44 protein-coding genes and 1 pseudogene (1 of these 45 running past the window's edge) are annotated in these 57,671 nt (G+C 72.3%); 21 read left to right on the forward strand and 24 right to left on the reverse strand.

The window, feature by feature from the left end:
- Nucleotides 1-102: 102 nt before the first annotated feature.
- Entirely contained in the window at nucleotides 103-525 is a 423-nt protein-coding gene (locus AAW13_RS19370) for a hypothetical protein (RefSeq protein ID WP_240528657.1), read from the forward strand.
- Nucleotides 526-544: 19 nt separating this feature from the next.
- Here AAW13_RS19370 and AAW13_RS19375 read toward each other — a convergent pair whose 3' ends face one another.
- Nucleotides 545-1,774 carry a PQQ-like beta-propeller repeat protein gene (locus AAW13_RS19375; protein WP_240528658.1) on the reverse strand — a complete coding sequence of 410 codons (1,230 nt, stop codon included), beginning with the start codon at nucleotides 1,772-1,774 and terminating at the stop codon, nucleotides 545-547.
- Between the two features lie 253 nt (nucleotides 1,775-2,027).
- Complete coding sequence (gene ku, locus AAW13_RS19380; protein WP_046731928.1) at nucleotides 2,028-2,990, reverse strand: non-homologous end joining protein Ku; 963 nt, start codon at nucleotides 2,988-2,990, stop codon at nucleotides 2,028-2,030.
- 52 nt (nucleotides 2,991-3,042) lie between these two features.
- Here ku and ligD point away from each other — a divergent pair, with 52 nt between their 5' ends.
- On the forward strand, nucleotides 3,043-3,924 hold the full coding sequence (gene ligD / locus AAW13_RS19385) for a non-homologous end-joining DNA ligase (RefSeq protein WP_046731927.1): 882 nt from the start codon (nucleotides 3,043-3,045) through the stop codon (nucleotides 3,922-3,924).
- A 277-nt stretch (nucleotides 3,925-4,201) separates the two neighbouring features.
- On the opposite strand, the gene AAW13_RS19395 is transcribed toward ligD, so the two are convergent.
- Entirely contained in the window at nucleotides 4,202-5,005 is an 804-nt protein-coding gene (locus AAW13_RS19395; RefSeq protein WP_046731926.1) for a nuclease-related domain-containing protein, read from the reverse strand.
- Nucleotides 5,006-5,105: 100 nt separating this feature from the next.
- On the opposite strand from AAW13_RS19395, the gene AAW13_RS19400 reads away from it, so the two are divergent.
- From AAW13_RS19400 to AAW13_RS19425, 6 genes are all read left to right on the forward strand, one after another.
- On the forward strand, nucleotides 5,106-5,612 hold the full coding sequence (locus AAW13_RS19400; protein WP_046731925.1) for a protein-tyrosine phosphatase family protein: 507 nt from the start codon (nucleotides 5,106-5,108) through the stop codon (nucleotides 5,610-5,612).
- A 124-nt stretch (nucleotides 5,613-5,736) separates the two neighbouring features.
- Nucleotides 5,737-6,561, forward strand: a complete 825-nt coding sequence (locus tag AAW13_RS19405) for a hypothetical protein (protein ID WP_046731924.1) — start codon at nucleotides 5,737-5,739, stop codon at nucleotides 6,559-6,561.
- A gap of 56 nt (nucleotides 6,562-6,617) precedes the next feature.
- The gene (locus AAW13_RS19410) at nucleotides 6,618-7,787 is read left to right on the forward strand and encodes an ATP-binding protein (protein ID WP_079178869.1); all 1,170 of its coding nucleotides are present in this window, start codon (nucleotides 6,618-6,620) and stop codon (nucleotides 7,785-7,787) included.
- Between the two features lie 371 nt (nucleotides 7,788-8,158).
- Nucleotides 8,159-9,520, forward strand: a complete 1,362-nt coding sequence (locus tag AAW13_RS19415; RefSeq protein ID WP_046731922.1) for an FtsW/RodA/SpoVE family cell cycle protein — start codon at nucleotides 8,159-8,161, stop codon at nucleotides 9,518-9,520.
- A complete protein-coding gene (locus tag AAW13_RS19420) occupies nucleotides 9,517-10,992 on the forward strand; it encodes a peptidoglycan D,D-transpeptidase FtsI family protein (RefSeq protein ID WP_046731921.1) in 1,476 nt (491 codons plus the stop codon). The genes AAW13_RS19415 and AAW13_RS19420 overlap by 4 nt, the downstream gene beginning before the upstream one ends.
- A 239-nt stretch (nucleotides 10,993-11,231) precedes the next feature.
- Nucleotides 11,232-12,170 (forward strand): AurF N-oxygenase family protein, encoded by a 939-nt coding sequence (locus AAW13_RS19425; RefSeq protein WP_046731920.1) that lies wholly within the window; start codon nucleotides 11,232-11,234, stop codon nucleotides 12,168-12,170.
- A 76-nt stretch (nucleotides 12,171-12,246) separates the two neighbouring features.
- Here AAW13_RS19425 and AAW13_RS19430 read toward each other — a convergent pair whose 3' ends face one another.
- The 8 genes from AAW13_RS19430 to AAW13_RS19465 form a co-directional block, all read right to left on the reverse strand.
- Complete coding sequence (locus tag AAW13_RS19430) at nucleotides 12,247-13,386, reverse strand: C40 family peptidase (protein WP_046731919.1); 1,140 nt, start codon at nucleotides 13,384-13,386, stop codon at nucleotides 12,247-12,249.
- Between the two features lie 116 nt (nucleotides 13,387-13,502).
- Nucleotides 13,503-13,811: a hypothetical protein gene (locus tag AAW13_RS19435; RefSeq protein WP_206306240.1), complete on the reverse strand. Its 309-nt coding sequence runs from the start codon at nucleotides 13,809-13,811 to the stop codon at nucleotides 13,503-13,505.
- Complete coding sequence (locus AAW13_RS19440) at nucleotides 13,804-14,457, reverse strand: TetR/AcrR family transcriptional regulator (RefSeq protein WP_046731917.1); 654 nt, start codon at nucleotides 14,455-14,457, stop codon at nucleotides 13,804-13,806. The genes AAW13_RS19435 and AAW13_RS19440 overlap by 8 nt, the downstream gene beginning before the upstream one ends.
- A 181-nt stretch (nucleotides 14,458-14,638) precedes the next feature.
- Nucleotides 14,639-15,895, reverse strand: coding sequence for a styrene monooxygenase/indole monooxygenase family protein (locus AAW13_RS19445; protein WP_046731916.1), 1,257 nt, complete (start codon nucleotides 15,893-15,895; stop codon nucleotides 14,639-14,641).
- Nucleotides 15,896-15,911: 16 nt separating this feature from the next.
- On the reverse strand, nucleotides 15,912-16,547 hold the full coding sequence (locus AAW13_RS19450) for a GTP-binding protein (protein ID WP_046731915.1): 636 nt from the start codon (nucleotides 16,545-16,547) through the stop codon (nucleotides 15,912-15,914).
- Nucleotides 16,528-16,950 (reverse strand): DUF742 domain-containing protein, encoded by a 423-nt coding sequence (locus AAW13_RS19455; protein WP_046731914.1) that lies wholly within the window; start codon nucleotides 16,948-16,950, stop codon nucleotides 16,528-16,530. Before AAW13_RS19455 ends, AAW13_RS19450 begins: the two co-directional genes overlap by 20 nt.
- Nucleotides 16,947-17,450, reverse strand: a complete 504-nt coding sequence (locus AAW13_RS19460) for a roadblock/LC7 domain-containing protein (RefSeq protein ID WP_046731913.1) — start codon at nucleotides 17,448-17,450, stop codon at nucleotides 16,947-16,949. Before AAW13_RS19460 ends, AAW13_RS19455 begins: the two co-directional genes overlap by 4 nt.
- The gene (locus tag AAW13_RS19465; protein WP_107483356.1) at nucleotides 17,447-20,698 is read right to left on the reverse strand and encodes a sensor histidine kinase; all 3,252 of its coding nucleotides are present in this window, start codon (nucleotides 20,696-20,698) and stop codon (nucleotides 17,447-17,449) included. The genes AAW13_RS19460 and AAW13_RS19465 overlap by 4 nt, the downstream gene beginning before the upstream one ends.
- Nucleotides 20,699-21,103: 405 nt before the next feature.
- On the opposite strand from AAW13_RS19465, the gene AAW13_RS19470 reads away from it, so the two are divergent.
- The gene (locus tag AAW13_RS19470; RefSeq protein ID WP_046731912.1) at nucleotides 21,104-21,892 is read left to right on the forward strand and encodes a protein phosphatase 2C domain-containing protein; all 789 of its coding nucleotides are present in this window, start codon (nucleotides 21,104-21,106) and stop codon (nucleotides 21,890-21,892) included.
- Between the two features lie 24 nt (nucleotides 21,893-21,916).
- Here the strand turns inward: AAW13_RS19470 and AAW13_RS19475 are convergent, their stop codons facing one another.
- Entirely contained in the window at nucleotides 21,917-22,408 is a 492-nt protein-coding gene (locus AAW13_RS19475; protein ID WP_046731911.1) for a MarR family winged helix-turn-helix transcriptional regulator, read from the reverse strand.
- Between the two features lie 278 nt (nucleotides 22,409-22,686).
- Here AAW13_RS19475 and AAW13_RS19480 point away from each other — a divergent pair, with 278 nt between their 5' ends.
- The gene (locus tag AAW13_RS19480; RefSeq protein WP_046731910.1) at nucleotides 22,687-23,493 is read left to right on the forward strand and encodes a lysozyme; all 807 of its coding nucleotides are present in this window, start codon (nucleotides 22,687-22,689) and stop codon (nucleotides 23,491-23,493) included.
- Between the two features lie 73 nt (nucleotides 23,494-23,566).
- Here AAW13_RS19480 and lon read toward each other — a convergent pair whose 3' ends face one another.
- On the reverse strand, nucleotides 23,567-25,987 hold the full coding sequence (gene lon / locus AAW13_RS19485) for an endopeptidase La (protein ID WP_046731909.1): 2,421 nt from the start codon (nucleotides 25,985-25,987) through the stop codon (nucleotides 23,567-23,569).
- A 183-nt stretch (nucleotides 25,988-26,170) separates the two neighbouring features.
- Between lon and AAW13_RS19490 the strand changes: the two genes are divergently transcribed.
- Together AAW13_RS19490 and AAW13_RS19495 are read left to right on the forward strand one after the other, a co-directional pair.
- A complete protein-coding gene (locus AAW13_RS19490; RefSeq protein ID WP_240528659.1) occupies nucleotides 26,171-26,977 on the forward strand; it encodes a GNAT family N-acetyltransferase in 807 nt (268 codons plus the stop codon).
- A gap of 212 nt (nucleotides 26,978-27,189) precedes the next feature.
- A complete protein-coding gene (locus AAW13_RS19495) occupies nucleotides 27,190-28,680 on the forward strand; it encodes a sulfatase family protein (protein WP_046731908.1) in 1,491 nt (496 codons plus the stop codon).
- Between the two features lie 3 nt (nucleotides 28,681-28,683).
- Here AAW13_RS19495 and AAW13_RS19500 read toward each other — a convergent pair whose 3' ends face one another.
- Entirely contained in the window at nucleotides 28,684-29,493 is an 810-nt protein-coding gene (locus tag AAW13_RS19500; protein ID WP_063777085.1) for a rhomboid-like protein, read from the reverse strand.
- 253 nt (nucleotides 29,494-29,746) lie between these two features.
- Between AAW13_RS19500 and AAW13_RS19505 the strand changes: the two genes are divergently transcribed.
- The 4 genes from AAW13_RS19505 (at nucleotide 29,747) to AAW13_RS19520 (ending at nucleotide 36,571) form a co-directional block, all read left to right on the forward strand.
- The gene (locus AAW13_RS19505) at nucleotides 29,747-30,436 is read left to right on the forward strand and encodes a spermidine synthase family protein (protein ID WP_046731906.1); all 690 of its coding nucleotides are present in this window, start codon (nucleotides 29,747-29,749) and stop codon (nucleotides 30,434-30,436) included.
- 110 nt (nucleotides 30,437-30,546) lie between these two features.
- A complete protein-coding gene (locus AAW13_RS19510; protein WP_046731905.1) occupies nucleotides 30,547-31,287 on the forward strand; it encodes a response regulator transcription factor in 741 nt (246 codons plus the stop codon).
- Complete coding sequence (locus tag AAW13_RS19515; RefSeq protein ID WP_071659606.1) at nucleotides 31,284-32,408, forward strand: HAMP domain-containing sensor histidine kinase; 1,125 nt, start codon at nucleotides 31,284-31,286, stop codon at nucleotides 32,406-32,408. The genes AAW13_RS19510 and AAW13_RS19515 overlap by 4 nt, the downstream gene beginning before the upstream one ends.
- A gap of 326 nt (nucleotides 32,409-32,734) precedes the next feature.
- Nucleotides 32,735-36,571, forward strand: coding sequence for a multifunctional oxoglutarate decarboxylase/oxoglutarate dehydrogenase thiamine pyrophosphate-binding subunit/dihydrolipoyllysine-residue succinyltransferase subunit (locus AAW13_RS19520; RefSeq protein ID WP_071659613.1), 3,837 nt, complete (start codon nucleotides 32,735-32,737; stop codon nucleotides 36,569-36,571).
- 71 nt (nucleotides 36,572-36,642) lie between these two features.
- Here the strand turns inward: AAW13_RS19520 and fxsT are convergent, their stop codons facing one another.
- From fxsT to AAW13_RS46800, 7 genes and pseudogenes are all read right to left on the reverse strand, one after another.
- Nucleotides 36,643-39,672 (reverse strand): FxSxx-COOH system tetratricopeptide repeat protein, encoded by a 3,030-nt coding sequence (gene fxsT / locus AAW13_RS19525; RefSeq protein ID WP_046731192.1) that lies wholly within the window; start codon nucleotides 39,670-39,672, stop codon nucleotides 36,643-36,645.
- A 108-nt stretch (nucleotides 39,673-39,780) separates the two neighbouring features.
- Complete coding sequence (locus AAW13_RS19530) at nucleotides 39,781-41,148, reverse strand: aKG-HExxH-type peptide beta-hydroxylase (protein ID WP_338059052.1); 1,368 nt, start codon at nucleotides 41,146-41,148, stop codon at nucleotides 39,781-39,783.
- A 156-nt stretch (nucleotides 41,149-41,304) separates the two neighbouring features.
- A pseudogene (locus AAW13_RS19535) lies at nucleotides 41,305-42,471 on the reverse strand (FxsB family cyclophane-forming radical SAM/SPASM peptide maturase); the annotation flags it as partial.
- A 54-nt stretch (nucleotides 42,472-42,525) separates the two neighbouring features.
- The gene (gene fxsA, locus AAW13_RS19540) at nucleotides 42,526-42,720 is read right to left on the reverse strand and encodes an FxSxx-COOH cyclophane-containing RiPP peptide (RefSeq protein WP_046731191.1); all 195 of its coding nucleotides are present in this window, start codon (nucleotides 42,718-42,720) and stop codon (nucleotides 42,526-42,528) included.
- A 29-nt stretch (nucleotides 42,721-42,749) separates the two neighbouring features.
- Complete coding sequence (locus tag AAW13_RS19545; RefSeq protein ID WP_046731190.1) at nucleotides 42,750-46,166, reverse strand: SAV_2336 N-terminal domain-related protein; 3,417 nt, start codon at nucleotides 46,164-46,166, stop codon at nucleotides 42,750-42,752.
- 7 nt (nucleotides 46,167-46,173) lie between these two features.
- Nucleotides 46,174-47,193 carry an AAA family ATPase gene (locus tag AAW13_RS19550; RefSeq protein WP_046731189.1) on the reverse strand — a complete coding sequence of 340 codons (1,020 nt, stop codon included), beginning with the start codon at nucleotides 47,191-47,193 and terminating at the stop codon, nucleotides 46,174-46,176.
- 132 nt (nucleotides 47,194-47,325) lie between these two features.
- Entirely contained in the window at nucleotides 47,326-49,605 is a 2,280-nt protein-coding gene (locus tag AAW13_RS46800) for a VMAP-C domain-containing protein (protein WP_046731188.1), read from the reverse strand.
- A gap of 302 nt (nucleotides 49,606-49,907) precedes the next feature.
- Between AAW13_RS46800 and AAW13_RS19560 the strand changes: the two genes are divergently transcribed.
- Entirely contained in the window at nucleotides 49,908-50,087 is a 180-nt protein-coding gene (locus AAW13_RS19560) for a DUF6104 family protein (RefSeq protein ID WP_023586593.1), read from the forward strand.
- A 148-nt stretch (nucleotides 50,088-50,235) separates the two neighbouring features.
- Here AAW13_RS19560 and AAW13_RS45955 read toward each other — a convergent pair whose 3' ends face one another.
- Nucleotides 50,236-50,403, reverse strand: coding sequence for a hypothetical protein (locus tag AAW13_RS45955; protein ID WP_167391717.1), 168 nt, complete (start codon nucleotides 50,401-50,403; stop codon nucleotides 50,236-50,238).
- Between the two features lie 211 nt (nucleotides 50,404-50,614).
- Here AAW13_RS45955 and AAW13_RS19565 point away from each other — a divergent pair, with 211 nt between their 5' ends.
- Together AAW13_RS19565 and AAW13_RS19570 are read left to right on the forward strand one after the other, a co-directional pair.
- Nucleotides 50,615-51,604: a DUF4097 family beta strand repeat-containing protein gene (locus AAW13_RS19565; protein ID WP_046731187.1), complete on the forward strand. Its 990-nt coding sequence runs from the start codon at nucleotides 50,615-50,617 to the stop codon at nucleotides 51,602-51,604.
- A gap of 1 nt (nucleotide 51,605) precedes the next feature.
- Nucleotides 51,606-52,697, forward strand: a complete 1,092-nt coding sequence (locus AAW13_RS19570; RefSeq protein ID WP_046731186.1) for a PadR family transcriptional regulator — start codon at nucleotides 51,606-51,608, stop codon at nucleotides 52,695-52,697.
- 87 nt (nucleotides 52,698-52,784) lie between these two features.
- Here the strand turns inward: AAW13_RS19570 and AAW13_RS19575 are convergent, their stop codons facing one another.
- Both AAW13_RS19575 and AAW13_RS19580 read right to left on the reverse strand, forming a co-directional pair.
- The gene (locus tag AAW13_RS19575) at nucleotides 52,785-53,750 is read right to left on the reverse strand and encodes a zinc-binding dehydrogenase (protein ID WP_046731185.1); all 966 of its coding nucleotides are present in this window, start codon (nucleotides 53,748-53,750) and stop codon (nucleotides 52,785-52,787) included.
- A gap of 290 nt (nucleotides 53,751-54,040) precedes the next feature.
- Nucleotides 54,041-55,264, reverse strand: coding sequence for an NAD(P)-dependent malic enzyme (locus tag AAW13_RS19580; protein ID WP_046731184.1), 1,224 nt, complete (start codon nucleotides 55,262-55,264; stop codon nucleotides 54,041-54,043).
- Nucleotides 55,265-55,848: 584 nt separating this feature from the next.
- Here AAW13_RS19580 and AAW13_RS19585 point away from each other — a divergent pair.
- Nucleotides 55,849-56,817, forward strand: coding sequence for an ABC transporter substrate-binding protein (locus AAW13_RS19585; RefSeq protein WP_046731183.1), 969 nt, complete (start codon nucleotides 55,849-55,851; stop codon nucleotides 56,815-56,817).
- Between the two features lie 51 nt (nucleotides 56,818-56,868).
- A protein-coding gene (locus tag AAW13_RS19590) for an amino acid ABC transporter permease (protein ID WP_046731182.1) crosses the window boundary here: on the forward strand, nucleotides 56,869-57,671 show its 5' portion. It continues 127 nt past the right edge of the window; the window shows 803 of its 930 coding nt (coding positions 1-803); it begins with the start codon at nucleotides 56,869-56,871; its stop codon lies beyond the right edge, outside the window.

Raw genomic sequence — 57,671 nt, forward strand, 5'->3', positions numbered from 1 at the left:
GGTTTGGGGTGAGGGGTGGGGCCGGGGGGGGCGGTGGGGTTGTGGTCTCATACTGGCGTGGATGGTGTCGTCTCGGCCTTGGTCGCCATTGTGGGCACGTTGTTGGGGTCCACTGTCACGTACGTCTTCCAGCGCAACGCCTCCGCGCGGGAGCAGTTGTTCGTGAGTCAGCAGCAGCTTCGGGCGGACCGGATGGCGGTGTACAGCGACTTCGCCGGGGCGTTGACGGAGTTCCGGCGCGGGCAGCAGGACCGTTGGCATCGCAGGGACGAGGATCCCGACGGGTCCACCTACCCCGCAGCCCGTACGGAGGCGCACCGGCTCCGCGGGGTCGCCCTGCACGCGCTGTTCAGGGTTCAGCTCATAGCCGGTGCACGGCCGCTCATCGAGATCGCGCAGGAGGCCTACGCCCTGACGTCCGACCTGCACAAGGCGGCCGACAAGACGGAGCTGAGTGCGTACGGCGCGCGGGCGCGAGAGGTTCTGGAGCGGTTCGTCGAGCTTGCGTCGGTGGATGTGCAGTGACGCCGACGCCGACAGAGGCTCAGGGCAAGGGGAATGAGCGTAGTGAGGCGTGCGTCCGCGCTCTTACGATCAAGTGTCCGGCGTCGCCGTCCGGGACGATGAGCAGGGGGTGTTCGCCGTCCCTCGTCTGCGGGTACGGCGCCGACGTGCCCGGTGCGGCGGAGCCGGCCGCCCGTGGGCCGGCGTGCAGGTCGACGGTGATCACTCGGCCCCGTGCGGCGCGGTCGTTGCCAGGAGTGAACGTCACGAACCGGCGGCCGGTCAGGGCCGCTTCGTCCGTGGTGGCGTAGTAGCTCCACAGCTTGCGCCGGCTTTCGAGGTCGTACGCGTTCCAGTCGCCGGCGCTCGTGTCCTCCGCGGCGGCCTCGTACAACACCAGCACCCCGTCGGCGGAGATCAGTCCGCGCACCGGCTTGTCGATCGTGGTCTTGGGGGTCGGCAGGGGCCGGAGCGTGTTCGGGTCCAGGCGTCGTACGGGCGGGAAGACGTCCCCCGCGGAGAACGGGCTGCCGGTGCACACCAGGTAGTGGCCACCGGAGACCAGGTGCGGGCACTCGGCGCTCGCGGGACTGACGGCCACGGTGGCGCCGGTGCGGGCGTCGCGGGCGGTGACCCGGGTGCCGTCGGTGGTGTAGACGCGGCCCCGGAAGGCGGCGACGCCCTCACCTGGGTCCCAGGCGACAGCGCGGTGCCACAGTGCCGTGCCGTCGGACGCGCGTACGGCGTCGAGGACGGCGGCACCGGACGCGGGGTCGAACGCTCCGACGGCGTAGACGACTCCGTCCGCCGCGCCGAGGGCCACATAGGCGCCGCCGGAGGGCTGCCGGTGCGTCCACGCCCTCGCGCCCGTCCGCAGATCCGCCGCGCGCAGTACACCGGCGACGCCGGTCACGGCCCGTTCGTCGGCCGCGTCGACGACCAGGCCGGCACTCTTGCCGTGGTCGTTCGCGGGCACCGTCCAGGTGATACGGCCGTCGGCGCGGGAGCGCCCGACGAATCCGCCGGAGCCGGTCGCGCAGACGACCTGATGGGCCGTCGCCCCGCAGGTGCCGGCGGCCTCCGCCCGGGAGAGCGCGACGTCCCAGGCACGCCACGGGCCGGACACCGCGGACGACGTGGACCCCGAGGCGTCGGCCGACGCACCGTCGGAACCGTTCCGCCCGGTCGTCGAGCAACCGGCGCCCAGCAGGCCGCACAGCGCCAGGGCCGCCGCGAGTGCCGCCCCGCGTATCCCCCGTCGTCCCCGCACCTTCGCCTCCCCGCGAGCACGGCCCCGGACATGAGGCCGATCGGCCGGCAACGGTAGCAAGACGGGCCTGAGGGCACGTCACCCAGCAGCGGACCAGCAGTGGATCAGCAGCGGCCACACCGCCTCAGCAGCGACTTAACGACGGCCCAGCAACGCATCAGCAGCGGCCTAACACCGGCCCAGCAGCGCATCAGCGGCGCATCAGCAGCGGCTCAGCAGCGGCCACCGTGGACTTCGACGGGGCGGCCGTACGTCATGCGGGGCGTTTGCGGGCGGTCGTCTTCTTCGCCGTCGGCTTCTTCTCGGCCGCCGACGTCTTCTTGGCCGTCGTCTTCTTCGTCGTCGCCGACTTGCTCGCGGTCCTCTTCGCCGGTGTCTTCGCGGTCGTCTTCTTCGCCGTCGGCTTCTTCTTCGGCAGCTGTGTCACCTGCGCCGGCTCGCCGCGCGACTCCTTCGCCGCCCGGACGCTGTTCTCCAGGGCCGCCATCAGGTCGAGGACCTTGCCGGGCTTCGCCGGTTCGGGGGACTCCGGTGGGCTCTCGCCGGCTGCCTTCGCGGCGATGACCTCCTCCAGAGCCTCCCGGTACTCGTCGTGCAGGTCCTTCAGGTCGACCTCGCCGAGGGTGTCCATCAGGGCGTCCGCCAGGTCGAGTTCCTTGTCGCGGACGGTGACGCCGGAGTCGGGGGCGACGCCCTCGGGGGCGCGCACCTCGTCCGGCCAGAGCAGGCCGTGCATGGCGATGGCGTCGCCGACGACCCGGAGCATGCCGAGGCGTTCCCGGCCGCGCAGCGCGTACTTGGCGATGGCCACCTTGTTGCTGCGCTTCAGGGCCTCCCTGAGGAGGGTGTACGGCTTCGCCGCCGGGGCGCCGCTAGCGGCGAGGTAGTACGCGGCGTCCATCTGGAGCGGGTCGATCCGGTCGGCCGGGACGAACGCGACGATCTCGATCGTGCGGGCGGTGGGGATGGGCAGGTGGGACAGGTCCTCGTCGGTCACGGGGATGATCGTGCCGTCGGCGTCCTCGTACCCCTTGCCGATCTCCGACTGGGTGACCTCGCGGTCCTCCAGCTCGCAGAACTTGCGGTAGCGGATGCGGCCGTTGTCCTCGGTGTGCACCTGGCGGAAGGAGATCGAGTGGCTCTCCGTGGCGTTCACCAGCTTGATCGGGATGCTGACGAGACCGAAGGAGATCGCGCCGTTCCAGATGGATCGCACGTGCGGTTCCCTCCGTCCGTCCGACGTGACTTTTGTATGAGATTGTCATGGTATGACGCCGATCACGGAGGTGGAGGGGCGGCGGGTGGCGCTCAGCAACCTGGAGAAGGTGCTGTATCCGGCGACCGGCTTCACCAAGGGCGAGCTGCTGCACTACTACGCGACGACGGCCGGGGTGCTGCTGCCGCATCTGCGGGACCGGCCGGTGTCCTTCCTCCGGTACCCGGACGGTCCCGACGGCCAGGTGTTCTTCGCCAAGAACGTGCCGCCCGGTACGCCCGAATGGGTCACGACCGCCGAGGTGCGCCGGTCGGAGGGGGCCGCGCGGATGGTGCTGGTGCAGGATCTCCCGAGCCTGATGTGGGCGGCCAACCTGGTCACCGAGTTCCACACGCACCAGTGGGTCGCCCAGGCGCCGGACGAGGCCGACCGGATCGTCTTCGACCTGGACCCCGGGCCGCCCGCCACGGTCGTGCAGTGCTGCGAGGTCGCGCTGTGGCTGCGGGAGCGGCTGGCCGCGGACGGGATCGAGGCGTACGCGAAGACCGCCGGGTCGAAGGGGCTGCATCTGCTGGCCGGGGTGCGGGGGGCGAGCAGTGAGCGGGTCAGCGAGTACGCGAAGGCGCTGGCGGTGGAGGCGGAGCGGGCCATGCCGCGGCTGGTGGTGCACCGGATGACGCGGAGTCTGCGGCCCGCGAAGGTGTTCGTGGACTGGAGCCAGAACGCGGGGCGCAAGACGACGGCCGCCCCGTACACGGTGCGGGCACGGCGGGAGCCGACGGTGTCGGCGCCGGTGACCTGGGAGGAGGTCGCCGAGTGCCGGTCCGCGGGTCGGCTGGCGTTCCGGGCGCAGGACATCGCGCCGCGCCTCCAGGACCACGGGGACCTGCTGGCCCCCCTGCTGGACCGGGAGCACGCGGCACCCCTGCCATGAGCCGTGACCGACCAACCCGCCGTGAACGCCGAGCACACCGGCACACCGGCACACCGGGGCCGCCGTGAACGCCGGACGCGCCACGCACGCCGGGCACCCCAGACACACCGAGCGCGCCGGACACGCCGGGGGCGCCATGCACGCCGGGCGCGCCGGATACGCAATGCACGCCGGACACGCCATGCACGCCGAGCACGCCGGACGCGCCATGCACGCCGGACACGCCGAGCACGCCAGACACGGATTACCCGCCCACCCCCTCGCGGCCGACGGTGTCCTACACCCTCCCCCACGTATTGCGGTCCCGTGCGATCGCGTGGAGGGCCTCCGCGTCCGCCGGTTTCAGGACGCCGCCCAGGCGGGACAGGCCCTCCAGGTCCCGGTCGCGCAGGACGCGGGCCTCGCGGGGCGGGGCGAGCACCGTCACGTCCGCCGGTTCGATCAGGACCAGGATCGGTCGGACCTCGGCCGTGAGGGCGTACGACGCCCGGTCGGCGTCGGCCCGCAGCCGGCGGAGCAGCGGCTGCGCGTCGCGGCGGCCGAGGGTGACCATCGGGTCGGCGACCAGCACCTTCTGCCTGCGGGCGGGCAGCGCGTGCACGCAGAAGACGCCCCCGGGGCCGATCAGCAGGTGGTGGATGCGGCCGCCGCCGGGCAGCGGCACGGAGTGCAGGACGTGCCAGCCCGCGCCGTCCAGGCGGTCCAGGGCGTCACCGACGGTCTGTTCCGCGGCCAGGGCGCGGCGGCGCGGGTCGGGGCGGAGGCGGCGGGCCGGACCCGGGTCCCGTTCGAGGGCGACCAGCAGCGCCTCGCCGGGACGGTTGGGCGCCAGGTCGTCGTCCGGGTGCAGGGTCAGCCGGGCCAGCTCGGCGGGCGTGGGCACGGGTGGCGGGCCCACCGTGACCGGGCCGGTCAGGAAGGGGCGCAGGGTTTCGAGTACGTCGTCCAGGCGCTCCTCGCTGAGCAGGTTCACCCGGCCCGCCTCGCGGTCGTACCAGGCGATGTTCCTGCCGTCCGTGAGGCAGACGTACAGCCTCTCCTGACCGTGGCGCCAGGCCGGCACGACGCGCAGTCCGCTCATTGCGTCATCACCCCTCGTCCATGGGAACAGGCGGGGTGCTCCAGGGGCAAGAACCCGGCTACCTTTGACAGGGGTTGGCGCGCGCAGCGGGGAGGCGCCGGTGCGGATCCGTGGGGAGCAGTACGACGTCCCGGCTCCGGACAGTCCGTGGAGCGAGGTGCTGCCCGGGCTGTGGATGGGCGGCCATGAGTTCCGGGGGCGTTCGGGACGGCTGGAGTCCGCCGTGGTGCGCGGCGAGTTCGATCTGGTGCAGAGTCTGCTGCGGCTGCCGGGGCACGGGCCCGACCTGGGCGTGGAGCACCACGTGTGGCCGATACCCGACGGGCCGCTGGACGGTACGCAGCTGGCGGGGGTGATCCGGCTGGCCCGGGCGGCGAGCGAGGCCCTGGACACGGGGCGGTCGGTGCTGGTGCGCTGCTACAGCGGGTACAACCGGTCGGGGCTGGTGGTCGCGCAGGCCCTGCTGCACCAGGGGTGGACGGCCGAGGAGGCGATCCGGCTGGTGCGGGCCCGGCGCTCGCCGTGGGCGCTGCACAACGAGCTGTTCGTCGCCTATCTGCGGGCCGGTCTGTCCACCGCCCGTCTCCTCGAGGACCTCGCCGAGTAGCCTCTCCTCTGCACCGGCCCCCGCGGGTGCAGAACAGACTTCCGTGCGGATCAGCGTACGAAAAGGATCTACGTCCCCATACCCCGTCGTCCCCATACCCCGTCGTCCCCGAGCCAGGAGCAGCGTGCCGAGCCGTCGCCCCCGTCGCCTCCTTCGCGGCGCCGCCGTCGCGGCCGCCGTCGCCCTGTCGGCGGCGGTGGTGGCGGGCTGTGGCGACTCCGGCGGGCTGCTGGCGGCCGGGGCGACGCCGACCGCGATCAGTCCGGCGAAGCTCTGGCCCGACCTGCGGCCGGCGTCCAGCCCGGCCTGGCCGTACGACGTGGGCAGCACGGAGACCGTGAAGGGGGTCACCGTGCCCGGCGACGACATCCGCACGGTGGATCCGGTGGCCGTCGTACGGGCGGAGATCGCCTCCGACCCGGCGGACTACGGCGCCAAGGGGACGTACCACGAGACCACGGACCGCATGAAGTCGTGCGGGGCGCACGGCGGCGGCGCCCGGTGTCCGCTGCTCAAGCCCTACTACCGGGACCTCACCGGGGACGGCCGGGACGAGCTGACGCTCGGCTTCCGGCTGTACCCGACGAACCAGACCGCGTTGCGCGTCTACACCGTCGAGAGGCACCGGCTGGTGCAGGTGCTCGACGACAACGACGCGATCATCGGCGTCGAGCTGGCCGGGCGGACGGTGATCGTGCGGTCGCCCGCCGGGATCAGCGGCTACGAGTACCGGACGACCTGGGCGTGGGACCCGGAGCAGCGGACGATGGTGTTCTCCCGGGACGAGTTCCTGCGTACGGGCAGGCTGCGGCACCACCGCACCCCGGCCCCGGCCCCGGCCCCGGCTCCGACCCCGACCCCGACGCCGGTTCTGACCCCCAGCTCGGACCTCACCGCCCCCACCTCGACCCCCGACCCCGGTCCGTCGGCCTCGGCGGGTGCCCGGTGAGGCTTCCGCACTGGGCCGGGACGCTGGCGGCGAAGTCGGCCGCGTTCATCACGGTGATGTGCTGTGCGCTGGCCGCGCTGCTCGGCGTCCTCGTCCATGTGTCGGTCACCGACCAGACCGTCGCGCAGGCGCGCGACCAGGCGCTGTCCCGGCTCGCGGAGGCGACGGGCGACTTCGAGGCCGGGGACACCCTGGTACCGGAGGCCAGGGTCGACCCGCGGGGGCTGCCGTCGCCGCTGCGGGCGCTGGCACTGGCCGGGCGGCGCGGCACGATGGTCTCCGAGGACGACGGCCGCCCCCTCATGTGGGCGGCGGGTCCGGCCGACCGCGACCGGGTCCTCGCGGTGGCCGTCGACTACTCCCAGCAGGCGCGCACCATCGCCGCGCTGGACCGCTCCATCCTCTGGTCGTCGGCCCTGGCCATCGGGGCGACACTGCTGGTCGGCGCGTTCGCGGTGACCCGGGTGACCCGGCGGCTGCACGGCACCGCGCAGGTGGCGCGGCGGATCAGCGCCGGCGATCTGGACGCGCGGGTGGACGACCCCCGTACGAAGGATCCGACCCGGCCGCAGGACGAGGTGGCCGCGGTCGCCGCCGCGCTGGACGGCATGGCCGCGTCGCTACAGGGCAAGCTGCTGAGCGAGCAGCGGTTCACGGCCGATGTGGCGCACGAGCTGCGGACCCCGCTGACGGGACTGCACGCGGCGGCGGAGCTGCTGCCGCCGGGACGGCCGACGGAGCTGGTCCGGGACCGGGTGGCCGCGCTGCGCACGCTGACCGAGGACCTGCTGGAGATCTCCCGTCTCGACACGGGCCGGGAGCGGCTGGAGACCGACGCGGAGGCGCTGGGCGCGCTGGCCGAACGGGTGGTGCAGGCGTCCGGGACGGAGACCGAGGTGAAGGTCGTCCGGGACGTGTGGGTGGAGACCGACCGGCGGCGGCTGGAGCGGGTGCTGGGGAACCTGGTGGCCAACGCGCACCGGCACGGGCGCGGGCCGGTGGTGCTGACGGTGGAGGGCAAGGAGGTCACCGTGCGGGACCGCGGGGACGGGTTCCCCGAGTACCTGGTGGCCCACGGTCCGCAGCGGTTCCGGACGGAGGGCGGTTCCAAGGGGCACGGGCTGGGGCTGACGATCGCGGCGGGGCAGGCGGAGGTGCTGGGCGCGCGGCTGTCCTTCGCCAACGCGCTCGACGGGGGTGCGGTGGCGGTACTGACGCTCCCGTAGGGGGTGCGGTGGCGGTACTGACGCTCCCGTAGGGGGTGCGGTGACGTTCTGACGTGCCCATAGGGGGTGCAGTGACGTTCTGACACTCCCCTAGGGGGGTGCGGTGGCGTTCTGACGCTCCCGTGGGGGCGCGGGTGCGTGGCGCGACTGCGGGAGCGCGGGGGTTGCTCGCGCAGTTCCCCGCGCCCCTGAAGGAAAGGGTCGCTGTCGTGCGCCCCTTCAGGGGCGCGGGGAACTGCGCGACCGGCCCCCATCGGCCCGCACCCGGACCACCACCCGCGCCGCGCGCGACATCGACACCCTCGGCCGCACGCCACGCTGGTGGCGACTCGCAGGGCGCTCAAGTCGCACTATTTGGGTAAGTTCCGGGCATGACCAAGGCCGGAACCACCCTGGCGGCAGAAAAGGCCCCCGCCTCCCCCGAACGTCTCCCCCGGCGCCGGGGTGTCGAACTCGCCCTGATCGTGCTGGCCGTGCTGCTCTCCGTGTACGGCTACTGCGCGGTCGGTCTTGCCAGGACCGGCTCCGTCCCGCCCGGCGCCGCCGGTTACGGAGCCGGCCTCGGGATCCTCGCGCTCGTCGCCCATCTCGCCGTACGCCTGCGCGCTCCGTACGCCGATCCGCTGCCGCTGCCGATCGGGGTGCTGCTGAACGGACTGGGTCTGGTCCTGATCTACCGGCTGGACCTGGAGACCCCGGGTGACCGCGCGGCCCCCGCCCAACTCGTCTGGTCCACCCTGGGCGTCGGCTTCTTCATCCTGGTCGTGCTGATGCTGCGCGACCACCGCGTCCTCCAGCGCTACGCGTACGTCTGCGTGGCCGCCGCCCTCGTCCTGCTGCTGCTCCCGATCTTCTTCCCGGCCGTCAACGGAGCCCGGATCTGGGTCCGGATCGCCGGATTCTCCCTCCAGCCCAGCGAGTTCGCGAAGGTGCTGCTCGCGGTGTTCTTCGCCGCGTACCTGGCCGCCAACCGCAACGCGCTCGCCTACGCGGGCCGCCGGCTGTGGTTCATGCAGTTCCCGACGGGGCGGGTGCTGGGCCCGATCGTCACCATCTGGCTGGTGAGCGTCGGGGTGCTGATCCTGGAACGTGACCTGGGCACCTCGCTGCTCTTCTTCGGCCTGTTCGTGGTCATGCTGTACGTCGCCACCGGGCGTACCGGCTGGATCGCCGTCGGCCTGCTGCTCGCCGTGTTCGGCGCGGTCGCCGTCGGCCGCCTGGAACCGCACGTGCACGGCCGTATCGAGGACTGGCTGCATCCGTTCGCCTCGGTCGACGCGGGGCAGGGGCCGAACCAACTCGCCCAGTCCCTCTTCGCGTTCGCCGCCGGCGGGGTGCTCGGCGCCGGGCTCGGCCTCGGCCACTCCGTCCTCATCGGCTTCGCCGCCAAGTCGGACTTCATCCTGGCCACCGCGGGCGAGGAACTCGGCCTCGCCGGTCTCTCCGCGGTCTTCCTGCTCTACGGTCTGCTCGTCGAACGCGGCTACCGGGCCGGCCTCGCCCTGCGCGACCCCTTCGCGCGGCTCCTCGCGGTGGGGCTGGCCTCGATCGTCGCCCTCCAGGTGTTCGTGATCGCGGGCGGGGTGACGGGCCTGATCCCGCTGACCGGCATGGCCATGCCGTTCCTCGCCCAGGGCGGCTCCTCGGTCGTCACCAACTGGGCGATCGTCGCCCTGCTGATCCGGGTGAGCGACTCGGCCCGCAGGCACTACGACGGGCGGGTGGCGCCGTGAGCCGGCAGCAGGGGACCGCCGCGTACGTCCGCCGCGCCCGCGCCCTGTGCGCCCTGCTGCTGTTCGCGCTCCTCGTCAACGCCGGGCGCGTCCAGATCGTGCAGGCCCCCTCCTACGACGGCAACCCGGCCAACCGCCGGGCCACGATCGCCCGTTACGGCCTGCCCCGGGGGGACATCCTGGTCGGCGGCGAGACGGTCACCGGATCCCGGGACAGCCGGGAGCAGCTGCGCTACGAACGCACCTATCCGCAGGGCCCGTTGTACGCCCCGGTCACCGGGTTCGCCTCCCAGCTGTACGGCACGACGTTCCTGGAGCACTCCGAGGACGGCCTGCTCGCCGGCACCGACCCGCTGCTGTCGCCGTTCCCGCTGTGGCACGACGGCAGCCGGGTGCCGACCCCCGGCGGGAACGTGGTGACCACCCTGAACCGGTACGCCCAGGAGGCCGCCTTCCGCGGTCTGGGCACCCGCAAGGGCGCGGTGGCCGCGATCGAACCGGCGACCGGCCGGATCCTCGCCCTGGTCTCCACGCCGTCCTACGACCCCTCCGAACTGTCCGGCAACGGCAGGCGGGTGGCAGCGGCCTGGGCTCGGCTCAACGACGACCCGGAGAAGCCGATGCTCAACCGGGCGGTACGGCAGACGTATCCGCCGGGCTCGACGTTCAAGGTGGTCACCGCGGCCGCCGCCCTGGACGCCGGGGTGGTCACCGACCTGGACGCGCCGACCGACTCCCCCGACCCCTACCGGCTGCCCGGCACCACGACCCGGCTGACCAACGAGGGGGACGGCTGCCGGGACGCCTCGCTGCGGGAGGCCTTCGAGTGGTCGTGCAACACGGTCTTCGCGAAACTGGGCGTGGACGTGGGGGTCGCGGACATGACGACGGTGGCCCAGGGGTTCGGCTTCAACGACACGCAGCTGCGGATCCCGTTCTCGGCCGCGCCCAGCACCTTCGACACCAGCGTGGACAGGGCGCAGCTGGCGCTGTCGTCGATCGGGCAGTACAACACCCGAGCCACCCCGCTGCAAATGGCGATGGTCTCGGCCGCGGTGGCGGACGGGGGGATGGTCCGGCCGCCGTATCTCGTGGAGCGGACCGAGCGGCCGACCGGTGAGACGGTGGGCACGGGCGGCGCGGGCCCGGTGCGGCAGGTGATGAGCCCCTCGACGGCGGTGCGCATGAAGGAGCTCATGGTCGACGTGGTCCAGGAGGGCACCGGCGGCAACGCGGCGATCCGCGGCGCCACGGTCGGCGGCAAGACCGGCACCGCGCAGCACGGGGTCGGCAACTCCGGGGTGCCGTACGCCTGGTTCGTGTCCTGGGCGCAGGCGGACACCGACGTGGAGCCGAAGGTGGCGGTGGCGGTGGTGGTCGAGGACGCGGCGGCCGACCGCGGGGAGATCAGCGGGGGCGGGGACGCGGCGCCGATCGCCAGGGCGGTGATGCGGGCGGTGCTCGGGTTCTGAACCAGGACCGCCCACTCCCCGCTCGCGACCGCGCCCGGGTTCTGAACCGGGACCGCCCGCCCCCGCTCGCGACCGCGCCCGGGTTCTGAACCAGGACCGCCCCCCCGCCCCCGCTCGCGGCCCCGCTCGCGGTAGACGCGGCGTCAACAAGTCGTGCGCGGGGGATTGACCGTCTTGCTGACACGCGGTCTCATAAGAGCGGACGACGACGTACCCCCGGGTAACGAGGTGAGGGAGCCATGACGACCCTGACGGAAGCCGACGCGGTCGACGGACTGCGGGACGCGCTCGGCCTGCTCAAGGACCGCGAACAGGTGGCCGAACGGCTGCTCGTCTCCTCCGCGAAGCACTCCTTCGACCCGGACAAGGAGCTGGACTGGGACGCGCCCTTCGAGGACGGCAAGTGGTTCTGGCCGCCGGAGCTGGTGTCGCTCTACGACACGCCGATGTGGAAGCGGATGAGCGAGGAGCAGCGGATCCTGCTGTCGCAGCACGAGGCCTCGGCGCTGGCCTCGCTCGGCATCTGGTTCGAGCTGATCCTGATGCAGCTGCTGGTCCGGCACATCTACGACAAGGCGGCGACGTCCGCGCACGTGCGCTACGCGCTGACCGAGATCGAGGACGAGTGCCGGCACTCGAAGATGTTCGCCCGGCTGATCGAGCGCGGGGACGCGCCCTGGTACCCGGTGAGCCGGGCCCACCAGAACCTGGGGCGGCTGTTCAAGACGATCTCGACCACGCCCGGGTCGTTCACGGCGACCCTGCTGGGCGAGGAGGTCCTGGACTGGATGCAGCGGCTGACCTTCCCCGACGAGCGGGTGCAGACGCTGGTGCGGGGGGTCACCCGGATCCACGTGGTGGAGGAGGCCCGGCATGTGCGGTACGCCCGTGAGGAGCTGCGGCGGCAGATGGTGACCGCTCCGCGGTGGTCGCAGGAGTTCACCCGGGTGACCTCGGGCGAGTTCGCGCGGGTGTTCTCCGTGGCGTTCGTCAATCCCGAGGTCTACACGAACGTGGGGCTGGACCGGCGGGAGGCCGTGGCGCAGGTGCGGGCGAGCGGGCATCGGCGGGAGGTCATGCAGACCGGCGCGAAGCGACTGACCGACTTCCTGGATGACATCGGGGTCCTCCGGGGGGCCGGGCGGCGGTTGTGGAAGAGCTCGGGGCTGCTGGCTTGAGGGTCGGGTGCGGGTGCGTGGGGGTTGTTCGCGCAGTTCCTCCCCCAGCCTTCGGCCGGGGGTACCCCCAGCGCCCCTAGGTCGATTCAGGTCTCGTCTGCTGTGAGGTGCCGAAGCTTTCGTCCGGGCCCTCCGTCGCCGCCTTCGGGATGGCCGGCGGTGCGTAGTGGGCCAACGGCCTTGCCTTCGGGTCCGGGCGTACCGCGCCCAGGATGGGGTTGGCGGCGATCGGGGAGACCTTGATCCTCGCGCCGGGGCGGGGCGCCTGGACCACCTTGCCGTCGCCCAGGTAGAGGGCCACGTGGGTGGCCTCGGGGAAGTAGACGACCAGGTCGCCCGGTCGCAGCCGGTTCAGCGGGACGTGCGGGAGGCCGGCCCACTGCTCCTGGCTGGTGCGCGGGATGGCGGTGCCCGCGTGGTCCCAGGCCTGTGAGGTGAGGCCCGAGCAGTCGTAGGACTTCGGGCCCGCCGCGCCCCACTGGTAGGGCTTGCCCAGCTGCCGCACCGCGTAGCGCACCGCGCGGTCGCCCTCCTGGGACGGCGGGAGCGTGGTGGCGCTCAGGGCGCCGGAGGCGGTCAGGGCGCGCTGGGCGGCCGCCGTGTCCGCCTGCTCCAAGGCGGCGACGGCGGTGAGCTGGGCGGGCGTGAGGGCCGCCAGCATGCGCTCCACGTCGGACAGCCGGGCCCGGACCTCGTCGCGCTGCTTCTTCTGGGCCTCGGCGAGGGTGAGCCGGGTGTCGAGCGCCTTGCGGGCCTTGCGGGCCAGGTCGGCCCGCTTGCGCTCGTCGTCCGCGAGACGCCCCACCGTCCGGGCCCGCTCGCGGGCCAGCCGGCCGATGACATGCCCCTCGTCGAGCGCGTGCTGGGGATCACGGGCGAGGAGCAGCCGGACGTACGGGGAGATCCCGGTGGTGCTCTGGTACTGCTCGCGGGCCAGCCGGCCGGCGTCGGTCCTGCTGGTGCTCAGCGAGCGCCGGGCCCGGGCCAGCTGGTCCTCCAGGCGGGCCACCTCGGCGCGCTGGCGCCGCAGCCGTTCGTCGGCCGCGTTGTAGCTCTCGGTGGCCTGTTCGGTCCCCCGGTACAGCCTCTGAAGGTCCGTCAGCAGTTCGGCCACCGGACGGTCGGGGCCCGGCGCGGCGAGTGCGGGCGCCGGCGCGAGCACGGCCTGGACCGCCACCGCGACCGCCCCGGCCAGGCGCAGAAACCTCTCTGACACGTCATCACCTCCGATGCCGGACGGCCCTTCCGTACGGCATCGCGATCATCAGACGTGATAATCAGATAGGTTTGCTGGCTTCGCGCGGCGTGTGTGCGCGGTTCGGCGCACATCTGTCACCCGTCGGTGTGATCCGGCTTGGACCACGGCCACTTCGGCCTGCCGCCGCCGGTGCCGCCGCCCCTGCCCGTCTCGTCGTACACGTACTTCCACCCCTGGGTCAGCCCCAGACGCCTGCTCCGACCGCGCGGGACACGGCGGTAGACCAGGACCGTCGGCGGGCCGCCGGCCGCGTCCGGGACCGGGATGCGGTACGTCTTCGGGGGGTGGCCGGTCATGCCGAGCAGCACGGGGAGCACCCGCCCGTCCATGGGGCCGCCCTCGAAGGGGGTGTCCTGACTCTTCACGGCACCAGTCTCAGCCATCCGCCGCGAGGGCGTCGACGAGGGCGGCCGTCTGCGGGTCGCGGCGCGCGGTCACGCTCAGTACGGCGACGAACTGGTCCACCAGCCAGTCCCGCAGCTCCGCCACGGGCGGCTGCTTCTCCTCGTCCAGCCAGATCAGGGAGGCCGCCTCGACCGCGGTGATCCACATCCGGACGGTCATCCGGAGCCGCGGACCGGGGTCGGCGACGCCGAGGTGGCTCAGGATGTGCCGCGCGGCGGCCCGGCGCACGCCGTCCACGATCGCCGTCGTCCGCGAGGTCTCCACCACGCTGCCGCCCTGGAGCAGGGCGCTGAAACCGGCGTCGTGCTGGTCGACGAAGGCCAGGTAGCGGTCGAGGGCCCGGGACAGGCGGGGCAGCAGCGGGCCCTCGCGGGGTTCGTCGAAGCACTGCTCCAGCTCCTCGGCGGCCGAGCGCAGGGCGGCCTCGTAGAGCTGCTGCTTGCCGCCGGGGAAGTACCGGTAGACCAGCGGGCGGGAGACCCCGGCCGCCTCCGCCACGTCGTCCAGGGAGACGTCCTCGGGCACGCGGTGCGCGAAGAGGGAGAGGGCCGCGTCGAGCAGCTGGCTGCGCCGCTCCTCGACGGACAGCCTGCGGTAGGCGGGGGTGGCGGCCTGCGGGGTCATATGTGCAGGGTATGTGTTCCGCCGATGGTGCCGCGATGGGTGGTGGTCGGGTGCGGCACCGTAGTGGCTGGTCGCGCAGTTCCCCGCGCCCCTGCGGGGGCGCACCGCGGCGCCCCTTCTCTCAAGGCGCGGGGAACTGCGCGAGCGACCACCACGCACCCGCGGCCGAAATCCGGCCCGATCAGGCAGCGCCTGCCACCGACGCCAGGTACGCCTCCGTCTTCTCCGGCTCGTAGAAGAAGTTCTCGAAGTCGGCGGGGTTGTCGAAGCCGTTGGCGAAACGGTCCGCCACCGGCTGGAGCTGGCCCGCGGCGCCGATCAGGTTGAGGATGTGCTCCGGCGGCGGCGCCAGCATCGCGTTCGTCCACTTGGTGACGTGCTGGGCCGTGTTCCAGTAGCGGTCGAACGTCCCCTGCATCCAGGTCTCGTCGAACTCCTTCTCGCCGTGTTCGAGGATCGAGGCGAGGTAGGAGGCCGCGCACTTGGCCGCCGAGTTGGAGCCCTGGCCGGTGATCGGGTCGTTGGCGACGACCACGTCCGCGACGCCCAGGACCAGGCCGCCGCCGGGAAGCCGGCCGATCGGGTTGCGGACGGTCGGGGCGTAGCGGCCCGCCAGGGTGCCGCCCGCGTCGGTCAGTTCGGCCTTGCCGGCCCGCGCGTACTCCCAGGGCGTGTACCGCTCCATGAGTCCCAGGGTCAGGGAGAGGTGCTCCGAGGGGTCCTTGACGCCGTTGAAGACGTCCAGCGGGCCGCCGGGTATGCCCTCCCAGAAGAGGATGTCGGCGGGTCCCGACGTGGTCAGGGTCGGCATGACGAAGAGTTCGCCGACACCGGGGACGAGGTTGCAGCGGACCGCGTAGAAGTCCGGGTGCTCGGGACGCGGGCCGAGCCCGTGGACGTAGGCGACGGCGAGCGCCCGCTGCGGCTCCGTGTACGGCGAACGGGAGGCGTCCCGGCCGAACATGGACACCAGCTCGCCCTTGCCGGCCGAGACCAGGACCAGGTCGTAGGCGCGGGAGAAGTAGTCGAGGTCACCGACGGCCGCGCCGTGGATGACCAGCTGGCCGCCGCGCTGCGCGAAGGTCTCCATCCAGCCGGCCATCTTCACCCGCTGGTCGACGGACTGGGCGTACCCGTCGAGCTTGCCCACCCAGTCGATCGCGCGGGCCGCGGGACCCTCGCCCCAGGAGCCGGGGGCGGCGACCGAGACACCGAGTCCTTCGATCTTCGGGGCCTGGGACTCCCAGAAGTTCAGCTGGAGATCGCGCTCGTGTTGCAGTGCCGTGTGGAACATGCACTGCGTCGACATGACCCGGCCGGAGCGGATCTCGTCCGCGGTCCGGTTCGACATCAGGGTGACCTCGTAGCCGTGCGACTGGAGGCCGAGGGCGAGCTGGAGGCCGGACTGGCCGGCCCCCACGACGAGTATCTTCCGCATACGGGGGACCGTTCTCCTACTCGGGGGTTTCGTCCAGCGCGTGGGCGACCAGGGACAGCAGCGTCTCGATCACCGGGACACGGCGGCGGGCATCCATGATCATTACAGGTATGTGCGGCGGAATCGTCAATGCCTCGCGCACGTCCTCCGGTTCGAAGCGCTCGCTCCCGTCGAAGTGGTTGACCGCGACGACGTACGGCAGCCCGCAGCTCTCGAAGTAGTCGAGGGCCGGGAAGCAGTCCTTCAGCCGCCGGGTGTCCGCGAGGACGACGGCCCCGATCGCGCCCCGCACCAGGTCGTCCCACATGAACCAGAACCGCTGCTGGCCCGGCGTGCCGAACAGGTAGAGCACCAGGTCGTCGTCGAGCGTGATGCGGCCGAAGTCCATGGCCACGGTGGTGGTGAGCTTGCCGGGCGTGGCGGTGAGGTCGTCGGTCTCCTCGCTCGCCTCGGTCATCAGCGCCTCGGTCTGTAGGGGCGTGATCTCCGAGACGGCGGTGACCAGCGTGGTCTTGCCGACGCCGAAACCGCCCGCCACGACTATCTTCGTCGCGATGGGGGCCCGGCTGCGGTCCGTCTGCCACGACCGGGCGTGCTCCTCCCCGTCGAGCAGCGGGTTGACGCCGGCGGCGTCAGAGACGGCGTAGTCCACTCAGCACCCTTTCCAGCAGAGCGCGGTCCGGGCGGCCGACGCCGTGCCCCGTCCCGGTTCCGTACACACGGATCTTTCCCTGGTCCGCGAGGTCACTGAGCAGGACCCGGACCACACCGAGCGGCATCTTCAGCAGCGCGGCGATCTCGGCCACCGTGCGCATCCGGCGGCACAGTTCGACGATGGCCCGCATCTCCGGCATCACCCGGGTGTTGAGGGAACCGTTCGTCAGTTCCTTGCGCTCCTCGGGGGCCTCCAGGGCCGCCACGAAGGTCTCCACGAGCAGGACGTGGCCGAAGCGGGTGCGCCCGCCGGTGAGGGAGTAGGGGCGGACCCGGGCGGGCTTGCGGTCGCCGCCCCGGACCGGGAGGTTCTGCCTGCGGTTCTTCGGCGCGCTGCTCATCGGCCGCTCCTCGGCGCGTCGGGCTCCAGCGATTTCCGTAGCTCACTGCGGAGTTCGGGGGTCAGGACGTGGCCGGCGCGGCCGACGAACAGGGCCATGTGGTACGCCACCACGCTCATGTCGCACTCCGCGCTGCCGTGCACGCCGAGCAGCGAGCCGTCGCTGATCGACATCACGAAGAGGCTGCCCTCGTCCATCGCGACCATCGTGTGCTTGACCGGACCGAAGTCCATCAGCTTCGCGGCGCCCACGGTGAGGCTGCCGATGCCGGAGACGATGGTGGCGAGGTCGGCGGCGGAGCCGCGGGGGCCCTTGCGCTTCTCGCTCTGTGCCTCGCGGGCCGCTTCGTTGCGGCTGGTGTCCGAGGACAACAGGAGCAGGCCGTCGGAGGAGACCACGGCGACCGACTGGATACCGGGCACCTCCTCGACGAGGTTGCTCAGCAGCCAGTGCAGGTTGCGTGCCTCACTGCTCAGTCCGAAGGTACTGGGCGCCGTCAACTGCTTGCCTCCTCGACTGTGCCCCCCGTGGCTTCTTCGGATGCGGTTCCGGGGCCGGCCGTCCTGGTGCTGGGCACCTGGTTCTGGCCGGTCTGTTCGGCGATCTCCGCCTCGACGTCACGCCGTCCGGCGTCGGCGCCGCGGCGGAACCCGCCCAGCCTGCGGCGGAGGGCTTCGGCGTCCACGCCGGTGCCGCGTTGCCGGGGTGGGGCGGCGGGTGCGGTGATCTTGGGGGTGCGCTTGGGGAGACCCTTGCTGGTGACCAGGTCCTCGGCGTCCGCGGGGGCGTCGTCGCCGGGTGTGGGCAGTGCGCGCGAGTGCTCCTCGGCTCCGCCGAACGCGTCCTCGCCGGTGCCACCCGTGCCGCTGCCGGACACGGTCGGCCCCAGCGGTGCCCGCTCGCCGTCCGCGTCCACGGACACCGGGCGGATCCGGGCCTCGGCGTCCGCCGGATGCGCGCCGCCGTCGCCGGTACCGGCCGACGGCCGCCCCCACGCCTCGGCGGCCCGCGGCCGCTGCGCCTCGGGCAGGCCCCCCGGCCGCCCGTCGGACGAGAAGGCCCCCGCCTCCGTGTCCGCCCGGTGCGTCGCGCCGTCGCCGGCACCGGCCGACGGCCGCTCCCACGCCTCGGCGGCCGGTGGCCGCTGCGCCTCGGGCCGCTCCCCGGTCGAGGGAGTCCAGGCCTGCCGCTCCCCCACGGGAACGCCACCCTGCTCCCCACCGGGCGCGGCCGAGCGGGGCTGGTCCGTCGCGGGTGCGGCTGCCGGCTGTCCGCCGGGCGCGGTGGTCCGGGGCCGGTCTCCCGTCGGTTCGAGTTCCGGCAGGAGGAGTTCCATCGTCGTCTCGGCGAACGTCTCCGGCGGGGCCTTCGGGCGGGCCGTCGGCTCGGGAGCCGCCGGCCCGGGCGGGGCCGCCTGCTCGTGCACGCCGTCCGACGCCACGCCGTCCGACGCCACGCCGTCCGGCGCTACACCGTCCGGCGCCGACGGCGGTTCCGCCGCGGCCTCCTCGTCGGCCTCCTGCACGGCCTTCTCCGCCAGCGTCACCAGCGGGTCGCCGGAGGTGGCGCGGCCGTGCAGGACGTTGGAGTTGACCTCCGCGTCCGCGCCGGGCAGGGAGAACGCGTGACCGCCGGCCGCGCCTGCCGAGGGCGCGGCGACCGCCGCCGGAGGCGCGGCCAGCAGGGTCTGGGGCAGGACGACGACGGCCGCCACCCCGCCCTGCTTCTGCTCGCGCAGCTGCACCCGGACACCGTGCCGGTGGGCCAGCCGGGCCACCACGTACAGGCCGAGGCCGAGGCCGTCCTCGCCCTCCTGGTCGTACGGCGACTCGGGGTCGAACTCGGCGAGCCGGCCGTTGAGGCGGACCATGCGGTCGGCGGTCATGCCGATGCCCTCGTCCTGCACGGAGAGCATGACCTCGCCGCTCTCCAGGAGCCAGCCGGAGATCTCCACGGGCACGTCGGGCGGGGAGGACGCGGTGGCGTTCTCCATCAGTTCGGCGAGGAGGTGGGACAGGTCGTCGGCGGCGAAGCCGGCCACGTGCGCGTGGGGCGGCAGCGCGGCGATGCGGACCCGCTCGTAGCGCTCGATCTCGCTGACCGCCGCCCGCACGACGTCGACCAGCGGGATCGAACCCGCGTGCTGCTGGACGTGCTCGGTGCCGGCGAGGACCAGGAGGTTCTCGCTGTGCCGGCGCATGACCGTGGCGAAGTGGTCGAGCTTGAAGAGGGTCGCGAGGCGGTCCGGGTCGTGCTCGCGCTCCTCCAGGCCCTCGATGACGGCGAGCTGGCGTTCGACCAGGCCCAGGGTGCGCAGCGCGAGGTTGACGAAGGTGCCGCCGATGCTGGTGCGCAGCCGCTCCAGCTGGGAGGCCGCGTCGGTCAGTTCGGCGCGCAGTTCCTCGCGGGCGTCGGCCATCTTCTGGCGCTGGCCGACCAGGTGCTTGCGGTCGGTCTCCAGGGTGGCGATGCGGTCGTAGAGCTCGACGCTGTGCGCGTGCAGCGCGTTGACGGAGCGGACGACCTGCGCGAACTCGTCGTTGCGGCCGGTGAACTTCACCGGTTCCTGGGTGCGCGGGTCCTCGGCCTCGGCGAGCCGGGCCGAGCCGCGGCGGAGCACGGACAGCGGGCGGGTGAGGCTGCGGGCCATGGCCGTGGCGACACCGACGGCCACCAGCATCAGGGCGCCGACCACCGCGATCCGGATCTCCAGCGCGGTGACGTCGTCGTCGCGGAGTGCGGCGAGGTCCTTGGTGCGGTGGTCGTAGAGGGCGGACTCCACGCCGCGCATCAGCTCGACCCGGGCGGACAGCGCCGCGTCCAGCTTCTTGGTACTGGTGCCGAGGTCGTCGTCGGAGAGGGCCGGCTGGTCGGTGAGGGCGGCCAGGTACTTGTCGGCGGCGTTGACGTCGTTGCCGGTGACCGTGGAGTCGTACGACTCGACCGCCGCCTTGGGGGCGGTCTCGTGGAAGTCGGCGAGGGCCGCGTCCGCGCGCAGCCGGGCCTGCTGGGCGGCGGCCGCGAGGGCGTCGCGCTGCTTCTTGCCGGCCTCGGAGGTGGTGGTGCTGGTGACCGGCAGCCCGGTGATCGGACTGATCGTGGTCTGGGTGCTGCTCGGGATGTTCAGGGCCGCCAGCAGCAGGCCGCGGGCGGCGGCGGACTGCTGGACGGCGGAGTCCAGTTCCGCGAGCGCGTAGGCGCCGGAGCCGGCCCTGGGGGGCATCTGCTCGGCCAGTTCCTCGGCGAGCCGGTGCAGTTCGGTGATCGTCCGCGAGTACGCGTCGTGCGCCTGGAGGGCGGTGCTCTTGCCGGTGAGGGCGGCACGGCGGACGGCCGCGATGCCGTCGAGGTCGTCGCGCAGCCAGCCGGGGGCGTCGGTGTCCGCGCGCAGGTCCTCGACCTGGCGGTCGACCCGGGCGCCGCGGTCCTCCGAGGGCGCCTTGGACTTGGGGCGGCCCGCGGCGATGTAGGAGGTGACCTCGTCCCGCTCGTCGGCGAGGGAGTTGGCGAGCGCCAGCGCGTCCTGGGTGCGTCCGGCGAGGGTCACCAGCTCCTGGGAGTCGCTGAGCTGCCCGGAGGCGGTCAGCAGGGCGGGACCGCCCGCTCCGGCGATCGCGGCGGCCACCACGGCCACGGCCACGATCAGCCGGGTCCGGACGTGCTTGGCGCGGCCGGAGCCGACGGGGGCGACGGTGCCCGTCTCGGAGACCGTCTTCTTGCCTGTGCGCCGAGGCCGCGTCTTCTGCACCGGTGCTCGCATTCCTGAACTCGTGTACCCAAGGGGTTGGGTGGCACCCCGTCATGATCTCCGGCATTCGGTGCCACGTGGTGCGTGCACCCGATGCGTGCACCGTATGTCGGTTCCCGACCCTCCCAGCGCCGGTGGGCGGTGGTCTCGCATCACCTGACCCGCCACCCGAAGGAGTGAACATCGGAGGGGAGTTGGCGGGCAAGTTCCGGCGGACTGTGCGGGGTCCTTTTCCGGCTGGCCGGTTGGACGCGGACGGCAGGCTTTGGCAGGATTCGCCGACACGCCTTCCCGGAGTACTCCATTCCAGCCCAAAACAGGCGGCTGACCTGCGGGACCGTACCGTTTCCCGGGTTGTTGCCAGCCTTTGGTGAAGCGTGTGAAGGGGTCGTGCAGACTGGCCGAATGCGTACTGAGGTCATTTCGGAACCCGGCGCCCGGGACCGCCCCAACGAGGACTTCGCCGGTGTCTGCCTTCCCGCCTCCGGACAGGGGGGTTGCGTGGTCGTCCTGGACGGCGTCACCCCGCCGACGGGCGGCACCGGGTGTCTGCATTCGGTCCCCTGGTTCACCGCACGGCTGGGCGGCGCGCTGACCGAACTGACCGTTTCGCGAGGAGATCTGACGCTGCGGGAGATCCTGGAGCGGGCGATCCGCCGCACAGCCGCCGCACATGCCGGCTCCTGTGACCTTTCTCACCCGCGTACGCCCCAGGCGACCGTGGTCCTGGCCCGCTGGTCCGAGGACGCCGTCGAGTACCTGGTCCTGTCCGACTCCGTGCTGCTCCTGCGCGCTCCCGGTGGCGCCCTCACGCCGGTCCTGGACGACCGGCTGGACCGGCTCCCCCGTTCCGCCCTGGCCTCGGACGCGATCGCCGACGCCACGGTCCGCAACAAGGAGGGCGGCTTCTTCACGGCGGCCGCCGACCCTTCGGTCGCGGCCCGCGCGGTGACCGGGACGGCGCCCCGCTCCGGGGTGGGCGCCCTCGCCGCGCTCACGGACGGCGCGACCCGCTGGACGGAGAAGTTCCGCGAGGGCGACTGGACTGCCCTCCTCGACGTCGTCCGCAAGGAGGGCGCGCGGGCGCTGGTGGACCGGGTGCGCGAGCTGGAGGCGGCCGACCGCGAGGAGCGGATGTTCCTGGGGCGGAGCAAGACGCACGACGACGCGACGGTGGTGTACGTCGAGCTGTGAGGGGCGCCCGGTGGCGGCCGTGGGCTACTTCTCCATGACGTCGTTCAACTGGTGGAGCAGCCGGGCCAGTTCGGCGACCTCGGGGCGCGGCCAGTGGGCGAGCTGGCGGACGTAGCGGCCGCGGCGGGCCTCGCGGACCGTGCCGACCCGGCGCCGCCCCTCGTCGGTGAGGGCGACCAGCCAGGCCCGTCCGTCGGCGGGGTCGGGCTCGCGGGCGATCAGGCCGAGCTCCTCCAGCGCGCGCAGCTGGCGGGACATGGTGGCCTTGCCGACGCCGATGTAGGCGGCGAGCTCGGTGGCGCGCCGGCCACCGCACTCGTCGAGCCGGACCAGCAGCCCGTAGGCGGCGGACTCCAGGTCGGGGTGGACCTCCCGGGCCATCTCGCCCTGGCTGGCGCGGGCGCGCCGCAGCAGCACCGTCAACTCGCGCTCCAGCGCCAGGAACTCCTGGTCCGCGCCGGTCGGCGGCAGCTCGGCGGCGGGTCGCCGGCCCTCGCCCTTCTCGTCCTCGTGCACGTCAGCACCCCTGATCGGTTTCGCAGTCCTGAAAGTTTCCGTCAAACCCCGTCGTCGCCGCAGCTCGCCAAGTATTTCGCAGGCGTAGACCAACGGCAGCCTCCGGACCCCCTTCACCGGCGGCCGCCCCGTGCGTACCTTCCCCACGCGGACCACCGATGGCATGCGCACACCAGTGGTCGAGCCGTGTGACCTCGTGCCCCGCGCCCTCGTGTCGCGCCGGTCATACCGGTCGGCTCTGGCATATCTGAGATCCCCTCACCCCACGGAGGCACGTCATGCCTGTGCTCAGACCCGTCCCCGCCCTGCTCACCACGCTCGCCGCCCTGCTGTGCGCGGCGCTCTCCCCCGCCCCCGTGTACGCCGACCCCGCCGTCCCCGCCCGCGGCTCGGCGTACATGGGCACGGGCGTGCTGGCCCACGACGGCCAGAACGGCACCCCCAGGACCGGCCTCGCCACCCAGACCGAGGGGGTGGACGTCGCCAGCTACCAGGGCGACGTCGCCTGGTCGACCCTGCTGGGCAGCGGGGTCCGATGGGCGTACGCCAAGGCGACGGAAGGCACGTACTACACGAACCCGTCCTTCGCCCAGCAGTACAACGGCTCCTACGACGTCGGCATGGTCCGCGGCGCCTACCACTTCGCGACCCCCGACACCACGGGCGGCGCGGCCCAGGCCGACTACTTCGTCGACCACGGCGGCGGCTGGTCGAAGGACGGCCGGACCCTGCCGGGCGTCCTCGACATCGAGTGGAACCCGTACGGCGACGCGTGCTACGGCAAGTCCGCGAGCGGGATGGTCGGCTGGATCACCGACTTCCTGAACCGGTACAAGGCGCGGACGGGCCGGGACGCCGTCATCTACACGGCGACGAGCTGGTGGTCCGACTGCACCGGCAACTACGCCGGGTTCGCGTCCGCCAACCCGCTCTGGATCGCCCGGTACGCCTCGGAGGTGGGCACGCTGCCGGCCGGCTGGTCGACGTACACGATGTGGCAGTACACGTCGACCGGTCCGTCGGTCGGGGACCACGACAAGTTCAACGGTGCCCTGGACCGGGTGGTGGCGCTCGCCAACGGCTGACCGCCCCGCCGGTCAGGGCGAAGGCCCGGGGCCCCTCGCGGGGACCCGGGCCCTCTGCGTCCGGCAGCGTCCGTCACGCCGCTGCCGGAACCTCCGGCGCCGCGCCGTTCGTGGCGGGCGCGAGCGCCAGCTCCAGGACCTGCCGGACGTCGGTCACGGCGTGGACGTCGAGCTTGTCCAGCACCTCGGCCGGGACGTCGTCCAGGTCGGCCTCGTTGCGCTTTGGGATGACGACGGTCGTCACCCCCGCGCGGTGGGCGGCGAGCAGCTTCTGCTTCACACCGCCGATGGGCAGCACGCGGCCGGTCAGCGAGACCTCACCGGTCATCGCCACGTCCGTGCGGACCAGCCGCCCGGAGAGCAGCGACGCCAGCGCCGTGGTCATCGTGACGCCCGCGCTCGGGCCGTCCTTGGGGACCGCGCCCGCCGGGAAGTGGATGTGCACACCCCGGTCCTTCAGGTCGCCGACCGGCAGTTCCAGTTCGGCGCCGTGCGAGCGCAGGAAGGACAGGGCGATCTGCGCCGACTCCTTCATCACGTCACCCAGCTGACCGGTCAGGGTCAGGCCCGCCGCGCCCGTCTCCGGGTCGGCCAGCGACGCCTCCACGAAGAGGACGTCACCGCCCGCTCCGGTGACCGCCAGCCCGGTGGCGACACCGGGGACCGCGGTACGGCGCTCGGCCGGGTCCTGGGCGGACTCGGGCACGTGGTGCGGCCGGCCGATCAGAGCGCGCAGGTCCGCGTCCGTGATCGTGAACGGCAGCTCCCGCTCGCCCAGTTCGTGCTGGGCCGCGACCTTGCGCAGCAGCCGCGCGATCGACCGCTCCAGGGTGCGCACCCCCGCCTCGCGGGTGTACTCGCCGGAGAGCTTGCGCAGCGCGCTCTCGTCGAGGACGACCTCGCCCTGGTCGATACCGGCCCGCTCCAGCTGGCGCGGGAGCAGGTGGTCACGGGCGATGACGACCTTCTCGTCCTCCGTGTAGCCGTCGAGACGGACCAGCTCCATACGGTCGAGCAGGGCCTCCGGGATGGCCTCGAGGACGTTGGCGGTGGCGAGGAAGACCACGTCCGACAGGTCGAGTTCGACCTCCAGGTAGTGGTCGCGGAAGGTGTGGTTCTGCGCCGGGTCGAGGACTTCGAGCAGGGCCGCGGCCGGGTCGCCGCGGAAGTCGGAGCCCACCTTGTCGATCTCGTCGAGCAGGACGACCGGGTTCATCGAACCGGCTTCCTTGATCGCCCGCACGATCCGGCCGGGCAGCGCGCCGACGTAGGTACGGCGGTGACCGCGGATCTCGGCCTCGTCCCGCACACCGCCGAGGGCGACGCGGACGAACTTGCGGCCCATGGCGTGCGCGACGGATTCACCGAGGGAGGTCTTGCCGACGCCGGGCGGGCCGACGAGGGCCAGCACGGCACCGCCACGGCGCCCGCCGATGACACCCAGTCCCCGGTCGCTGCGCCGCTTGCGCACCGCCAGGTACTCGGTGATCCGCTCCTTCACGTCCTCCAGGCCGGCGTGCTCGGCGTCCAGGACCGCCTTGGCACCCTGGATGTCGTACCGGTCCTCGGTCCGCTCGTTCCACGGCAGTTCCAGGACGGTGTCCAGCCAGGTGCGGATCCACGAGCCCTCCGGGGACTGGTCGCTGGACCGCTCCAGCTTGTCGACCTCCTTGAGAGCGGCCTCGCGGACCTTCTCCGGCAGATCGGCGGCCTCCACCCGGGCCCGGTAGTCGTCGGACTCCTCGCCGTCCTTGTCCTTCTCGCCGTTCAGCTCGCGCAGTTCCTTGCGGACGGCCTCCAGCTGACGGCGGAGCAGGAACTCGCGCTGCTGCTTGTCGACGCCCTCCTGGACGTCCTTGGCGATGGTCTCGGCCACGTCCTGCTCGGCGAGGTGGTCGCGCAGCTGCTGGGTGGCCAGCTTGAGACGGGCGACCGCGTCGACCGTCTCCAGGAGCTCGACCTTCTGCTCGGTGGTCAGGAACGGCGAGTAGCCGGAGTTGTCGGCGAGCGCGGAGACGTCGTCGATGGCCTGCACCCGGTCCACGACCTGCCAGGCGCCGCGCTTGCGCAGCCAGGCGGTGGCGAGGGCCTTGTACTCCTTGACCAGTTCGGTGACATGACCGGGCACCGGCTCCGGGACGTTCTCGTCGATGCGGGTGCCCTCCACCCACAGGGCGGCACCCGGGCCGGTGGTCCCGGCGCCGATGCGCACCCGGTAACGGCCGCGGATCAGCGCGCCCGGGTCACCGTCGGCGAGCCGGCCGACCTGCTCCACGGTGCCGAGCACACCGGTGCTCGGGTAGGTGCCGTCGATCCTCGGCACCAGCAGCACCCTGGGCTTGCCCGGCTCGTTACGGGCGGCGGCCTGGGCCGCCTCCACGGCGGCGCGGACGTCGGGATCCTTGAGGTCCAGCGGAACCACCATCCCGGGCAGCACGACTTCGCCGTCGAGCGGCAGCACAGGGAGGGTGAGTGATGCGGACGTCGAAGCCATGATCTCCCCTTCGGCAGTGAACTTGAGCTATGCCGACTCAATGCTTGGCCGCCCAGAAATGTTCCCATGCATATGTTCGCTCTGAGCGATCGAGCGGTGACCTGGCCGGAGCTGGTCCCAGCAGGGAGAACACACGGGAAAAACAGTTGATCGGCGGGGGCGCATTCCCCGTACGGTCTGCCGGTGACAGACACCGACACCACGGCGGCCCTGCTCGCCGCCTACGACGCCCAGATGCGCTCGCTGGAGCCCCCGAACCCGGCCCCGGGGGTCACGTACGAACACGACGGCCCCCTGCTGCGGGTGGTGGGCGAGCACCGCGGCTTCGTGGGCGGCCGGCACGACTGGGGCGGCCTGCGCGGCCGCGAACTGGACGCGCAGATCGCCCGGCAACGGGACTTCTTCGCGGCGCGCGGCGAGGCCGTGGAGTGGAAGGTGTGCGGGCACGACACCCCGGCCGACCTCACCGACCGGCTCCGCGCGGCGGGCTTCGAGCCCGAGCCCGAGGAGACGGTCCTGATCGCGCCGGCCGGCGACCTGGCCACGGCGTCCCCCGTACCGCCCGCCGGGGTGACGCTCCGCCGGGTCACCGGCGACGCGGACCTGGACCGCGTCGCCGGGATGCAGACGGCGGTGTGGGGCGAGGACATGACGTGGCTCGCGGAACATCTGCGGGGCCTGCTGACGGCGGAACCTGACGTCCTGGAGATCTACGTCGCCGAGGCGGCCGGCGAGGTCGTCTCGGCGGCCTGGGTGGAGATCCGGCCGGGCACCGACTTCGCCATGCTGCTGGGCGGCTCCACGCTGGCCGAGTGGCGCGGCAAGGGCGTCTACCGCGCGCTGGTGGCCCTGCGCGCGGCCCGCGCGACGGCCAGAAACGTGCCCCACCTCCTGGTGGAGGCCTCCCCCGACAGCACCCCGATCCTCCGACGACTCGGCTTCACAGCGGTGACGACAACGACCCCGTACGTCTGGACCCCGGCCGACTGATACGCGCCCCTTCGGGGCGCCGGGGGTACCCCCGGCCGAAGGCCGGGGGAGGAACTGCGCGACCAGCCACGACGGCGCAGCACCCGACAACCGACCGCCACGACCCCGCAACGGGACCGCCGCACGACCGCAACGCGACTCACAGGAAAACCCCGGAAACTGCCGAAGAGGCAGAGCGAACGGCCTCACGGCAACGAGGACCGGGGGGGCACATGCCGGAGCAGCCGACGTCCGCGCGGCCCGGCCGGCCAGGCCGTCGCGCCGTGCTCACCGGCGCCGCCGTCGTCGCGGCCGGCGCCGCCGTCCCGTTGGCCCTGCGCGCCGTCGGCGAGGACGGCGCCGGCACCCCCACCCGCACCGCCTCCGCGGCCCCCGTCGCGAGCCGTCCCGCGGTCTCGCCCCTCCCCCGCACCGACCCGCGCCCGAACATCCTCCTCGTCCTCACCGACGACCAGCCGAAGGAGACGGACTGGGCGGTCCGCCGTACCGCCGACTGGCTGGGCGGGCAGGGCGTGACCTTCGCGCGGGCGCACGCCAACACCCCGCTCTGCGCGCCCTCCCGGGCCTCGATCATGTCCGGGCGGTACGCCCACAACCACGGCGTCCTGGACACCCGGCACCCGTACCACCTCGACCAGCGCACCACCGTCCAGCGCCGGCTGCACGACGCGGGCTACCGCACCGGTCTGTTCGGCAAGTACCTCAACTACTGGCACACCGGCGACAACCCGCCGCACTTCGACGAGTGGCTCCTCCAGGAACCCGTGGCGTACTACGACGGCCACTACAACGACGGCGGCACGGTCCGGAACATCCCCGGCTACGACACCACCGTCATCAGGGACCGCGCCCTCGCGTTCATCGAGAGGTCCCGCACCGACACCCGGCCCTGGTTCGCCTACGTCGCCACGCGCAGCGCGCACGAACGCAACATCCCGGAGCGCGCGTACCGGCACGCGCGCGTGCCCGAGTGGCCGGGCCGGCCCTCCGTGTACGAGGGCGACAAGAGCGACAAGCCGCCCTTCCTCCGGGGTGCGAAGCACACCTACGAGCAGGGCAGGGCGCTGCGCACCCGGCAGTTGCGCACCCTGTTGTCGGTGGACGACGCGATGCGCGACTTCCGCGACAGGCTGCGCGCGCTCGGCCAGCTGGAGAACACGCTCGTGGTCTTCACCAGCGACCACGGGCTGTGCTGGGCGGACCACGGCTGGCTGCGCAAGTCGGTGCCGTACCGGCCGAGCCTGGAGGTGCCGTTCTGGCTGTCCTGGCCCGCGCGCGGGCTCGGCGGGGGCACGGTGGACGACCGGCTCACCGGTCACGTGGATCTGGCCCCGACGTTCCTGGACGCGGCCGGCCTCACCCCGGACACCCCGCACGACGGCCACTCGCTGCTCGACACCCGCAACGACCGCGACCGGCTGCTCGCCGAGTGGTGGTGGAACCGGCAGGACCAGGAGCCGATCCACACCTGGGCCACCCACATCGGGAAATCGACCCAGTACACGGAGTACTACCGGACCCTCCTCGACGGGCGGGGCCGCCCCACGCAGGGCGACGGCGAGGTCCTCTTCCGCGAGTTCTACGACCTGGCGGCCGATCCGTACCAGCTCACCAACCGCCTGCACGGCGCGACGGCGGAGCAGGAGCAGGCCCTGGGAACACCGGAGCGGGCCAGGAGCCTGGCGGCGGCCCGCCGCGCCTGAGCCTCAGGCGGGGACGGCACCGGCGCCCGCGCCGGCGGCGCCGTGCTCCCGGTGCCAGCGCCGTACCACCGGCCACAGTGCCGTCCCTATGCCGAGCGCGATCAGATGGCCCCAGTTGGTCATCGGGTCCTGGAAGGCGACGAGGTCGGCGAGCAGGGTGTAGCCGACCAGGGCGAGCAGCGGCCAGCGCAGCCAGGGGGTGAGCAGTCCGCAGAGCGCGCCGGTGCTGGCGGCGACGCCGAAGCTGATGCCGTAGTCGAGGCGGTGCAGGGAGGTGTCGGGGAGGTGGCCGACCAGTACCGCGAGGCCCACCGGGACCTCGGTCGCGAGGGTGGCGAGCACATGGCCGGCCAGGAAGACGAGGATCGCGCGGGCGCCCCCTGTCCGCCGTTCCAGCGCGGTCAGCACGAGCACGAAGGCGAGGGCGTACGGCGACAGCAGGCCGCCCGCGATCCACAGCGCGCTGGCCAGCAGGACGAAGACCGGGGTGCGCACCAGATGTGCCACGTCGGTGCTGGAGTCCTGGTAGACGGTGTGCAGCAGACCGGGACCGGCATGGCTCGCGAAGAGCGAGGTGAGCGCCAGTACGGCGGTGTAGGCGAAGGTGACGGGGGTGCCGGTGGGGGTGGGCAGCAGCCGCCAGGGGCGCGGCAGTGGGGCGGCTCGGGGAACCGGCGGCAGCGACACCGCGACCGGCACGCGCTGCCGCGGCACACCGTCCAGCAGCAGAGCGACCTCGGCGGCCGGCAGCGGCCCGGCGGAAGCAGCGGGCTCGGGCGGGGCCGTCGTCGCGGCCCTCGCGGTCCGTTCCACGGTGAGGCGCTCCTTCCGTTTCACTCCAGCCTTCGCCGTCCCACGAGCCGCTGTCTATGACCGAGGCCACGCGCCGAGCGATTCTCAGGATTTTCTGAAGAACCATGGGATGCCCGGAGGAACCATACGAGTCACCGCCCGCCGCCCGCGGACGCGAAGCGCCGTGCGACCCCTCGAACGAGTGACCCGAGTGCGACTGTCCGCCACCCGTAATTCGCGTGGCCGCAAAGCCCCGTTGGGGCAGGATGGCGGCATGACTACCGCTGCCTCCGCGTACGACGGCCGCCCCGTGGTCCTGGACCGGCGCGACGGTCCGTACGGGGAGGTGGTGCTGCGCAGGCACGGCGAGTTGTTGCAGATCATCGCCAACGGCTGCTTCCTGATGGACACCTCCGACGGCCGCTCGGAACGGCTGCTGGTGGACGCCGCGCGGGCGGCCCTGGACGGGCGGCCGGCGCCGGATGTGCTGATCGACGGGCTCGGCGTCGGCTTCTCGCTCGCGCACGCCGCACGGGACGCCCGCTGGGGGCGGATCACGGTGGTGGAGCGGGAGGCGGCGGTCGTCGGCTGGCACCGCGACGGCCCGTTGTCCGCGTTCTCCGCACGCGCGTTCGCCGATCCGCGCACGGTGATCGTGGAGGACGATCTCGTGGCGTTCGTCAATGAGACTTGCGACACGTTCGACGCGCTGTGCCTGGACATCGACAACGGGCCCGGCTGGACCGTCGACACGGCCAACGAGGGCCTTTACTCGCCGGCCGGACTCACAAGCTGCGCAAGGGTGTTGAGACCGGGCGGGGTACTGGCCGTATGGTCGGCGCAGCCGTCGGCGGAATTCGAAGAAACCTTGCGGAATGCCGGGTTCACGCAGGTGCGTACCGAAGAGATGCCGGTTGCCCGGGGCGTTCCGGACGTCGTTCACCTTGCCGTCCGCCCTGGATAGCGAGTGCGCCGTCTGTCCCCGTAATGTGCATCCCTGACGCGGATCATTCAAGCGTCAATCGCAGTCATGGGATCACCCCACTGGTTCCGGAAAGCACACAGGGGCGGGCGATGGAGCAGACACACACCTCCCAGAACGGCACGGCGACGGCGACTGCGGGCGCCCAGCGCCGTGTTCTGGTCGTCGAGGACGACCCCACGATCGTCGACGCCATCGCGGCCCGCCTGCGCGCCGAGGGATTCCTCGTGCAAACCGCGGGTGACGGCCCGGCCGCCGTCGACACGGCCGAGGCCTGGCAGCCCGATCTGCTGATCCTCGACATCATGCTGCCCGGCTTCGACGGTCTGGAGGTCTGCCGTCGCGTGCAGGCCGCCCGGCCGGTGCCGGTGCTGATGCTCACCGCGCGCGACGACGAGACCGACATGCTGGTCGGCCTCGGGGTCGGCGCCGACGACTACATGACCAAGCCGTTCTCCATGCGGGAGCTGGCGGCGCGCGTGCACGTACTGCTGCGCCGGGTGGAGCGGGCGGCCATCGCGGCCTCCACGCCCCGCTCCGGCATCCTGCGCCTCGGCGAGCTGGAGATCGACCACGCCCAGCGCCGGGTGCGGGTGCGCAGCGAGGACGTGCACCTCACGCCGACCGAGTTCGACCTGCTGGTGTGCCTGGCCAACACCCCGCGCGCGGTGCTCTCCCGTGAGCAGCTGCTGGCCGAGGTGTGGGACTGGGCGGACGCCTCCGGCACCCGCACGGTCGACAGCCACATCAAGGCGCTGCGCCGGAAGATCGGCGCCGAGCGGATCCGCACCGTGCACGGTGTGGGCTACGCGCTGGAGACCCCGTCGCCATGAGCGCCGGGCCGACCGGACCGAGAGGCCCCGGAGGGCCAGGGGGCCCCGGGGCCGGGCCCTGGGGCGGGGTGCGCCCGTTCTCGATCAAGACCAAGCTGGGCGCGCTGGTCGTCGTCTCGGTGCTGATCACCACGGGTCTGTCGATGATCGCGGTGCACACCAAGACGGAGCTCCGCTTCATCACGGTCTTCTCGATGATCGCCACACTGCTGATAACGCAGTTCGTGGCGCATTCGCTCACCGCGCCGCTGGACGACATGAACACGGTGGCCAAGTCGATCTCGCAGGGCGACTACACGCGCCGGGTGCGCGAGAACCGCCGGGACGAGCTGGGCGACCTGGCCGAGACGATCAACGTCATGGCCGACGAGCTGGAGGCCCAGGACCGCCAGCGCAAGGAACTGGTCGCGAACGTCTCGCACGAGCTGCGGACGCCCATCGCGGGCCTGCGGGCCGTCCTGGAGAACGTCGTGGACGGGATCGCCGAGCCGGACACCGAGACCATGCGCACGGCCCTCAAGCAGACCGAGCGCCTCGGCCGGCTGGTGGAGACGCTGCTGGACCTCTCCCGCCTCGACAACGGGGTCGTACCGCTGCGGCAGCGCCGTTTCGAGGTGTGGCCGTACCTCTCGGGGGTGCTCAAGGAGGCCAACATGGTCGCCGGGGCGCGCGGGCTCGCCTCCAACTCCGGCAGCCACACCCGGACGGACGTCCATCTGCACCTGGACGTGTCCCCGCCGGAGCTCACCGCGCACGCCGACCCGGAGCGCATCCACCAGGTCGTGGCGAACCTCATCGACAACGCGGTCAAGCACAGCCCGCCGCACGGCCGGGTGACCGTACGGGCGCGGCGCGGGCCGCTGCCGGAGTCGCTGGAGCTGGAGGTCCTGGACGAGGGCCCCGGCATTCCGCGCTCGGAGTGGCACCGGGTCTTCGAGCGCTTCAACCGGGGGGCCGTACGGCGGCCGCACGGGCCGGGCAGCGACGGCGGTACGGGGCTGGGGCTGGCGATCGCCCGCTGGGCGGTGGATCTGCACGGTGGCGGGATCGGCGTGGCCGAATCCGACCGGGGTTGCAGGATTATCGTCACTCTCCCGGGGCTTTCCTCCGTCCCAAGTTGACGTAAAGTTCGATCCGGAGCCTCAAGATCCACCTGTGCTCCGGACGGCCGTCGGCGCACCGGGACACGTGTGATCAGGCACGGCCCCCGCGCAGTTCGCGCCGGGGTCCGGAACGAGGCGATCTCCGGTATGGCGGAGCCATGCCCGGTTAGGTCCGATCACAGGGGAACCACGCTTGTTTCCCGCCATTTCAAGCCCTGAAACAAGTTTTCCGGTGTGACTTACGCGACGATGACCTTGCTCAGCCTGACCTTCCCGGCCATGGAGGCGTAGCCTTTATTCCCGCTGTCCATCACCTTGTGAAGCGGAAGAGGGCGGTTGCCGCCGTGTCGCCACAGTCCCCCAGTAACTCGAGCATCTCGACCGACGCAGACCAAGCGGGCAAGAACCCCGCGGCCGCGTTCGGACCGAACGAGTGGCTCGTCGACGAGATCTATCAGCAGTACCTCCAGGACCCGAATTCGGTAGACCGAGCCTGGTGGGACTTCTTCGCCGACTACAAGCCGGGAGCGCCCGCCGCCCCGGCTCCGGCGGGTACCGCGGCCGCGGGGGCCGCGGGCACCGGCACCACACCCGCGCCGGCCCAGCCGGCTCCGGCCGCGCCGGCGCCCGCGCAGCCCGCGCCCGCCGCCCAGGCGCCCGCGGCCCCGGCCGCGCCGGTCGCTCCGGCCGCCCCCGCGGCGCCCAAGGCGGCAGCGCCCGCCGCGGCCCCCGCTCCGGCGCCCGCGAAGCCCGCCGCCGCCCCGGCCGCCAAGCCGGCCGCCGCCGCCAAGGCCGCGCCCGCCGCCGCGTCCGAGGGCCCCGAGCTGATCACGCTCCGTGGCCCGGCCGCCGCCGTCGCGAAGAACATGAACGCCTCGCTGGAGCTGCCGACGGCCACCTCGGTCCGCGCGGTCCCGGTGAAGCTGCTCTTCGACAACCGGATCGTCATCAACAACCACCTGAAGCGCGCCCGGGGCGGGAAGATCTCCTTCACGCACCTGATCGGCTTCGCGATGGTGCAGGCCCTCAAGGCCATGCCGTCGATGAACTACTCGTTCGCGGAGAAGGACGGCAAGCCGACCCTGGTCAAGCCGCCGCACGTGAACTTCGGCCTGGCCATCGACCTGGTGAAGCCCAACGGCGACCGCCAGCTCGTCGTGGCCGGCATCAAGAAGGCCGAGACCCTGAACTTCTTCGAGTTCTGGCAGGCCTACGAGGACATCGTCCGTCGCGCCCGCGACAACAAGCTGACGATGGACGACTTCACCGGGGTCACGGTCTCCCTGACCAACCCCGGCGGCCTCGGCACCGTCCACTCGGTCCCGCGTCTGATGCCCGGCCAGTCGGTCATCATGGGCGTCGGCTCCATGGACTACCCCGCGGAGTTCCAGGGCACCAGCCAGGACACCCTGAACAAGCTCGGCATCTCGAAGGTCATGACGCTCACGTCGACCTACGACCACCGGGTCATCCAGGGCGCCGCCTCCGGCGAGTTCCTGCGCCAGGTGGCGAACCTCCTCCTCGGCGAGAACGGCTTCTACGACGAGATCTTCGAGGCGCTGCGCATCCCCTACGAGCCGGTCCGCTGGCTCCGGGACATCGACGCCTCGCACGACGACGACGTCACCAAGGCCGCCCGCGTCTTCGAGCTGATCCACTCCTACCGGGTCCGCGGCCACGTCATGGCCGACACCGACCCGCTGGAGTACAAGCAGCGCAAGCACCCCGACCTCGACATCACCGAGCACGGGCTCACCCTGTGGGACCTGGAGCGCGACTTCGCGGTCGGCGGCTTCGCCGGCAAGTCGATGATGAAGCTGCGCGACATCCTCGGCGTGCTGCGCGACTCGTACTGCCGCACCACCGGCATCGAGTTCATGCACATCCAGGACCCGAAGCAGCGCAAGTGGATCCAGGACCGCGTGGAGCGCCCGCACTCCAAGATGGAGCGCGAGGAGCAGCTGCGGATCCTGCGCCGCCTGAACGCGGCGGAGGCCTTCGAGACCTTCCTCCAGACGAAGTACGTCGGCCAGAAGCGGTTCTCCCTGGAGGGCGGCGAGTCCGTCATCCCGCTGCTCGACGCGGTCCTGGACTCGGCCGCCGAGTCCCGCCTCGACGAGGTCGTCATCGGCATGGCCCACCGCGGCCGCCTGAACGTCCTCGCCAACATCGTCGGCAAGTCGTACGCGCAGATCTTCCGCGAGTTCGAGGGCAACCTCGACCCGAAGTCGATGCACGGCTCCGGCGACGTGAAGTACCACCTGGGCGCCCAGGGCACCTTCACCGGCCTGGACGGCGAGCAGATCACCGTCTCGCTGGCCGCGAACCCCTCCCACCTGGAGACGGTCGACCCGGTCATCGAGGGCATCGCCCGCGCCAAGCAGGACATCATCAACAAGGGCGGCACGGACTTCACGGTGCTGCCGGTCGCGCTGCACGGTGACGCGGCCTTCGCGGGCCAGGGCGTGGTGGCCGAGACCCTGAACATGTCGCAGCTGCGCGGCTACCGCACCGGCGGCACGGTCCACATCGTCATCAACAACCAGGTCGGCTTCACCGCGGCCCCCGAGTCCTCGCGTTCCTCCATGTACGCGACGGACGTGGCCCGCATGATCGAGGCCCCGATCTTCCACGTGAACGGCGACGACCCGGAGGCCGTCGTGCGCGTCGCGCGGCTCGCCTTCGAGTTCCGCCAGGCGTTCAACAAGGACGTGGTGATCGACCTCATCTGCTACCGCCGCCGCGGTCACAACGAGTCGGACAACCCGGCCTTCACCCAGCCGCTGATGTACGACCTGATCGACAAGAAGCGCTCGGTGCGCAAGCTCTACACCGAGTCCCTGATCGGTCGCGGCGACATCACCCTGGAAGAGGCCGAGCAGGCCCTCCAGGACTACCAGGGCCAGCTGGAGAAGGTCTTCACGGAGGTCCGCGAGGCCACCTCGCAGCCGGCCGCCGCGGACGCCCACGAGCCGCAGGACGGCTTCCCGGTCGCCGTGCCGACCGCGATCTCCGCGGAGGTCGTGAAGCGCATCGCCGAGTCCCAGGTCAACATCCCGGACCACTTCACCGTCCACCCGCGTCTGCTGCCGCAGCTACAGCGCCGGGCGGCGATGATCGAGGACGGCACCATCGACTGGGGCATGGGCGAGACCCTGGCCATCGGCTCGCTGCTGATGGAGGGCACCCCGGTGCGCCTGTCCGGCCAGGACTCCCAGCGCGGCACCTTCGGCCAGCGCCACGCGGTCCTCATCGACCGCGAGACGGGCGCCGACTACACCCCGCTGCTCTACCTGTCGGAGGAGCAGGCCCGCTACAACGTCTACAACTCGCTGCTCTCCGAGTACGCGGTGATGGGCTTCGAGTACGGCTACTCGCTGGCCCGTCCGGACGCGCTGGTGATGTGGGAGGCGCAGTTCGGTGACTTCACCAACGGCGCCCAGTCGATCGTCGACGAGTACATCTCGGCGGCCGAGCAGAAGTGGGGCCAGACGTCCGGCGTCACCCTGCTGCTGCCGCACGGTTACGAGGGCCAGGGTCCGGACCACTCCTCGGCCCGCATCGAGCGCTTCCTCCAGCTCTGCGCCCAGAACAACATGACGGTCGCGATGCCGACCCTCCCCTCGAACTACTTCCACCTCCTGCGGTGGCAGGTGCACAACCCGCACCACAAGCCGCTGGTCGTCTTCACCCCGAAGTCGATGCTGCGTCTGAAGGCGGCGGCCTCGAAGGCGGAGGAGTTCACGAGCGGCGAGTTCCGTCCGGTCATCGGCGACTCGTCGGTGGACCCGAACGCGGTCCGCAAGGTCGTCTTCTGCACCGGCAAGGTCTACTACGACCTGGAGGCCGAGCGGCAGAAGCGTGGCGAGACGGACACGGCGATCATCCGTCTGGAGCGCCTGTACCCGCTGCCGGGTGCCGAGCTCCAGGCCGAGGTCAACAAGTACCCGAACGCCGCGAAGTACCTGTGGGTCCAGGAGGAGCCGGCGAACCAGGGTGCCTGGCCGTTCATCGCCCTCAACCTGATCGACCACCTGGACCTGGCGGTCGGCGCGGACGTCCCGGCCGGCGAGCGGCTGCGCCGCATCTCCCGCCCGCACAGCTCCTCCCCGGCCGTCGGTTCCGCGAAGCGGCACCAGGCGGAGCAGGAGCAGCTGGTGCGTGAGGTGTTCGAGGCGTAGGCCTCCCGGCACACCGGCCGAAGGGCCCGGTCCCCGTCACGGGGGCCGGGCCCTTCGGCGTGGCACGGAGATCAGCTGGCCTGGGGTTCGAAGTCCCAGTAGGGGCGGTTGCGGGCACGCGCCGAGATGGTGTGGATGTGCTGCCTGCCCAGGGTGGCCTCCAGGTCGGCGAGGGCCTCCCGCTCGACCTTCTCGGCCTGCGGGCCCGAGCGCAGCCCACGCAGGTCGGACGCGTGGGCGACACGCGCGGACAGGGTGAGGGGGTGGGCGCGGCCCAGGGTCTCGGTGGCCCGGACGATCGTGGTCCTGCTCAGTTCCGCCGCGGACTCCATGTCACCGACGAGGTTGCGCATCGCCGAGGCGTTGATGGCACAGCCGAGCGTGTAGGGGTGGTTCTCACCGACGGCGCCTGCCATGTCGGCGAGGGCCTGCTCGATCAGCGCATGCGCGTTCTCGCGCTCTCCCACGCTGCGCAGCACCAGGGCCTGGTTGGCCCGGGCGCCGATGATGAACGGGTGTCCCTCCGGCAGCAGGCGCAGGTAGCGCTCCAGGACGGAGTCGCCGGTCTCACGGGCCAGGTCGATGTCGCCGTGCTCACGGTGGAAGCAGCTGTGGCTGACGGCGGCGGCGAGGGTGAGGAGATGCCAGACGCCGAGTTTGCGTTCGAAGCCTTCCACCACCTTCGCGAGCATCGTTCCGGCCGCCGCGCGGTCTCCGCCGCGCAGCTTGCAGAGGGCCAGGTTGTGCTCGGCGCGCAGGGTGTTCTGGTGGTTCTCGCCCACGACGAGCCGGTAGTCGCGCACGTTCCTGGTCTGGATGGACTCGGCCTCCGTGTAGCGGCCCAGCAGCCGGAGACCGATCGAGTACGACACCTCGGAGAACAGCGTCCAGAGGTGCCGGCCCCTCAGCACCAGCCGGCGTTGCTCCAGTGTCTGCCGGTCGATCTCCAGGGCTTCCTGGTACCGGCCCACGAGTCGCAGGGCGAAACCCAGGTTGTTCAGGGCGTTGAGCGTACGGGAGTCCTGGTCGCCGAGGAGTTCGCGGTAGGCGGGGTGCAGCCACTGGTACAGCTCCAGGGCCTCGTCGTACCTGGCGAGGCTCCACAGGTCGGCGCCCAGCCCGTTGGCCGCGCGCAGGGCGTCCAGGTCCCGGTCCCCGCGCTCGCGGAACAGGTGTTCCATCGCGTGCCGGTCGAGTTTCTCGGTCTCCTCGAACTGGCCCGACGCCCGCAGCAGGTTGGCGTATACGTTGGTGGCCTCCCAGACGCGTTGGTGCGACTCGCCCAGCAGCTCCCGCCAGACCTCGACGGTCCGCCTGGCCAGCTTCCAGCCGGCCGTGTACTCGCCCGCGTAGTACATGTAGAACAGGCAGTTGAGGACGAGGCTCTGGACCCTGCGGTCGGTGCTGTTGATGACATCCGCGTACTTCAGGTGCGGCACGATCTCCGCGTACGCCTCCCAGTTGCGGGTGTCGGTCGGACGGCCGGGGTCCGCCTCGGCCAGCGCCCGCCGCACCACGTCGACGAACTCCCGCCGGTCCTCCTCCGGCATGTCCCTGCTGACGACCTGGTGCACCATCCGGTGCAGGTACGCCGACTCCCCGGCCGACGGCCCCGCGTCCGTACCGACCTCGTGGGACTCCAGACGGACCACGGAGTACTGGCGCAGCTGGTTGATCGCCCTGTTCCACAGGAGCGGATCGTCCAGCAGCCCGGTCAGCTGTTCCGGCAGGTCGTCGTGGGACATGTCGCGCAGCAGGCGCACGGGGATGAAGCCCGGCGCGAAGAACGTGCACAGGCGCAGCAGGTCGACGGATTCCGGGACCGTCTCCCGCAGCTTGTTCAGCAGGATCGACCAGGCGGTCTGGAAGGCCAGGGGGAAGTCGGCGGACACCCGGACCACGTCGAGGTCGACGCCGCCCTCCAGGAGCGCGATGTAGTCCTCGACGGTCAGGTCCGAGTCGTTCAGCCAGCCGGCCGTCTGGTCGAGCAGCAGGGGCAGGTCCTCCAGGGCCTCGGCGAGCCGGTCGGCCTCCTCCTCCGTCAGCCGGGGCGCGCGGCGCCGGATGAAGGCGACCGACTCATCCCGGTCGTAGACGTGCACTTCGAGCAGCCGGCTGTTGTGCTCGGCCCATTCCGGGTTGCGGGAGGTGATGATCACATGCCCCGGTCCGGTCGGGACCAGGTCCCAGATCTGCTCCGGCTCGTCCGCGCCGTCCAGGATCAGCAGCCAGCGGGAGAGCGGGGTGCCCCGGCGCAGCGAGTCACGGACCGCGCGAAGCCGCTCACCGTACTCGTCGCCCGTGGGCAGGCCGAGTTTCGGGGCGAGTTCGGCCAGCAGACGGCGGAAGGAGACCCTGCTCTCCGCATTGACCCACCAGACCACGTCGTACTCGGAACCGAAGCGGTAGACGTACTCGGCGGCCAGCTGGGTCTTGCCCACCCCGGACATGCCGTACAGCGTGACGACCCCGGCTCCCGGCTCGCTGCTCTGCAACAGGTGGTACGCGTCGTTCAGCAGCGGCTCGCGGCCCGTGAAGCGGGTGTTGCGGCGCGGCACACCGCCCCATACCTCGGGCATCTCGGCGGGGAAACGGGGTCCGCGACGGCCCTCGTCCGGCGGGCGGCCGTCGGCCGACAGGTCCAGGCGGTCCAGCAGCCGCCGTTCCGCCTCGTCGGCGCCCATGTTGGTCAGGTCGACCGGTGCCAGTACGGCGACGGCGGTGGGGGCGGGAGCGCTGGTGACGGAAACGGCGGCGAACCTGGCGTGCTCCGGCGCGACGACCTCGCGCAGTGCCGCGTTCCACTCCGCGAAGGTGCGGGAACCGAGCTGGAAGTAGTGCTCGCTCACCAGGACGAGCACCCGCCCCGGGGCGAGCGCGAGGCCGCGCAGGAGGTCCACCAGGGTCTCCTCCGGCGGGGCGTCCCAGCGCATGTAGACGACCCGGACACCCAGCCGCTCCAGCCTGTCCCCGATCCACATCGCCCAGGCCCGGTTGAACGGGGCGAAGCTGATCGTGATCGTCTGCCTCACGACCCCCCTCTCGGCCGGCCCGGCCGGCACCGGAGTTCCAGACCTGTCACGGCCGGCACGCGTGGCCATGGGCTTCGAACATGCAGCAGCCTCCCCTGGATCGCCAGAAATCGTAGGGCCTCCGCGCAGTTCTCCGGTAGGTGACCGACGCGGAGACGGCCGGCGGACGGCACTTCGTCACTCCTGCGGGTACCGGACCGCGGGGCCGTGCCGCCGGGTCCACAGGTCGCGCGCCTCGTTCACGGACGCCTCCGCCCGCGCCGTGTGGCCCCTGGGCGCGGGGAACTCGGCCAGACGCTCATGGGTGGCGACCAACTGGTCCACGAACCTCCGTCCGGGCGCGGTGAGTTCGGGCGACCCCACCAGTGCGGGCAGCGCCGCCGCCACCTGGGCGCGGTAGCGGGCGTGCTCGGACCAGGCGGTCTCACGGTGCCCGGGGTGCTCGGCCCGGAGGGCGCAGCGCTGGAAGAAGTCGGCCAGCGCGAGATGCGAGTACACGCCCTGCAACAGACCGTCGTACGGTCGTGGGTCCGGGCGCCAGGGCGCGAAGTGACGCCGCTGCGGCCCGGCGTGGTGCAGGTCCAGCATGTCGCTGAGCACGCAGAGCTTCGTGTGCTGGAGTTCGTGCACGATCGTCGCGGCGAACGTCGCCGGGGTGGGCGGTGCGCTGCTGAACAGCGCGCCGAAGGCCTCGCGACGCGTTCCGCTGCAACTGCCGGTCCCTCCCGTGTCCGTGGTGTCCGGGTCGGGCCGGGGCGGTTCGGCGAGCGGCACCAGGCAGCGCAGCAGGACGACGGCTTCGGTCACCCGGTGTTCGCCGCCCAGACGCAGCATGTCGGCGGTCCCCGACCAGGCCTCCAGCCAGCGTTTGCGGGCCGTCTCGTCGAGCGCCGTCGGGCCGCTCAGTTCGTGGTGCCGCGGGTCGCCGCGCACGGTGCGGTACGGATCCAGGTCGTCCAGCGGCAGCGGCGGGCCGTCGGGCAGCAGACCGGGCAGGGCGTACGCGGGAGTCCAGCCGGGCGCCGCGGACCAGGCGCCGATGCCGTCCTCCATCTGGACCACGACAGCCGCGGCGCCGGTTTGACGCAGCGTCAACCGTCCGTCCGCGCAGTCGACGTCGACCGGGACCTCCCCCGGTCCGGCCGTGCGCAGTGACCCGAGCGACGGCAGCACGAGCACGCCGTCCCGGGCGGTCAGCCGTACGGTGAAGGAGATCCCGGCGCGGGCGGCGGCCGCGGCGGCGAGCGTCCCGAGGTGGCCGAGATCGTGTCCGAGTTCGCGGACGCGCCGCTCGGTGGGCGGTCCGGCCTCCGGTCCCAGACCGCTCAGGCAGTGGCGGACCCAGAGGCCGACCAGGGGGTCGAGGAGACGGGCACGCGCGGGGGTCGTCGCGTAGGGCGGTGACGGGTTCCCCCGGTCCCCGGCGGGGAGCACCCGGTCGGCCGTCTCCAGCAGCTGCCAGTCCTCCCGCAGCCGGGCACGGGCGCCGGCCGGGAGCACCGCCGTGTCCGCGCCCTCGGCCGCGTCGAGCAGGGCGCGCAGCATGAGCAGGCGCCGGGTGTCCTGGTCGCGCACCAGCAGCGCCAGGGTCTCCGGATCGCCTTCGGTGCGGCCCAGTGCCTCCAGGGACCGGTCCGGAAGTGAAGGGAACAGCACGGGCGGGGGCCTCTCCTCGGACGTGGACACCACCGGGGCGGGGACGGGGGCCGTCGTGGCGGCCCCGGTGAGTCTCCTGTGCACGTGCCGGATGAAGCGTTGCAGGTCGGCGCAGTACACGGAGGGGTTCGTGAAGCCCTGCCCGGCCCGGTAGCGGTGGGCGTAGTGGCCGCCGCCGCAGACGTCGAGCAGGGGACAGGCGCGGCACTGGGCCGAGAGCGCCGCCACGCCGGCCTGCCGGGCGGCCACCCCGGGGTGCCGCAACGCGTCGTCGAAGCCGTGCCGGAACACGTCCAGGCCGGTCTCGGCGGCGCCCTCGTAGGCGGACTTCAGCGAGTCGACCTGTTCGATGGACCCGTCGGTCTCCACGACGACCGCGTCGAACGGGGCGAGTCCCAGCGACTCGGTGGCGGCGGGCAGGCCCAGCAGCAGCGCGATGCACTCCTCGAACAGCCGTACCCGTACTTCGCGGCGGCCGGAGCGCCACCAGCGGTCGAAGACCGCGCAGAGCCAGTCGCCGTAGCGGGTGGCCTCCAGGCGCGGCGGCGGCGCGGACCAGTTGCCGTGCGGCAGCAGCAGGTCGAGGGCGGGCGGTCGCAGGGCGAGCAGGGACTCGTAGGTCTCCACCGGATCGAGGGTGGGGTCGACGACCGTGAGGATTCCGGCGTACGCGTCCGGGAAGCGGTCGGCGACCAGCCGGGCCCCGCGCGAGGCGGCCGGCCAGGAGGGGCGTCCCGCGTGGTCGACGCGGCGGGCGTTGTGCGCGGCGAGCCCGCCGTCCAGGCTGATGCCGACCCGGATGCCGTGCCGGGCCAGCGTGGTCATCCGTTCCTCGGTGAGGAGGGTGGCGTTGGTCTGCACGGTGGCGTGGACCGTACAGCCGACGGGGACGCGCTCGCGGACGAGTCCGGTGAAGCGGGCCAGCGTGCCGGCGCCCGCCAGCAGGGGTTCACCGCCGTGCAGGACGAGCGAGACGGCTGTCAGCCCATGGCTTCGCGCGTGCTCGGCGATCCGGTCCGCCGTGCGGTCGAGCACCGCGTCCGGTGCCGCCGCGGGACGTCCGCGCCAGGTGTGGTCGGGGCCCTCGTACAGGTAGCAGTAGCGGCAGGCCAGATTGCAGCGGCCGTGCACTTTGACGATGAACTGACGGAACGGGGAGGGCCCGGCGCCCCCTCGTCCGCTCCCGGATCCGGCCGCAGCCTCTTCGGACACGTCGGTCACCCCCCGCTTCCACGGCCCGGTTCGGCGGGGCCGTCGCGCCGCCGCCTAGAACGAGTTGTTGAATCCCCACAGCATCTCGGTCGGCCGGGCCGCCCGTTCCGTCAGCTCCGCGAGCACCTGACGCAAGACGGGATGGTCCACCTCTTTCAGTTCCCCCAGGTCCAGTTCGAGCAGGTCCGGCAGGTCCGGCAGCGGCTCCGCCGCCCCGGCCTCCGGCAACGCCCGGTCCCTTGCGTCCACCCCAGGTTCCTCTCGCATCATGCTGCTGCTCAGTCCCGATCCAGCTCCGCCAGTCGCTGCGCCGTGTGCTGCGCAGTGGGCTCACCCGTGACCGCCCACCCCGCGGGCAACCTAGACCAGAGCGTACGGGCGAGCCGATAGGCCTCGCGCGCGGCCTGCGGGCGATGCGCCGCATCGTAGGACATACCACGCCAGTGGTGCGCCTGTGCACCGAGTTGCACCGCTTCCGAGCGCGCCCGGGCCGAGTCGCTGTACGCCTCGGCGTCCGCGGCCGCCTCCGCGGCGGCCCGGAACGAGTCGACGGCGGCGTCCAGACGGGTGGGCCGATCCGGGCTCCGGTGCGCCTCGTACTGGACGTGCCCCAGTTCGATCAGGCAGCGGGCCGACAGCAGCGGGTCGTCGAAGTCCGGCGCCGCCAGTCCGAAGATGTACTCGGCCTCCCGCAGGTCGACGCGTTCGCCCAGGGCGCGGTAGCGGAGCATCAGCCCACGCCCTAGCAGGAAGAGCCGAGGGGCGAGTCGGCGGCTGCCCGCCGGCGTCTCCGCGCGGCAGACCCGCAGCACCCGGATCGCCTCGGCCAACGGTTCGAGGACGTGGGAACCGGTCGGCGGGGCCGCCTGCCGGAGCAGGACCTCGCCCCATTCCGCGAGGACGTCCGCGTGCTCCGGCGCGTCCCGGGGCGTCGACTCCGCCGCCTGCTTGAACCGGGCCGCCGCCGCACCCAGTTCCCGCGGCTCCCCGGACCGCGCGTACCGAGCCGTCCTGATGCGCCCCGCCCGCACCAGCAGACGCGCGCGCGTGCTCTGCTTGCCGGGGACCAGGGCCAGACCCCTTTCGACGCACTGCTGGGCCTCCTCCAGGTCACCGTCCGAGCCGAGCAGGGCGTCGACGAGGTCCAGCAGGGCCCCGGCGCGCTCCGGGGAGGACTCGGTCCCGGGGCCGCCGTCGGGGTCCCGGTGGCCGGCCACGGCGGTACGCAGCGACCGCGCGCTCTGTGCCGCGTAGCCGCGGGCGAGTTCGGGGTCGGCCGTCGCGCCGGAGAGGCGCAGCAGGAGGCGGCCGTGGGCCAGCGCCAGTCCGGGTGGACGGTGCCGCTGGTCCGGCCGGCCGTCGGCGAACGCCTCCAGCATGCCGACCGCGCCCTGGAGCAGCGCGCTGTCGCCGCCGAGCCGCCACTGCTCCTCCAGCGCACCGGCCCGCTCCAGCGCGAGCTCCAACGCCTCCCGTTCGTCGAGTTCGGGGGCGCCGCAGGCCACCGCGTACTCCCGGTCGGCGCGGCGCAGCAGGTCGAGGGCGGCCGTCCGTTCGCCGCGCCGTCTGCGGTCGGTGGCGGCGGCCCGCAGCACCCGGGCCAGGACGGCCCGTTCGCGCCGCGCGTACGGGTGGGCCACGGCCCGTTCCGCCGCCCGCTCGGCCTCGCGCAGCAGATCGCCGCCGCCCTGCACCTCCCACAGCCGCAGGACGCAGGTCGCGTACTCCGCCCACAGCTCGGGTTGTTCCGAGCCCAGTGGTTCCTCGTCCGCGGTCGCCCCGCGCAGCAGCCGCACGGCGTCGATGAGGTCCTGCACCATGCCCTCGGCATGGAACCGGGTGCGCAGGTCGCGGGCCCTGCCGACGGCCCGGTGGGGGGCGCGCTCACCGGAGCGTACGGCGGTGTCACGGCCGTAGGGCCGGAACTGTTCGGGCAGCGGCATGAAGTGTTCGAGGACCCGGGCGGCGACCTCGGCGAAGGGCTGCGGTACCCGGGTCGCGTCCCCGTCGTGGTCCGCCTGGGCCGGCCGGCCGGTGCCCACCGGGGTGTGCGGCAGCCCGGCGCCACCGAGCTGGAGGAGGGCGAGAGCCGGGAAGTTGGGGCCGCTCCTGCGGAAGCGCTGCTCGATGTACTCCGAGCAGCGTTTGAGGACGAGGACTGCCTCGTCGCGGCCGAGCGGGGCGAGCAGGATCTCCTGGACCTCGGGCTTCATCTCGTACCACGGGGAGCCGTCCGCGCCCAGGTCGCCGTGGTCCTCGCGGGCACGGGTGACCAGGCCGCTGAGCAGCACCTCGGCTAGTTCGGAGGGGCCGGAGTCGGGCAGCATCGTCCGCTGCACCAGCTGCATCACCGGCAGCCAGAGCGGGGCGGCCGCCAGGTAGACGGCGAGCCGGACGGCGCCCGGCGAGGCGGTGGACCGGAACCCGCGGAACCGCTCGGCCGGGGACACGGCGCGCGCAGGGCGGGACGCCGGTGCGGCCGGCTGGTCCGGGCGCACCCAGCCCACCGCCCCCGGAACCGGTCCGCCGATCCCGGACAGCAGCCTCGCCCACGCCCCGAGCGCCACCGGCTCCGGCGGCAGCACCGGTACCGGTACGGCGCCCCGCGTTCCGCCCGAGGCGGTGCCCGACGCGGTGCGCACCCGTAGCACGCCGGCCCCGCCGAGCGTGTCACCCCGGCTGAGCTCTCCGTGCGTCACCGGCAGCCGGGTGCGGTGCCACATCCGCTGCGGCAGCGGCTGGAGCACGGCGACCGGGCCTTGCCGGGACAGCCGGTGGAGCAGCCGGTGGGCGCGGCCGCTGTGCCACAGCGGCCCGACGCAGTCGCTGACCAGGACGGTGATCCGGCGTCCGGTCGGGTCACTGAGGCGGTCGGCGGGATGCAGTGGGGCCGCGTGGACGTCCGCGCTGCGGCTGACCGCCACCGTGCCGTCGGGTCCGGTGTGCAGATGGCTCACCTGGATGTCTCCGAAGGCTCCCAACTGACTGAACACCTGGACCAGTTCGTCGAACATCCGGTCCCAGACCCGCATCGAGGTGGAGGCCTCCAGGATCAGTTGCAGCTGGGCGTCGCCCCGGGTCACCGCGCGGTACACGGGCATGATCAGGCCGCCCGCCCGGGCACTCTGCTCGGCGGTCGCCGTCTCGTCCAGCTCGACGCGCAGCGGCGGCGCGGCACCGCGGTAGGCCTGCAACGGCCGCAGCGCGCGCTGGAGTTCGAGAAGTGCGGGCAGGGCGGAGGCGGCGGGCACCGAGAACGGTACTCCGGCGAGCCGCCCGGCGGCCCGGCCGCGCCCCGCGCCGTGCTGCTGCGGCATGGGGTGGAGGAACAGCCTGCGGTCGGCTCCGGTGACGTCGTGGGGCACCGCGGACGGGCGGCCGGCGTCCGCCGCGGGTTCCGGATGCCGTACGGCGGCACCCCGGGGGTCCCCCGCCGGCGGGACGGCCGCCTCGGCGCTCGCCTCCGACGGGCCGGGGCGCGCGGCGGAACCCGGGCCCTGCGGACCGTCCGTGACCGCCCCGGCCGTGGGATGTGCGTACTGGGCCAGCCAGAGGACGTCGCACAGCCCTTCCGGGTCGGGGTCGAGCCCGCTTTCGCGCATCAGGCGGACCAGTCGGGCCAGCGGAGCGCCCTCGGTGCCGCGCGGGTCCGGTTCCGGTGGAACGGGACCGTGTCGCGATGTCGCCTCCGGCATCAGCGGCTCACCTCGGACGGTCGAGACGTTGGATGAGCAGTTCGGCGAGCCGGTCACGACTGGGCGGGGCGGCCGCGTCGGTGAGGTAGATGGCGTTGAGCAGCTGGTCGGTGGCGAGGAGTTCGCTGCGGGAGCGCTCCAGGAACCGGACGATCAGGTCGTCGCCCGCGCGGGCCGCCTCGTCGCCGAGGTGGGCACGGACGAAGGTGGCGAGGCGCTCGTGATCGGGGCGGCCCAGCTCGAGGTGGATGCAGCGGCGCATCAGCGGGGCCGGGAAGTCGCGCTCGCCGTTGCTCGTGAGGACGACGAACGGGAAGGCGCGGCAGCGCACCCGGCCGTCGCGGACCCGGACCTTGGTGCCGTCGTCGGTGAGCACCTCGGCCTCGCCGTCCGGCAGCCGGTCCGCGATCCGCTGCAACTCGGGAATCTCGAACTCGCCCTCCTCCAGCACGTTCAGGAGGTCGTTGGGCAGGTCGATGTCGCTCTTGTCCAGTTCGTCGATCAGCAGCACGCGCGGGGTGGCGGAGGGCAGCAGGGCGGTGCCGAGCGGGCCGAGCCGGATGTAGCTGCCGATCGCCTCCATGGCATTCGGGCCGCCGCCGGCCGCGCCGTACCCGCCCTGTGAGGCGATCTGGACGTCCTGGAGGCGGCCGATCGCGTCGTAGTGGTACAGGCCGTCCTGGAGCGTGGAGCGGCTGACGATGGACCAGCGCAGCACCTCGCCCAGGCCCAGTTCGTACGCCACCGAGTGCGCGAGGGTGCTCTTGCCCGCGCCGGGGCTGCCGGTGACCAGGAGCGGGCGGCGCAGGTAGAGCGCCGCGTTGATCATCTCCAGCTCCTCGGCGCCGGGCCGGTGCAGCTCGGCCAGGTACCGGTACCCGCCGAGCCTGCGGTCCTGGGAGCCGTCGCCGTCCGCCCCGTCCCGGCCCGAGAAGTCCCGCCAGGGAGGCGGTGGGGGCAGTCGGCTCATGCCGTCGTGGGGTTCCCCGGCACCACGGTAGATGAGCCACTCACTGGATTCGGTCATGTCCGGCCCTCGTCGTCCCTCGTCCGTCCCGTCCCCAGGACAGCCGTCGAAGCTGCTTCACGTTATCGACCTTCGGTAGCCCCGGTAAGGGCCTCACGAGCCCCGGTAAGGGCCTCACGCCGGCGCCGGGTTTCACGGCGCCTCCAGCAAGTCGTCGGTCCCGGGCAGGGGTTGCTGCGGATCGTCGTACAGCAGGGCGATGCCGTGGGCCCAGAAGGACTCCGTACGTCCCTCGCGCAGCCCGTTGCGCAGACCGTGCACCACTGCGGGCAGCTCCCCGGCGCCTGCCGCCTCGTCCACGATCAGCCTCGCGCCCCGGTGGAACTCCCCGCACACGGATCCGGTGTGCCGTCCCCCCCGGCGCCACAGCACCACCCCGAACCCGGCCCGGACGATCCGGCCGAGTGCGGTGTCGTCGTCCTCGTAGCGCCGGTCGCCCTCGCGGCAGAGCACCGGGATGACCCCGGGCGGGAGGCCGCGCAGCTCCGACACCCCCGGCACGGGCCGGCGCACCGAGTCGTCGCAGTCCAGCACTTCGGCCCGGGTCCGGACGACCGCGACGTGCACCCGGCGCCAGCGGTCACGGCGCTCGGCCTCCAGGTCGTCGCCGGAGAGCTCGTCGCCGTACCAGCTGTCCTCCCCGGGCAGCTGGTCGCGGTCCGAGCAGCGGACCAGGACCGGCCGTTCGACGCCCAGCGGCCGGCCGTCGGGCCGCAGCCGCCACTCGTCCACCGGAAGGTCGAGCATCCGGTGCGGCAGGGCCGCGTACAGCGCGGCGGGCTGCCCGGGTTCGTCGCAGTGCCGGAACGCCTCGGCGAGCGGCCCTGCGAGACCGCCGGGGAGACCGTCGAGGCCGGCCCCCTGGCCTTCGTCCAGCCGGGTCACGTCGCCGTCCGGCCGCATCACCGCCACCGACCAGTCGCACTGGTCGGGTTGCCAGGCCCGTCGTTCGACCTCGAGCAGCACGGAGTGGCGGTGGGATCGAGCGAGCGGCTCCCGCGCCGTGTCCCCGGTCAGGAACCGGGCGCCGCCGCCCACGCTCCGCTCGTGCAGCCGCCCGCCGAGGTGCTGGGCGCGTCTGTGGGCGAGGTCGCTGCGCGGACCGCTGCCCAGGCGGGTCGAGACCTGTTTGATCCACTCCCACAGGGCTTGTTCGGCGTCGAGCACGAAGGGTGTCGCCGGCCGCTCGGCGGTCATGACCCGCATCGCGTAGTCGACGACGAGCGGGAGCACGCCGTCGAACCGCGCGTTCTCGTAGAGCGCGCCGAGGCCGTCGCGCCAGCCGCGCGGCGCGGGCGACATCGCAGACGGCCGGAAGTCCGTCAGCGAGGCCAGGATGTCGAGCAGACCGCGGGTGCTTTCCGGGGGCGGCAGGTCGGCGAGCCTGCCGAGCAGCTCGACCCGCTCGTCCGGACTCAGGGCCCGTCCCGGGCGGGCACCGAGTTCGGTCTGGAGGTCGGTCCAGGTGGGGCGCCCGGAGTCGGAGGGCTGTCGGCGGTCCCGGTGGTACCGGTCGTGGGCGTGGCAGACAACCTGGTAGAGATCGCTCTGGTACGGGTCCTGCCGGTACGGGTCCTGGCGGTACGGGTCCTGCCAGTGCGAGTCCTGCCAGTGCGAGTCCTGCCAGTGCGAGTCCTGCCAGTGCGAGTCCTGCCAGTGCGAGTCCTGCCGGTACGGGTCCTGCCGGTACGGGTCCTGCCGGTACGGATCGGGTGGCCGGGCGCTCGGCGGCACCGGCAGGGTGCGCAGCCGCTCGATCCCGATCCACATGGCGCCCGCCCCGTGGTCGACGCGTGAGCTCAGCACACCGACGACCTCGCCGCGCACCGGGTCGATCACGGGCCCGCCGGAGAGACCGGGCGGGAGGCCGTGTTCGCCGAGGCGCAGCTGGACGCCGCCGGACCAGCCGCCGACGCCGCCGGGCACGGCCAGGAAGCCGTCCTGTGGCTGTGGCCGTCCCCGGAAGAGGGTCCAGCCGGCGTAGAACACCCGCCCCTCGCTGTAGTGCGGCGCCGGACGCTCGGACAGGTACAGGCACTCGTGGTCCACCGGCTCGCGCAGCCTGACGAGCGCCAGGTCGGGGGCGGGCCAGGCGCCCTGGCCGGGGCCGTCGACGTGCTCCGGAAGGGTGGCCGCGACCTCGCCGGGCACGGCGTACGGCTCCTCGCGGCCACCGGGCCGGCAGATCACCGCCACCTCACCCCCTGCCCCGCCGTCGATGACGTGGGCACAGGTCAGTACCCAGTTCGGCGCGACGAAGAAGCCACTGCCGAGGAAGTCCCCCGGCTCCTGCGGGGAATGCCCGGGACGCGTGCGGTGGATGCGGACGGTGGCGGCCGTCACGAGTTCACGCAGCGCCAAGAGGACCGCATCCCGGCCGACGGACGCGCCCTCGCCGGGCCGGCCCGTCACAGCGGCCGCCCGGGCACCGGAGCACCGCCGGACGCGTCCGCGAGCGGTCCGGGCACCTGTCCGGCCTCCGAAACCGGCCCGCTGCGCGCGGTGTCCTGTCCCATACCCTCCCCGCCCCCCTTCCCCGCGTGTGCCGCACGGGAAGACATCGCCCTTCCGTCCGGCTCCACCCACGGGAAAGGAGTCCTTCCCCCGCGGGGCGGGCCCTACCCATCACCGGCGGAAGGCCTTCGTCCTCCGCCTAGGCTGGTAGGCACCCATCACCGGGCATCCGACACGTGTACGCAGCAGGAGAGCACCCCATGTACTTCACCGACCGAGGCATCGAGGAACTGGAGAAGCGGCGCGGCGAGGAAGAGGTCACGTTCGAGTGGCTCGCGGAACAGCTCCGCACCTTCGTCGACCTGAACCCCGACTTCGAGGTCCCGGTCGAGCGCCTGGCGACCTGGCTGGCCCGGCTGGACGACGAGGACGAGGAGTAGGACGCCGGGGCCCGGCCCCCGCTGTCCCGTCGGTCAAGCCCGCGCTGTCCCGTCGGTCAAGCCCGCGCTGTCCCGTCGGTCAAGCCCGCGCTGTCCCGTCGGTCACTCCCTCGCTGTCCCGTCGGTCACTCCCTCGCTGTCCCGTCGGTCAGTCCCGCGGGAACACCGTCTCGTACGACAGCTCCAGCACCCCGTGCACCAACAGCACCGCCCCCGCCAGGACCCACGGCACACTGCGCCGCCGTGCGCCCCAGAGCACGGCCGGCACCCCCACGCAGACCTCGCCCCACGCGACCTTGGACACGTCCATCGGCATGCCCACAGGCTAAGCAGTTCGTCCTCCCCTTGCCTGTCATGTCACCCCACCCTCGTCAACTCCGCGACCGACCACTCACCCGTAAGAGCACCTTGACTTCCGAGGGCCACGATATATCGTGTTTCACGGAAGACGCGATATGGCGCGAGCCGCAGGCCGTGCGTGCGCATCCGCGTCCAGCCGCCATGCCCGGCCGAGGGAGGTCCGCACCATGTCCGAGTGGTCCGTCGCTGAACCCAGGAAGCTCGCCTTCGACACCCCCGTCAGCGATCTGCACGTCCGCATCGTCAACGGAACAGTCAACGTCGTGGGTACGGACGAGGGTTCCGCCCGCCTGGAGATCTCCGAGATCGAGGGGCCGCCCCTGATCGTCACCCAGCAGGGCGGCACCCTCACCGTGGCCTACGAGGACCTGCCCTGGAAGGGCTTCCTCAAGTGGCTCGACCGCAAGGGCTGGCGGCGCAGCGCGGTCGTCTCGCTGACCGTCCCGGCGGAGACCCGCGTGGAGGTGGGCGTGGTCGGCGCCGCCGCGGTCGTCTCGGGGATCAACGGCACCTCGGTGGTGAAGGGCGTCACCGGCGACACCACCCTGGTGGGCCTCGCGGGAGAGGTCCGCGCGGACACGGTCTCCGGAAACCTGGAGGCCCAGGCCGTCACCGGCGACCTGCGGTTCAACTCCGTCTCCGGGGACCTGACCGTCGTCGAGGGCTCGGGCTCCGCCGTGCGCGCCGACTCGGTCAGCGGCTCCATGATCATCGACCTGGACCCGGACGGCCCGACCGACGTCAGGCTGACCAGCGTCTCCGGTGAGATCGCCATCCGGCTGCCGCACCCGGCCGACGCCGAGGTGGAGGCCAACACCGCGAGCGGCACCATCTCCAACGCCTTCGACGGACTGCGGGTCCACGGCCAGTGGGGCGCCCACAAGATCACCGGCCGGCTCGGCGCGGGCAACGGCAAGCTCCGCGCCACCACGGTCTCGGGCTCCATCGCCCTGCTGCGCCGCCCGCCCCGGGAGGACGAGGACGAGAGGGCGGCATGGGAGAGGACCGCACCGCCCTCCGCCCCCACGGACCTCACAGAACCGACAGGGCCGTCCGACGACACGGCCCACCACACGACTGGCGACACGGCCCACGACCCGACGCGCGACACGGCCGACGACACGACCGGCGGTACGACCGACAAGAAGGTGCTCTGACATGCCTCCCGTCTTCGCCCACGGCCGCCTCCGCCTGTACCTGCTCAAGCTGCTGGACGAGGCCCCGCGCCACGGCTACGAGGTGATCCGGCTGCTCGAAGAACGCTTCCAGGGCCTCTACGCCCCGTCGGCGGGCACCGTCTACCCCCGCCTCGCCAAGCTGGAGGCCGAGGGCCTGGTCACCCACACCACCGAGGGCGGCCGCAAGGTCTACGCCATCACGGACGCGGGCCGGGCAGAACTCGCCGACCGCAGCGGCGAGTTGGCCGACCTGGAGCTGGAGATCCGCGAGTCGGTGGCCGAACTGGCCGCCGAGATAAGGGCCGACGTGCGCGGCGCGGCCGGTGACCTGCGCCGCGAGGTGCGCGCTGCCGCCTCCGAGGCCCGGCGCGGTGACGGCCGCGGTGACGACTCGCGCGCCGGGGAGTACGGCGACCTGGGCGACAAGGAGTCGTGGCGGGCCGCCAAGGAGGAGATGCGCCGGGTCAAGCAGGAGTGGAAGGAGCAGGCCCGCCGCGCCAAGGACGAGAGCCGCCGGGCCCGGGACGAGGCCCAGCGGGCCCGCCGACAGGCCCAGGAGGCGCAGGCCCGGGCCCGCGCCCAGGCCCAGGAGGAGATGCAGCGCATCGCCCGCCGGGTGCAGGAGCACGTCCAGGACCACTTCGCGCGCGGCGACTGGCCGACCGGGGTCCGCGAGGGCATCACCGAACTCGCCAAGGAGTTCGGTGACTTCGGGAAGGACTACGGCAAGGAGTTCAGCAAGGACTTCGGTAAGGACTTCGGCTTCGGCGGCCGCACCGAACCGGCGTCGGCCGCCGGCCCGGACCTGAGCAAGCCGGCACCGGCACCGGAGTATTCGCGGACACCGGAGGACTTCCCGGCCCAGTACGTCCCGTCCTGGTCGCACGGCGACGAGACCGGTACCGGGGACCCGGCCCGCGATCTCGACCGGCTCCTGGACCGGTTCCGCGACGACATCCGCGACGCGGCCCGCGACCACGGAGTCACCGCGGAACAGCTCGGTGACGCCCGCCGCCACCTGTCGACGGCGGCGGCCCACATCGGCGCGTTGCTGCGCGGCGGCGAGCACTGACCGGCACCGGACACCGCCGGCGCCGGCGAAGCACCCGGGCACGCGAACACCCGGGCGTCCGGGCCGCCCCGGCACTGCCCGGCCGCGTCAGGAGTTGGTGAGGACGATCTTCCCGAACTGATCGCCGGAGGCCAGCCGTTCGAAGCCCTCGCGGGCGCGGTCCAGCGGCAGCAGTTCGTCGATGACGGGCCGTACACCGGTGGCGGCGCAGAAGGCGAGCAGGTCCTCCAGCTCGTCCTTGGTGCCCATGGTCGAGCCGACGACCTTCAGCTCGAGGAAGAAGATCCGGGTCAGTTCGGCGTGCGAGGGGCGGTCGCCACTGGTGGCACCGGAGATGACGAGGGTGCCACCGGGTCGCAGCGACTTCACCGAGTGGGACCAGGTGGCGGCTCCGACGGTCTCGATGACGGCGTCCACGCGCCGCGGGAGCCGGGCGCCCGGCTCCACCGCCTCGACGGCACCGAGCTCCAGGGCCCGCTTCCGCTTGGCCTCGTCGCGGCTGGTGGCGAAGACCCGCAGCCCGGCGGCCTTGCCGAGCACGATGGCGGCCGTGGCGACACCGCCGCCCGCGCCCTGCACGAGGACCGCGTCACCGGGGCGGACACCCGCGTTGGTGAAGAGCATCCGGTACGCCGTCAGCCAGGCCGTCGGCAGACAGGCGGCCTCCGCGAAGGAGAGCTCCCTGGGCTTGGGCAGGATGTTCCAGGTGGGCACGGCCACCTGCTCGGCGAAGGTGCCCTGGTAGCGCTCGGTGAGGATGGACCGGGGCTCGTGCGGACCGACCCCGTGACCGCTCTGCCCGATCACGGAGTGCAGGACGACCTCGTTGCCGTCCTCGTCGACGCCGGCGGCGTCGCAGCCGAGGATCATCGGCAGCCGGTCCTCCGGGAGACCGACACCGCGCAGGGACCAGAGGTCGTGATGGTTGAGGGAGGCGGCCCGGACGTCGACGGTGCTCCAGCCGGGCCGGGCCGTTGGGGCGGGACGGTCCCCCAACTCAAGTCCGGAGAGCGGCTGGTCGCGGTCGATTCGGGCGGCGTAGACGGCGAACATAGGGCCGACGATAGGTTCCGGAAGCCGATGGCGAAACCGGGGGCTCCTGTGACACATCCCCTCTTGCGCGGGACGCCCCGCGTACGAGGCGCCCCGCAGGGGCGCGAGGCTGTGTCCGGCATGCGGCTCCGCCGCGCGGGCGCGACCAGCCCCACCGGCCGGCACCCGCCCACGCGACCGCCACCACCCCCGTGCGGCCGACCGGGGCGGGAGCCCCCACGCACCCGAACGGGTGGGCGGGCAGGCAAAGAAATGGCCCCGCCCGCCGGAAGCGGACGGGGCCACGAAAGCTACCGCCGGGCGACGCCCTCGGCGCGCGCGGCAGCCGCGACCGCCGCGGTCACCGCGGGCGCGACCCGCTCGTCGAACGGAGACGGGATGACGTAGTCGGCGGCGAGATCGTCGCCGACGACCGCCGCCAGTGCCTCCGCCGCCGCGATCTTCATGCCCTCGGTGATCCGGGAGGCCCGCACCTGGAGGGCCCCGGCGAAGATCCCGGGGAACGCCAGCACGTTGTTGATCTGGTTCGGGAAGTCCGACCGTCCGGTGGCCACGACCGCCGCGTACTTGTGGGCGACGTCGGGGTGCACCTCGGGGTTCGGGTTGGCCATGGCGAAGACGAAGGAGCCCTCCGCCATGGAGGCGACGGCCTCCTCCGGAACCGTGCCGCCGGAGACGCCGATGAAGACGTCGGCGCCGGCCAGCGCGTCCTCGAGGGTGCCCTTGAGCCCGGCCTTGTTGGTGAACCCGGCGACCTGGCGCTTGACGTCGGTGAGGTCGTCGCGGTCGGCCGAGATGATGCCCTTGCGGTCGGCGAGGGCGACGTCGCCGATACCGGCCTCGACCAGCATCTTGGCGATGGCGACCCCGGCCGCGCCGGCGCCCGAGATCACCGCCCGCAGCTGCCCGATCTCACGCCGGCTGAGCCGTGCCGCGTTCCGCAGCGCCGCCAGCGTCACCACGGCCGTGCCGTGCTGGTCGTCGTGGAAGACCGGGATGTCCAGCCGCTCCTGGAGCCGGCGCTCGATCTCGAAGCACCGCGGTGCCGAGATGTCCTCCAGGTTGACTCCGCCGAACGAGGGGGCGAGCCGGACGACGGTCTCCACGATCTCGTCGACGCCGGTGCAGTCGAGGGCGATCGGGACCGCGTCCACACCGCCGAACTGCTTGAAGAGGATCGCCTTGCCCTCCATCACCGGGAGGGAGGCCTCGGGGCCGATGTCCCCGAGTCCGAGCACGGCCGTACCGTCGGTGACGACGGCGACGACGGACGACTTCCAGGTGTAGTCGTTGACCAGCTCGGGCTGCTCCGCGATCGCGGTGCACACGCGCGCGACTCCGGGCGTGTACGCGAGGGAAAGGTCGTCCTTGTCACGGAGCGGCACGGTGGCCTGCACAGCCATCTTGCCGCCGCGGTGCAGCGCGAACGCCGGATCGAAGGAATCGAGGGGCTCGGCCCCGCCGTCCTGGTCCGCCGTGCTGTCGCTGCGAGGATTGACGATCTCCGCTGCCACTTGTCTTACCCCTTAGGTATGCATGGTTTGAGGGTCGGCCACTCCCGGTGAGGGGGTGGGCGGGCACCGCGCAGGGCCCGATCACTGATACGTACGAGGTGGCACGTACGAGCACCTGCGCGACGGGCGCGCCGCACACGCGCCCTGAGCCCCGGATGAGGGGTGTAATGACCCTTCTTACCGGACGGGCGGCACCCGCGACGAGTCGAATAGGTGCAAGGTCACATCACGGATGTCGTAGGTAGTCGACAGATGAGCGGCCGGACGGCCGCGAGACGGCGGCCGACCACAGCGTGAGATGGACCGGAGATGAACCGAAGATCTTCCGGTCAGAGCGTCGAATTCCCGCAGATGCGCGGGGGCGAGGGGCCGCAGAGGTGCAGCCTGACGCGGTTCGGGGTTCACCCGTTATCCGATTTTGACATCGTCGCACACCTGTATGGAGCAATCCCAATGGCAGGATGCCGTAAACCCACGAGGTCGCGACACCCGAAGGTGTGTGTTTCCGTCGACCCATCGGCATATCGACATATCAGACACATCGGTATATCGGCTTGTTCAATCCACCGCCGGAGGAACCCACCATGACCGCAAGCTCCACCCGTCGTACCACCGTCGCGCGCTCCAGGACCGCAGCGTTCGGTGCGATCGCGGTCGCAGGCACCCTGCTGCTCACCGGCTGCGGCGACCACACGGACAAGGGCAGTGACGGCGGCTCGTCGTCCTCCGCGGGGTCCTCTTCCGCCCCGCTGGCGAGCAAGCTGCCCGCCGACATCCGCAAGGCCGGTGTGATCAAGGTGGGCTCCGACATCGCCTACCCGCCGGTCGAGTACATGGAGAACGGCAAGGCCGTCGGTGTCGACCCGGACATCGCGGAGGCGCTGGGCAAGCAGCTGGGCGTGAAGTTCGACTTCCAGAACGGCAAGTTCGACCAGCTGATCGTGGGCCTCCAGGCCAACCGCTTCAACGTGATCATGTCGGCGATGAACGACACCAAGGACCGCCAGAACGGCATCGACTCCGACACCGGCAAGAAGGTCGGCAACGGCGTCGACTTCGTCGACTACTTCACCGCAGGCACCTCGATCCTGGTCCAGAAGGGCAACCCGAAGGGCATCAAGTCGCTGGACGACCTGTGCGGCAAGGTCGTGGCCCTCCAGAAGGGCACCACGTCCGAGGGCATCGCCAAGGCGCAGAGCACGAAGTGTACGAAGGACGGCAACAAGGCCATCACCCTTCAGACCTTCGACACCGACCCCGAGGCGCTGCTCCGGCTGAAGCAGGGCGCCTCCGTCGCCGACCTGAACGACTTCCCGGTCGCCGCCTACAACGCCAAGACCTCCGGCGGCGGCAAGGACTTCGAGGTCGTCGGCGACCAGATCGAGGCCGGCCCGTACGGCATCGCGGTCAGCAAGGAGAACACCCAGCTGCGCGACGCGCTCCAGGCCGCGGTGGACGCCATCATCAAGAACGGCGACTACCAGAAGATCCTCGCCAAGTGGAACGTCACCCAGGGCGCGGTCACCGAGGGCAAGGTCAACGGCGGCTCCTGAACGGCCTCGGGCACGACTGAGGGCCGACAAGGTCTATGAAGGGCTGTCACTGTGACTGACACGGTCGACAAGACTCCGGCGGCCTCGGTGCCGCCGGAGCAGATCAAGGCCATCCCGGTACGCCACTACGGCCGCTGGGTGGCCGCGGCGGTGGTCATCGCCGTCCTGGTGCTGATCGGTGTCGCGTTCTCCAACGCGAACATCAACTACGGCGTCGTCCCGGACTACCTCACCGACGGGACGATCCTGTCGGGTGCCTGGCACACCCTGTACATCTCGGTGCTCGCCATGGCGCTCGGCCTGGTCCTCGGCGTGATCCTGGCGATCATGCGGATGTCCTCGAACCCGGTGACCAGCACGGTGGCCTGGTTCTACGTCTGGTTCTTCCGGGGCACTCCGGTCCTGGTCCAGCTGCTGCTCTGGTACAACATCGCGCTCGTCTTCCCCATCCTGAACCTGGGGTTCTACAAGGACGAGATGAACCAGGTCATGACGCCGTTCCTGGCCGCGCTGCTGGGTCTCGGCCTCAACGAGGCCGCGTACATGTCGGAGATCGTCCGGGCCGGCATCCAGTCGGTCGACGAGGGGCAGACGGAGGCCTCGCACGCGCTGGGCATGACCCAGGGCAAGACCCTGCGCCGGGTGATCCTGCCGCAGGCGATGCGGGTCATCGTGCCGCCGACGGGCAACGAGTTCATCAACATGCTCAAGACCTCGTCACTGGCGTACGTGGTCCAGTTCAACGAGCTGATCAAACGGGCCACGGACATCTCCAGCACCTCGCTGGCGGTGGTCGAGATGTACTTCGTGGCCTCCATCTGGTACCTGCTGCTGACCACGATCTTCAGCATCGT

Source organism: Streptomyces humi (assembly GCF_001005085.2).
Lineage (GTDB): Bacteria > Actinomycetota > Actinomycetes > Streptomycetales > Streptomycetaceae > Streptomyces > Streptomyces humi.

What these genes read in the sequence shown, in the direction of transcription:
- ligD (WP_046731927.1), top strand. Translation starts at nt 3,043, where the DNA reads ATGACGCCGATCACGGAGGTGGAGGGGCGGCGGGTGGCGCTCAGCAAC.
- AAW13_RS19395 (WP_046731926.1), bottom strand. Translation starts at nt 5,005, where the DNA reads ATGAGCGGACTGCGCGTCGTGCCGGCCTGGCGCCACGGTCAGGAGAGG.
- AAW13_RS19410 (WP_079178869.1), top strand. Translation starts at nt 6,618, where the DNA reads ATGTGCTGTGCGCTGGCCGCGCTGCTCGGCGTCCTCGTCCATGTGTCG.
- AAW13_RS19415 (WP_046731922.1), top strand. Translation starts at nt 8,159, where the DNA reads ATGACCAAGGCCGGAACCACCCTGGCGGCAGAAAAGGCCCCCGCCTCC.
- AAW13_RS19425 (WP_046731920.1), top strand. Translation starts at nt 11,232, where the DNA reads ATGACGACCCTGACGGAAGCCGACGCGGTCGACGGACTGCGGGACGCG.
- AAW13_RS19435 (WP_206306240.1), bottom strand. Translation starts at nt 13,811, where the DNA reads ATGGCTGAGACTGGTGCCGTGAAGAGTCAGGACACCCCCTTCGAGGGC.
- AAW13_RS19440 (WP_046731917.1), bottom strand. Translation starts at nt 14,457, where the DNA reads ATGACCCCGCAGGCCGCCACCCCCGCCTACCGCAGGCTGTCCGTCGAG.
- AAW13_RS19445 (WP_046731916.1), bottom strand. Translation starts at nt 15,895, where the DNA reads ATGCGGAAGATACTCGTCGTGGGGGCCGGCCAGTCCGGCCTCCAGCTC.
- AAW13_RS19455 (WP_046731914.1), bottom strand. Translation starts at nt 16,950, where the DNA reads ATGAGCAGCGCGCCGAAGAACCGCAGGCAGAACCTCCCGGTCCGGGGC.
- AAW13_RS19470 (WP_046731912.1), top strand. Translation starts at nt 21,104, where the DNA reads ATGCGTACTGAGGTCATTTCGGAACCCGGCGCCCGGGACCGCCCCAAC.
- AAW13_RS19480 (WP_046731910.1), top strand. Translation starts at nt 22,687, where the DNA reads ATGCCTGTGCTCAGACCCGTCCCCGCCCTGCTCACCACGCTCGCCGCC.
- lon (WP_046731909.1), bottom strand. Translation starts at nt 25,987, where the DNA reads ATGGCTTCGACGTCCGCATCACTCACCCTCCCTGTGCTGCCGCTCGAC.
- AAW13_RS19495 (WP_046731908.1), top strand. Translation starts at nt 27,190, where the DNA reads ATGCCGGAGCAGCCGACGTCCGCGCGGCCCGGCCGGCCAGGCCGTCGC.
- AAW13_RS19505 (WP_046731906.1), top strand. Translation starts at nt 29,747, where the DNA reads ATGACTACCGCTGCCTCCGCGTACGACGGCCGCCCCGTGGTCCTGGAC.
- AAW13_RS19510 (WP_046731905.1), top strand. Translation starts at nt 30,547, where the DNA reads ATGGAGCAGACACACACCTCCCAGAACGGCACGGCGACGGCGACTGCG.
- AAW13_RS19515 (WP_071659606.1), top strand. Translation starts at nt 31,284, where the DNA reads ATGAGCGCCGGGCCGACCGGACCGAGAGGCCCCGGAGGGCCAGGGGGC.
- fxsT (WP_046731192.1), bottom strand. Translation starts at nt 39,672, where the DNA reads ATGGCCACGCGTGCCGGCCGTGACAGGTCTGGAACTCCGGTGCCGGCC.
- AAW13_RS19530 (WP_338059052.1), bottom strand. Translation starts at nt 41,148, where the DNA reads ATGCTGCGCGCCCTGCTCGACGCGGCCGAGGGCGCGGACACGGCGGTG.
- AAW13_RS19545 (WP_046731190.1), bottom strand. Translation starts at nt 46,166, where the DNA reads ATGCCGGAGGCGACATCGCGACACGGTCCCGTTCCACCGGAACCGGAC.
- AAW13_RS19550 (WP_046731189.1), bottom strand. Translation starts at nt 47,193, where the DNA reads ATGACCGAATCCAGTGAGTGGCTCATCTACCGTGGTGCCGGGGAACCC.
- AAW13_RS19560 (WP_023586593.1), top strand. Translation starts at nt 49,908, where the DNA reads ATGTACTTCACCGACCGAGGCATCGAGGAACTGGAGAAGCGGCGCGGC.
- AAW13_RS45955 (WP_167391717.1), bottom strand. Translation starts at nt 50,403, where the DNA reads ATGCCGATGGACGTGTCCAAGGTCGCGTGGGGCGAGGTCTGCGTGGGG.
- AAW13_RS19565 (WP_046731187.1), top strand. Translation starts at nt 50,615, where the DNA reads ATGTCCGAGTGGTCCGTCGCTGAACCCAGGAAGCTCGCCTTCGACACC.
- AAW13_RS19570 (WP_046731186.1), top strand. Translation starts at nt 51,606, where the DNA reads ATGCCTCCCGTCTTCGCCCACGGCCGCCTCCGCCTGTACCTGCTCAAG.
- AAW13_RS19575 (WP_046731185.1), bottom strand. Translation starts at nt 53,750, where the DNA reads ATGTTCGCCGTCTACGCCGCCCGAATCGACCGCGACCAGCCGCTCTCC.
- AAW13_RS19585 (WP_046731183.1), top strand. Translation starts at nt 55,849, where the DNA reads ATGACCGCAAGCTCCACCCGTCGTACCACCGTCGCGCGCTCCAGGACC.